Raw genomic sequence first — 53622 nt, forward strand, 5'->3', positions numbered from 1 at the left:
GCGCCGGGTGAGGGCCGGCTGGGGGTGATGCTGCCCTACACGCCGGTGCATCACCTGCTGGCCGCGGAGCTGGCCCGGCCGTACGTGCTGACCAGCGGGAACGTGTCGGACGAGCCGATCGTGCACCGGGACGGGGAGGCGGTGGAGCGGCTGGGCGCGCTGGTGGAGGCGTTCCTGGTCCATGATCGGGAGATCTACGCGCGGGCGGAGGATTCGGTGGTCGTCGTGGCGGGCGGGCGGGAGATCCCGGTGCGGCGGTCGCGGGGGTACGCGCCGCTGCCGGTGCGGCTGGCGCGGCCGGCGCGGCGGGCGGTGCTGGCCTGCGGGGCGGAGCTGAAGAGCACGTTCTGCCTGGTCCGGGGTGAGCGGGCGTTCCTGTCGCCGCATGTGGGCGATCTGGAGAGCTATGAGACATTGCTGTCGTTCGTGGAGGGGATCGCGCATTTCCGGCGGTTGTTCGGGGTGGATCCGCGGGTGGTGGCCCACGACCCGCATCCGGAGTACCTGTCGAGCAAGTACGCGCTGGAGCTGGAGGGGGTGGACCTGGTCGCGGTCCAGCACCATCACGCGCATGTCGCGTCCTGCCTGGCGGAGGCGGGCGAGGTGGGGCCGGTGATCGGGGTGGCGTTCGACGGGACCGGGTTCGGCGGGGACGGCACGCTGTGGGGCGGTGAGGTGCTGGTCGCCGATCTGGAGGGGTTCACCCGGGTGGCGCATCTGGGGGCGGTGCCGATGCCGGGCGGCGCGGCGGCGGTGCGCCAGCCGTGGCGGATGGCGGCGGCGTACCTGGACGCGGCGTTCGGGGGGACGCCGCCGCGGGGGCTGGCCGTGCGGGAGCGGAACGCCGGCCTGTGGGATCGGGTGGTGGCGGTGGCCCGGTCGGGGGTGGGGTCGCCGCTCACGTCGAGCGCGGGGCGGTTGTTCGACGCGGTGGCGGCGATCGTCGGGGTGCGGGACGGTGTGACGTTCGAGGGGCAGGCGGCGGCCGGGCTGGAGGGGTGGGCCGACCCGGCCGAGGGGGGCGCGTACGCGGCCCGGGTCGAGGCGGGGCCCGCGCTGGTGATCCGGGGGGACGACCTGGTGCGCGCGGTGGTGGCCGACGTCCTGGACGGCGTGGACGGGTCGGTGGTGGCCGCGCGCTTTCACAACGGGCTGGCCGCGGCGGCCGTGGCGGCGTGCGCGCTGGTGCGGGAGGGCGCCGCGCCGGGCGGGGCCGGGAGCGGGCTGGGGACGGTGGCGTTGTCGGGGGGCGTCTTCCAGAACGGGCTGCTGCTGTCGCGCGTGGTGAGCGGTCTGGAGGAGCGCGGGTTCCGGGTGCTGACCCATCGCCGGGTGCCGCCGAACGACGGCGGGATCAGCCTGGGCCAGGCTGCGGTGGCGGCGGCCAGGGACGCGGCGGGCCCGCCGTAGCGGGCCGGGTTCGCGGTGTTCAGGCCTTCTTGGGCCAGAGGGTGTAGCTGATCGGCCACAGCAGGGCGATCAGCGGCACCTTGGCCACGCCGAGCATGAACTGCGTCAGCGCCTCGGTGCGCGGCGGGTCGCCGACCAGCCAGATCATGGCGAACAGCAGGGCGCAGGTGATGGCGTAGGCGGCGAGGATGCGTAGCCAGACGATCCATTCGTAGCGGGCGCGGGCCATGCCGCCGGCCGGTGGTTTGGCCGGCGTGGGGCCGCCGGCGAAGCGGTGGGAGACCCAGGCGTCGGCCCATCGCATGGTGCGGTGGCCGAACATGATGGAGAACCCGAGGTAGGCGGCGGCCAGGCCGTGCTGCCAGGTGGCGACCGCTCCCCCGCGCACGTCGATGACCGTGGCGGCGAGCAGGACGAGGTCCAGCAGGGGGACGGCCAGCAGCAGCGCCGCGCCGGTGCGGCGCATGCGCAGCGCGTAGCGCGCCAGGAGTCCGAGGCCCAGGAACACCCAGAAGCCGACTTCACATCCGATGATCACCGCGATCACTCGCTCACCACCTCCGTCATCCAGCGTGGTGCGGCGGGGAGGCGGTGGGCGTCGTCGCCGATGATGAACGTCGCTACACCCTTCGATGTACGGCGGTGCCGTACCGGAGAGGGAAGGGGCCGGTGGCGGGTCGTGGTGGGATGGGGGGCGTGATGACTCCCACCAGGCAGGATGCGGCGATGGCGGTGGCCGCCTTCGCCACAGGCCTGGTCCTGGTCGCCGGCGGGGCCTTCGTGCACCGGGGGCTTTCCGCGTCGTTGCTGCTGATCCCGCTGGCCGTGACGTGCGCGGGGGTGGCGCTGCGGCGGCGGGCGCCGGTCGCGGCGCTGGCGCTGGGGGGTGTCGCGCTGGCCGGTGACGTGCTGCTGGGCCCGTCGCTGGCGACCGTGCTGATCGTGACGGACAACATCTACGCCGGTGTGCTGTACGGGCCGCGCCGGCTCGGGCGGATCATGTTGTGGGTCACGTCGGTCGGGGCCGTCGTGGTGGGGGCGTGGGCGTGGCTGGCGATCCAGGACTGGCGGCTGCTGGCCGTCACAGGGATCCAGGCGGCGCTGGTGGGGGTCGTCCCGGTGACGACGGCGATCATCGTGCGCCAGCATCGGGACCAGGCGGCGGCCGAGCGGGCGCGGGCGGAGCAGGTGGCGCGGCTGGCGGAGCTGGACCGGCGGGCGGCCGTGTCGGCGGAGCGCGCCCGGATGGCGCGCGAGCTGCACGATCTGGTCGCCAACCATTTCAGCGCGATCGCCATCCAGGCGAGCGCGATGCTCTCCCGCGCCGACCTGGACGCGGCGACGTCGCGGCGGATCGTGGAGTCGATCCGGGAGAACAGCGTCCAGGGGATGGCGGAGATGCGGACGATGATCGGTTTCCTGCGGGAGGAGGGCGAGGAGATCGAGGAGGCCCGGCGGCCGCGGCTGTCGGACGTCGAGGTGTTGATCGAGCGGGCCGGGTTCCCGGTGGAGCTGGCCGTGGCCGGGATGCCGCGCGAGCTGCCGGCCGCCGTGGATCTGGCGGGGTACCGCATCGTGCAGGAGTCGCTCACGAACGTGCTCAAGCACGGGACGGGCGCGGGCGTTCGGGTGCTCGTCGGGTACCGGCCGGATCTGGTGGAGCTGACGGTGGCGAACGAGGTCGGGGCGCGTCCCAGCGGGCTGCCGGGCGCGGGCGCGGGCCTGGCGGGGATGCGCGAGCGGGCGACGCTGCTCGGCGGGAGTTTCGAGGCCGGGCCGTACGGGCGGGGCTGGCGGGTACGGGTGGAGCTGCCGGCGGCTCCGGCCGGGGCGAACGGGAGCGTGTCGTGATCCGGGTGCTGGTGGCCGACGACCACGCGGCGGTGCGGGCGGGGCTCGTCCTCATCCTGGAGGGGGCGCCCGACATGGAGGTGGTGGGCGAGGCGGGCGACGGGCGCTCGGCGGTGGAGATGGCGGTGCGGCTGCGGCCCGACGTCGTGCTGATGGACGTGCGGATGCCGCTGCTGGACGGGATCTCGGCCACGCGGGAGCTGGCCGGGGTGGCGGACGTGCTCATCCTGACGACGTTCGACGTCGACGAGTACGTGTTCGGCGCGTTGCGGGCGGGGGCGGCGGGGTTCCTGCTGAAGAACACCGACGCGGAGTCGCTGGTGGCGGCGGTGCGGCTGGTGGCCCGGGGCGAGGGGTTGATCTCGCCGTCGGTGACGCGCAAGCTGATCGCGGCGTTCTCCGGGGCTCCCCCGGCCGATCCCGCGGCGCTGGAGTCGCTGACGCCGCGCGAGCGTGAGGTGCTCGCCGGTCTGGGCCGGGGGCTGTCCAACGCGGAGATCGCGCGGTCGCTGGGCATCGCGGAGGCGACCGCGAAGACGCATGTGAGCCGGGTGCTGGCGAAGCTCGGGCTGCGCAGCAGGGCGCAGGCGGCGGTCTACTGGTCGGGGCTGTGATCCCCCGCCCCTGAGGGGTGGCCGGTGAGGGCGGCGACGAGCGCGGCGGCGGCCGGGCCGGCGATCCGGCCGTGCAGGAGCTCGGTGCGGTGGACCAGGCGCGGGGAGGTGGCCGGCACCGCGCGCACCCCGGGCGTGGGGCCGGTGGCGGCGGGCAGGACGGCCAGCCCGTGCCCGGCGGCGACGAGCGCGATGAGGCCGAGGGAGCTGTCGCCGGTGGCGACGGCGGCGACGACCTCCTGGCGTCCGGTCACCCGTACGGTGACGTCCAGGCGGGGGGTGGCGCGGCGGATCCGGGCGAGCGCGCGGGCGACGCGGCCGGTCATGGCGACGAGGGTGATGTGCGGGTGGCCGAGTTGCCGGGCCATCCGTTCTTCCTGTGCACGCTGTTCCAGCCGGAGCTGGGCGGGGACGAGGTGCGTCCGCACGCGGTGGTGCGGGCCTTCGCCGCGGCGGCGGCCGCGCACGCGGCGTCCCGGGACGGCGCCTGATCACCGCTCCGCATGACCTCCCGTGATTACGGACAGTAATCACGAGGTGGGAGGGGGACCGTGGGACGGCGGGTCATGACGCGGGTGGTGACGGCCTCGCTGCTGGCGGGCGGCTGCCATGCCGTCGTGCCGTCGCCGGTCTCCCCCGTGTCCCCTGTCTCGCCCATGTCGCCGGTGTCGCCGGTGTCGCCGGGGGCCTCGGCGGCCCCGCAGTCGACGCCGCGCCAGTTCGAGGCCAGAGGCAGGTTCACGGTGAACCGGGGCACGGTGAGCCGGTCCAGGGGCGGCTACCAGGCCGGCGCGGTCAACGAGTCGGCGATCCTGGTGTCCGGCCCCGGGCGGCTGGCGCTCACCGACCCCCAGGTCGACAAGACCGGGAGCTCCGCGTCGAACAGCGAGAGCGGTTTCTTCGGGGTGAACGCGGCGGTGCTGGCCCAGTCGGGCGGATCCGTCGCGATCTCGGGCGGGTCCGTGACGACGGACGGTGCGGGCGCGAGCGGCCTGTTCGCCTACGGGCAGACCTCCACGGTGTCGATGACGGGCGGCACGATCGAGACCTCCGCCGACTACTCCCACGGCGCGTCGGCGGCGGACCAGGGCAGGACGACCCTGGCCAGGGTGAAGGTCACGACCTCGGGCGTCCACTCCGCGGCGGTGCTCGCCGCGCGGGGCGGCGGCGAGGTGACGATGATCGGCGGGGAGCTTTCCACGTCCGGGTGTCTGTCCGCCGGGGCGTACAGCATGGGCTCGGTGACGTGCGTCGGGGCGCGCGTGGAGTCGGAGCACGCCGAAGGGCTGGTGGTCGACGGCGCGAGCTCGTTGTCGGCCAAGGACTGCGTGGTGCGGGGGGCGTACGGGGCCCGGATCTTCCGGCTGGGCGGCCGGAGGCAGGGGCCCGGCGTGCTGACCCTGGAGGGCGGCCGGCTGGTGGCGGAGAAGGGCGACACGTTCCAGGTGCGGGCCACGACCGGGCTGATCACGGTGCGGAGGGGGGTGCGGGTGCGCAACCGCGGGCGGCTGCTTCACGTCACGCGGGGCGCGCGGGCGGCCCTGACGGTGGACGGCAGCGCCCTTGAAGGCGACGTCGTGACGGACGGCACCAGCTCGGCGACGGTGGAACTGCGCGGGGGCGCGCGGCTGACGGGGCGGATCTCCCGGGCGGCGCTGGCGCTCGACGCCTCCAGCCGGTGGTCGGTGACCGAGGACTCCGTGGTCGGCGCGCTCACCGGCGCGCGGATCAGGGGCGGAGGCGTGGAGAACGTCGCCGGGAACGGGCACGTCGTGCGCTACGACCCCCGCCTGCCGGAGAACCGCGGTCTGGGGGGCAGGTCCTACGCGCTGGCGAAGGGCGGACACCTGCTCCCCGGCCGCTGAGCGCCGCCCGCCGCGGTCGCGCGCCGGGTTCAGCCGATCTCGTAGTCCAGCACGAAGGAGTGCCCGCCGTCCTCGACGATGATCCTGCCCTCGCCGAGCAGGCCGGCGAGCTCGCCGGTGCCGGAGGTGGGGACGATCAGCCAGCGCAGCCACTGCTCGCCGTTCTCGACGCCGGCGCTGTGCTGCAGGACGAAGGTGCCGGTGCGGCCGCCGAGGCTGCCCTGGACATGCTCGATCCCGGTGTAGGCGGCGGGGCCCGCGTTGGTGGCGACGGTGAGGATCTCGGTGGTGCTGGTCGCCCGGAGGTCGCCCTGGAATTCCTTGGTGATGCGCACCCGGGTGATGGTCGCGCCCTCCCGCTGGTCGGTGGCCATCTCGGTCCAGTCGGTGATCTCGAACGTTCCGGTCGCGCGCATGGTCATCGTGGTCGTCTCGCTCATGTCGTGGGTTGGGTCGGGCCGGGCGCCGGAGGCGGCGCCGGCCTGGTGGCGAGTATTCACGCCGTACCTGTCAGCCCGCGTCAGGTACGCCCCCGGCGTTCGTACGCGGTGTTCGTGCACGGTGTTCGTGCACGGTGTTCGTGCACGGTGTTCGTACGCCGCTGGATCAGGCGGGCTTCTCCCAGACGGAGACGTGGCTGGTGCTGTCGGCGGTGAAGGGGGCGCGATCCCATCCGCCCCAGCGCTCGCGTAGCCGCATCCCGGCCAGCCGGGCCATGAGGTCGAGTTCCGCCGGCCAGACGTAGCGGAACGGGATCGACCGGTACTCGCCGCGGCCGTCGACGACCTCGACATAGTTGGAACTCATCGCCTGGGTGGCGACGTCGTACACGTCGATCGCCCACAGCTCCGGGCCGGTGCGCCAGGGCACGGCGTTCTGGCCGGGCGGGAGCCTGCGCAGGTCGGGAACCATGACCTCGATGACGAATCGGCCGCCGGGGGCGAGGTGGTCGGCGACATTGCGGAAACAGTCCACCTGCGCGTCCTGGGCGGTCAAATTCATGATCGTGTTGAAGGCCAGGTAGGCGAGCGAGAACGCGCCGTCCGCCTTCGCGGTCGCGAAGTCGCCGATCGTCACGCCGATCGCGTCGCCGCCCGGCTTGGCGCGGAGCCGGGACACCATCGCGCGTGACAGGTCGATGCCGTGGACGGGGACGCCGCGGCGCGACAGCGGCAGCGCGACGCGCCCGGTGCCGATGCCCAGTTCCAGTGCCCGGCCGTCGCCGGCGAGCTCGGCCAGAACCTCGACCGCCGGGTCCACGGCAGCGGGCTGGAACATGTCGGCCGACGCCTCGTCGTAGGTCGCCGCGACGCTCTCTCCGAAGTAGCCGTCAGGATCGTCCATGACGCAGACCGTAATCACGCGAGTCCTCGCGAAGCCATCCGTTTTCCGCCGGGCCGGTCGGCGGCCCCACGGTGATGTCCGGGGGCGTCGATGAGGGGCGTCGTCATCTCGGGAGTGAGGCTTTTCCTCCGATCTCGTCACCGTGGTACCGCAGGGGCGGGCGCGGCGACGCCTCTCCGGTTCCAGGTGCGGTCGAGGAAGCCGGCGATGAGCGGGGCGATCTGCGGCAGGTGGTCTTCGAGGGCGAAGTGGCCGGTGCCGAACAGGTGAGTTCGGCGTCGGGCAGGTCGCGGAGGTAGGCGTGCGCGCCGGCGGCGGGGAAGAACGGGTCGTTGGCGCCCCAGGTGATGAGAGTGGGCGGGGTGTGCTCGCGGAGCCAGGCCTGCCAGCGGTCGTAGCGCTCGAGGTTGGAGTGGTAGTCGAACGCGAGCGCGACCTGGGCCTCCTTGCGTCCGGGCAGGTCCAGGAAGTGCTGGTCGAGCGTCCAGCCTTCGGGGGCGATCCGCTCGGGGACGGCGCCGGTCTCGTACTGGCCTCGCGTGCCGGGCAGGGTCAGCAGGTCGCGGACGGTGTTCTCGGCGCCGGGGGTCTCGGGGCGCAGGGCGATGAAGTCGCGAGCGGAGTCCGACAGCCCCTCCTCGTAGGCGTTGCCGTTCTGGACGACCAGGCCGGCGATCCACTCGGGGTGGCGTTCGGCCAGCCGGAACCCGACCGGGGCGCCGAAGTCGAAGACGTACATCACGAAGCGGGTCAGGCCGAGGCGTCGGACGAAGCCCTCGGTGATGTCGGCGAGTCGGTCGAAGGAGTAGGTGAAGTCGGCCGGTGTCTCGGTGTGGCCGAAGCCGGGGTAGTCGGGGGCGACCAGCCGGTAGCGGGAGCCGAGCGCGTCGATGAGCCGGCGGAACTGGTGGGAGGCGGACGGGAAGCCGTGCAGCAGGAGCAGCACGGGCGCATGGTCGCGTTCGGGCAGCGACTCGCGGTAGAAGACGCGGACGCCGTCGACGTCCAGGTGGCGGTGGACGGTGCGGGCGACGAGGGGGAACGCCATGCCTAATGCCTTTCGAGTGCGAAGATGCGTTAGTTATAGCGATCTCTCTTCTAATGTGTCAACGTGCCGATGTAGCATTAGATCCGTGAGTGACGTCGTCCCCTTGACCGGCGAGCCCCTGGCGTTGGACCTGGTCAACACCCGCGCGGCCGCCGGCGATCTGATCGCCACCCCCGACGCGCTGCGCGTCTGGCTCGAACTGCAGGCCGGACGGCTGCCGGACGCCCGCGCCGCCGGGTTCACCGCCGCCGACCTGGCCGCCGTGCACGCGGTACGCGACCACACCGCCCGCGCGCTCGATCGCGTCCGGCACGGACGAGCGCCCTCCGCCGCCGACCTGGCGGCGCTCAACGACGCGCAGCGCGCGGCGCCCGCGATCAGCGAGCTGTCCTGGGAGGAGTCGGCGATCGTGACGCGCCGGCGCCGGTCGGGGCCGGTCGGGGCGCGGCTCGCGGCGGCGCTGGCCGAGGCCGCCGCCGACCTGCTGGCCGACCCCGGCGTCTCCAAGGTCCGCCAGTGCGAGGCCCACGACTGCGTGATGCTGTTCCTGCCCGCGCATCCCCGGCGGCGCTGGTGTTCGGCCTCCCGATGCGGCAACCGCGCCCGCGTCGCCCGCCACTATCACCGCGGCAAGACCCTCTGACAGCGCGCGCGGCGACATGGGCCGAGTGAGGTTTTTCCTCCGATCTTGTCAACGTGGTATCGCCGGGGCGGCCGCTGCCACATGATCGGTGTCATGCGTCTTGCGCGACTGCTCCCCCGGCCCGTCCCAGAGCCGATGCCGCCGGCCCCCGCCCGTCGGCCGGTCCGCGGAATGTCCCGCGCATGCTGACCTCTCCGTTCCCGGCGCGCGGTGACGCGCGGGCGGCCGACCGGGTGTTCGGGGCGACCGCCGCCACGCCCCGCCGGGCGCGGGCCTTCGTCCGCGCGCAGCTCGCCGGGTGGGGGCTGCCGGAGCTGACCGACACGGTCGAGCTGCTCACGTCCGAGCTGGTGACCAACGCCGTCCGGGCGACGGAGGCGGTGGTCGGCCTGCCGGTGGCCTCCTCGGTGTTCCCGGTGGCCCTGCGGATGGTCGCGCTGCGGCTGGCGCTGTCGGCCGACAGCCTCGTGATCGAGGTGTGGGACGTCAGCGCCCAGGCGACGGCCACGCAGCGGGCCGATCCCCCGGACGAGCTGCGGGAGGGCGGGCGCGGGCTGACGCTGGTCGGCGCGCTGTCAACGGCGTGGGGGCAGCGGACCGCGCGCGACCGCGGCAAGATCGTGTGGTGCGAGGTCGCCGTCCCCGCGAGCCCGGCCTCCTCCCCCGTTCCCGCCGCGCCGCTCGTACGGCGGCCGGGTGCGGCGCTCCCGCGGCGCCTGCGGCACGCGGGCGTGGCCGAGCGCGCCGACGGCCCGGACGCGCGAACGCTCCGGGGCGTTCTGGAGGGGCTGCGCCGGCTCGACTGATCGGACGCTCGCCGAAGCACTCGAAACCGAGGTCGGCGCCTACCTCGCCGCCCGCGACCTGTCCGGGGGGCTCACGGACAGGCTCGGGGTGGTCGCTGGCGGTGGCGAGCTCGGACATTCGTTGGATCCGCGGACACGGGATCAGCGCCGACGATGTTCTGGAACTCACGAACAAGCGGCCTGTCGTCGCCCACGCGGGTGGCGAGTTGGACGGTGCTGCGCGCGTTCGTGTCAGCGAGTTCAGCGGTCACAGTGCCTTCGGGCAACGGTCGCGTTGCGCCGCGTGGGGCCACGGTGACGCCGATCCCGGCGGCGACGAGGTGGAGGATGGTGTTCCATTCCGATCCCTCGAAGACGATCTGAGGGTCGAGGAACGCCTCGCGGAAGGGCTGGAGATTCCGTGCATGGGCGCGAGGTCCGGCGCTCGGAGGGAACAGCACGAGCGGCGATGAAACCAGTTGCGCGGCGGTGACCGTGCCGCTCGCCGCCAACGGATGGGTCGACGGCATCACGGCCAGGAACTCTTCATCCAAGAGCGGGGTCAGGGTGATGGCATCCCGTTCGTCGGCGTCTCGAACGATTCCGACGTCGGCGGTGCCACGCTCCAATCGGTCCAGTGTGGTGCTGGTGAACCCTTCATGGAGCCGCACCTGAACCTCCGGCCGATCCTGCGTGAAGGTGCGCAGCGCGGAGCTCAACGCGCCGGCGGCTGAGGAGATGAAGGCGACGTCGAGCCGCCCGGCCTCGCCTCGCGCGACGCGCGCGGCCTCGGTCACGTCGGCGGACAGCCGGTCAAGGAGGTCGCGGGCGCGCGGTAGGAACGTCTCGCCCGCGGCGGTGAGGCGCACGGATCGGGACGTGCGTTCGAAGAGCGTCGCGCCGATCAGTCTCTCAAGCTGGCGGATCTGCTGCGAGAGCGCCGGCTGAGCGATGCGCAGGCGCTGCGCGGCACGACCGAAGTGGAGCTCGCCGGCGACGGCGACGAAGTAGCGCAGATGCCGGAACTCGACCGGGCTATCCATAGCTTCAGCTTATCGATTTCCGCCATTACAGGTATTGGAGTTCTTGATGCGTGCGCTCCACACTTGAACCATGCCTCCCTTGATCAGCGCAGAACCCCGCATCGAGTCTCTGGCATCCGAAGCCGATGCCGAGGCGTTCCGGCGGATCAACGAGGAGTGGATCAGCCGGCTCTTCACTCTCACCGACGACGATCGCAAGGTGCTGAAGGATCCCTTCGGGCAGATCGTCGCCCCGGGCGGCGATGTCCTCGTGGCCCGCATCGGGGGCGGAGTGGTTGTGGGATGCGTCGCGCTCGTCCCCTACCCGAACGAGGTCGTCGAACTGGCCAAGATGGGTGTGACCCCGCAGGCACAAGGGCAGGGCGTCGGGCGGAAGCTCGTTGCGGCAGCGGTGGCCCGGGCAACTGAGCTGGGCGCCCGGCGCGTCTTCCTCGGCACCAACTCACGACTCGCTCCGGCGATCCACCTGTACGAGGGGGCCGGATTCACCCGCATCACCCGCGAGCAACTGCCCGTGGCGGATTACTACGCGCGTGCCGACATCCTGATGGAGCTGCCCCTCCGGTGACTCCGCCGACAACTCTCTCGGATGGATGCGATTCGCCGCCTCCGGCGGGCTATTGCGATGAGCAGATCGGTCATCTCCCGGACAGGGAAGCTCGCCCTGGCCTCGATTCGCGATTGGCGCCGTCAACGAGGTCTGTCGGGTGTAGCTCGCGGGTGCCCGCCACGACGAGGAGACGCGGGACGCGCATCATGGCGTTGCGACCGAGCCCGAAGAGGTCCTCGCCCGTGAACTCGGCCTCCAGCCTGGGCGTACGCCCCCAGCCGGACGTCGACTTCAGCCCGCTACGCGGCAACGCGTTGAGGGAGCGGCACCACAAGACGGCGGGGCGTCGGGAATAGGCAAGGCGCCGCCAAGGGCGTGCAGGGCCAGGCCACGATCAGCGGCCCGGACGTTAGTCGCGCGCCGGGTGGGCACGGTGGGCCTTCGGGAGCCGCTCCGAGGCCGGGCCGTCGTGGCCGCCGCCGGGAGCGGAGGTGAGGCCCGCCGGGAGGCGACCATGGACGCTCGGATCACATTGCGGGTGGACGGCCGGGTCAGGCCGGTCGCGCTCGACACCCGCACCACGCTGCTCGACGCGCTGCGCGACCACCTGTCGGTCACCTCGCCCAAGAAGGGCTGCGACCACGGCCAGTGCGGCGCGTGCACGGTGCTGCTGGACGGGCGGCGGGTGGTGAGCTGCCTCATCCTCGCGGTGGCCTGCGACGGGGCCGAGGTGACCACCGCGCAGGGGCTGGCGGAGGAGGGTGAGCCGCACCCGGTGCAGCGGGCCTTCCTGGAGGAGGACGCCTTCCAGTGCGGCTTCTGCACGCCCGGGCAGGTCTGCTCGGCGGTCGGCATGCTGGAGGAGGTCAAGGCCGGGCATCCGAGCGACGCCACCGACGACCTGACCGGTCCGGTCACGCTGGACGACGAGGAGATCCGGGAGCGGCTGAGCGGCAACCTGTGCCGGTGCGGCGCCTACGTCAACATCGTCGCGGCCCTGCGCGAGGAGGCCGAGTCGTGACCCCCTTCGAGTACCTGCGTGCCGAGGATCCGGCCGAGGCGGTGGCCGCCGTGGCGGGGCGGCCCGGCGCGGCCTTCCTGGGCGGCGGTACCAACCTGGTGGACCACATGAAGCTGGGCGTGGCCGGGCCCGACCTGCTGGTGGACGTGTCGCGGCTGCCGCTGGACCGGGTCGAGGAGACCGCGGACGGCCTGCGGATCGGCGCCGCCGTACGCAACAGCGACCTGGCCGCGCATCCGCTGGTCCGTGAGCGCTACCCGGTGCTGGCGCGGGCGCTGCTGTCGGGCGCCTCCGGGCAGTTGCGCAACGTGGCGACGACGGCGGGCAACCTGCTGCAGCGCACCCGCTGCCCCTATTTCCAGGACGTCACCACGCCGTGCAACAAGCGCGTGCCGGGGTCGGGATGCTCGGCGATCGGCGGGTACACGCGCTACCACGCGATCTTGGGGGCGTCGGAGCACTGCGTGGCGACGCACCCGTCGGACATGGCGGTGGCGATGGTGGCGCTGGACGCCGTCGTGGTCGTGCTCGGGCCGGGAGGCGCGCGCACGCTGCCGCTGGCCGAGCTGTATCGGCTGCCCGGGGACGCGCCGGAGCGGGACACGGTGCTGGAGCACGGCGATCTGATCACCGCCGTCGAGCTGCCGCATCTGCCGTTCGCGCGGCGCTCGGCGTACCGGAAGGTGCGCGACCGGGCGTCCTTCAGCTTCGCGCTGGTGTCGGTCGCGGCCGCGCTCGACCTGGACGGCGGCCGGGTGCGGGACGTACGGCTGGCGCTCGGCGGCGTGGCGCACAGGCCGTGGCGGGCGGCGCGGGCCGAGGAGGAGCTGCGCGGCGGCCCCGCCACGGAGGACGCCTTCCGCCGGGCGGCCGAGGCCGAGCTGATCGCGGCGCGGCCGCTGCCGGGCAACGCGTTCAAGGTGGCGATGACGCGCAACGCGGTCGTGGCGACGCTGCGGGCGCTGGCCGAGGAGGGGCGATGACGACCTGGCGAGGGGCCGTGGGCGTGCCCGCGGCCCGGGTGGAGGGGCCGGCCAAGGTGAGCGGCCGGGCCGGCTACGCCTACGACCGGCCGGTGGCCGACCCCGCGTACGCGTTCCCGGTGCAGGCGACGATCGCGCGCGGCCGGGTGGTGTCGATCGACTCGGCGGCGGCGGCCGCGGTGGAGGGCGTGCTGGCGGTGGTGACCCACCGCGACGCCGCGCGCCTGGCCGACACCGAGGACGCCGAGCTGGCGGTCCTGCAGTCGGACGCCGTCGGCTTCCGGGGGCAGTTCGTCGGAGTGGTGATCGCCGAGACGCCGCAGGCGGCGCGGCATGCGGCCGGTCTGGTGCGGGTGGAGTACGAACAGCGGCCGCACGACACCGAGCTGCGGGCCGACCGGCCCGGCCTGTACGCGCCGGAGCAGGTCAACGGGGGGTTCGTCACCGACACCGACGAGGGCGACGTCGATACGGCCCTGGAGGCGGCGGCGGTGAGCGTCGACCGGGTCTACACGACGCCGATGGAGTTCAACAACCCGATGGAGCCGCACTCGAGCGTGGCGGTGTGGGATCCGGGCGAGTGGGATGCGGGCGGCGGGTTCGCCGAGGACGCGCGGCTGACGCTGTTCGACTCGACGCAGGGGCCGCATGTGGTGCGCTCGACGCTGGCGCGGGTCTTCGGCCTGCCGCCGGAACGGGTGCGGGTGATCTCTCCGTACGTGGGCGGCGGGTTCGGGTCCAAGGGGATGCCGCACGCGCACAACGTGCTCGCGGTGGTGGCGGCGCGGGCGGTGCCGGGGCGGCCGGTCAAGCTGGCCCTGACCCGGCAGCAGATGTTCGCGCTGGCGGGCCATCGCACGCCGACGATCCAGCGGGTACGGCTGGGCGCCGGTGAGGACGGCCGGCTGACGGCGGTGGCGCACGAGGTGGTGGAGCACACCTCGGCGATCAAGGAGTTCGCGGAGCAGACGGCCGTCGGGGCGCGGATGATGTACGCGGCGCCGAACCGGCGGACCTCGCACCGGCTGGCCGTGCTGGACGTGCCGGTGCCGTCGTGGATGCGGGCACCGGGCGAGGCGCCGGGGTTCTTCGCCCTGGAGGTGGCGATGGACGAGCTCGCGCAGGCGTGCGGGCTGGATCCGATCGAGCTGCGGGCGCGCAACGATCCGGAGGTGGACCCGGAGTCCGGCCGGCCGTGGTCGGGGCGCCATCTGGTGCGGTGCCTGCGCGAGGGCGCGGTCCGTTTCGGGTGGGCGGAGCGCACGGCGCCCGGCACCCGCCTGGTCGGGCGCGAACTGGTGGGTCTGGGGGTGGCCGCCTCGACCTACCCGTACTACCGGTTCCCGGGGTCGCGGGCGGTGGTCGCGTACGAGGGGGGCGGGCGTTACACGGTGCGGATCGGCGCGGCCGACATCGGCACCGGCGCCTGGACTGCGCTGACGCAGATCGCGGCCGACGCGCTGGGCTGCCCCCTCCGCGCGGTGCGGGTGGAGATCGGGGACAGCGACCTTCCGGCGGCGACGGTGGCCGGCGGCTCGTCGGGGACGACGAGCTGGGGGTCGGCGGTCGTCGCGGCGTGCCGGGCGTTCCGCCACGTGTACGGGGAGCAGCCGCCGGCGGGCGCGGAGGCCGGCGCGGACATGCCGGACGATCCGGACGTCGAGCGCTTCGCGATGCACTCCTTCGGGGCGCAGTTCGCGGAGGTCCGGGTGGACGCGGACACGGGCGAGGTCCGGGTGTCGCGGATGCTGGGGGTGTTCTCGGTGGGCCGGGTGGTCAACCCGCGGACGGCGCGGTCGCAGTTCATCGGCGGTATGACGATGGGGTTGTCGATGGCGCTGCATGAGCGGGGCGTGCTCGACCACCGCACCGGCCATGTGATCAACCACGATTTCGCGGAGTATCACATCGCCACCCACGCCGACGTGGTGGACGTCGACGCCGTCTGGCTGGATGAGGAGGACGTCCACACCGGGCCGCTGGGGGCCAGGGGCATCGGCGAGATCGGCATCGTGGGCGCTCCGGCGGCGATCGCCAACGCGGTGCACAACGCGACCGGTGTGCGGGTGCGGGACCTGCCGATCACACCCGACGTGCTGCTGCGCTGAGGCCGCCGGGCCTGCGCGCCCAACGGGCCGCGCATCCGCCGGCGGGCAGCGGGCGACGTAGCCGCCATCGACGGGAAGGGCTACGCCGATGACGAAGCCGGCTCCGGAGCTGCACAGCCACAGGACGGCTTGGGCGATCTCGTCGGCGGTCCCGAGCCGGTTGATGGGCTGGTTGGCTTCGGCCTCGGCGCGGTCGAGCTCCCCCTTGGAGATCATGTCGCTGACCATGCACGGGCGGACATGGTCCGCTTCGCGCCGGGTGCCCGTACGGCGTGGCACTCGCATGGGCTCGGCCAGACTCTCTACATCGTGGAGGGCGTCGCGCTGATCCAGGCACGCGGCGGGCAGCTGATCGAGGCCCACCCGGGCGACATCGTGCACACCCCGCCGGGCGAGGAGCACTGGCACGGCGCTGCCCCCGACCGTTTCATGGTCCACCTGGCTATGTGGGAGAGCGACGAAACCACCTGGCTGGAGCACGTCAGCGATGCCGAGTACGGCGCCGCGCGCCGTCAGGCGCCGGGCGTTCCGTCCTGTTCCGGTACTCCTTCCTGCCGGTGGACGGCGGCGAGGTAGGCGTGGATGGCGTCGCGGTTGCGGGCGAGGCAGTCGATGCGCTGCTGGATCCGCTCCGCCTCGCCCCGCAGCAGACCGACCACGTCGGGGGTCACGCACTCGGGGTGCAGCCGGATGTCGTCCGGCGCGTTGAGGAACGGGAGGATCCTGCGGATGATCTCGGTGGTCAGGCCGGAGTCGAGGAGCCCGCGGATCTGCTGCACCCGCTGGACCGCCGAGGGGCCGTAGCGGCGGTAGCCGTTCTCGGCCCGCTCGGGATGCAGGAGGTCCTGCTCCTCGTAGTAGCGCAGCATCCTCGCCGGGACGCCGGTGCGCCGGGACAACTCTCCGATCTTCACGGCAGCGCTCCATGGTGTGACGGGGATCGCATTTGCCTTCACATTGATGTGATGGATTCACCATGGTCGCATGTCCGCACCCGCTGATATGACCGCCGGAGCGACCGGCGGCCCGACGCACCTCACCCCCCGCACCCGCAATGACGCGGCGGACCGCTCCTGGGCCACGCCCGCGACCGCGACCGCCGGGGAGTCCGCGCCGCGCGAGGAGGCGGGACACCCGGGAGCACCGGAGGCGCCGTTCCCCGTGTGGGGGCTGCTCGCCCTGTTCACGGCGGCGTTCTCCGCCGTCATGACCGAGCTGCTGCCCGCCGGGCTGCTGCCGCGGATGAGCGCCGACCTCGGCGTGCCGCAGTCGCGTGTCGGGTACCTGGTGACGGGGTACGCGCTCGCCTCGTTCCTCACCGCCGTCCCGGTCACCGCGGCGCTGCGCGGCCTGCGCCGCCGTCCGGTGCTCGTCGGCGCGCTCGCCGGGTTCGCGGTCTGCAACGCGGTGACCGCGCTCTCCTCCGCGTACGCGCTGACCTTCGCCGCGCGGATGCTCGCGGGTGTCATGGGCGGCACGATGTGGGCGATGCTCGCGGGCTACGCCGCCCGCATGGTCCCGGCCCGGCGCCGGGGCAGGGCCATCGCCGTCGTCCTCGCCGGGATCACCGTCGCGCTCTCGCTGGGGGTTCCGGCGGGTACGGCCGCGGCCGCCGCGTTCGGCTGGCGGGCGGGTTTCGCCGGGCTGGCCGCCCTGCCGATGCTCCTGATCGCCTGGGTCGCGGCGAAGGTGCCGGACTTCCCCGGCGAGAGGGCCACGGGCGCCGCGCCGCACCGGGTCGCGGCCGTACCGGGCGTCCGCGCCGTCCTGGCCGTCACCCTGGTCCTGCTGCCGGCCCATCAGGCGATGTACACGTACGTGGCGCCGTTCGCCGCGCGGGCCGGGGTCGGTGACGCCGGCCTGGTCCTGCTGGTCTTCGGCGTCGCCACGGTGGCGGGGATCTGGGTCGTCGGGGCCCTCGTGGACCGGTTTCTCCGCCCGGCCCTCCTCGCCTCCCTGGCCCTGGTCGCGGCGGCGATGCTCGTCCTCGGACTGGCGGGCCGTACGCCCCTGGTCGTTCTGGTCGCGGTCGCGGTGTGGGGAGCGGCGTTCGGCGGCGCGCCGACGCTGCTGCAGACGGCCCTGGTCGACGCGTCCGGACCGGCGAACGCCGACGTCGCGACGTCGCTGCAGACCACCGTCTACAACGCCGGGATCGCCGCCGGCTCCCTGGCGGGCGGGGTCGTGCTGGAGGGGGCGGGGGCGGGCGCGCTGCCGTGGACCGCTCTTCCCCTGCTCCTCGCCGCCCTCGTCATCGTGGCGGCGGGTCGCCGGCACGCCTTCCCCGCGCGCCGTCCCGCCCACTGGCCCTGACCCACGGCCCGGGCACGAGCGTCCTGGTCGGCCGGCGCACCGCCGAGGAGGCCATGCGGGTGCTTCGCTTGCATCTGGAGGAGTGTTTCGACCGCTGAAGCATGTAAAGGCGATCCGATCGGCGGCAGGATGTCCGGAACGGGCGGCCGGCTTCGACGTCCCGGGTGAGAGGCGCCGCGCGGGCGCCGGCCGAGAGGGAGAGACCGTGAAATACATGATCATGCTGTACGGCTCGCAGCGGGACTACGACGCCCTGTCCGGGAGGCCGGGTGAGCGGCCCGCCTGGACGGCCGAGGACGTCGCGGCGATGCATGCCTTCATGGAGGCGTGGAACAACGAGCTGGTCGAGTCCGGGGAGTTCGTGGACGCCCGGGGCCTGGCCGCGCCCGTGCACACCAGGCGTGTCGGGCTGCGCGAGGGCGTCCTCGTGGTGACCGACGGTCCGTACGCCGAGACCGAGGAGGTGCTCGCCGGGTACACGATCGTCGAGTGCGAGAGCTTCGACCGGGCGACCGAGATCGCCGCCCGCCTGGCGAAGACCCCGCATCCGGAGAACGCCGTCCTCGACCACGAGTGGTACGTGGACGTCCGGCCGCTCGACGGCCGCGAGGAGCCGCAGGAGTGACCTCCGCCCCGCAGGGCGGCGACGTCGAGGATCTGCTGCGCGAGCTGGCGCCGCGGGTCCTCGGCGCGCTGGTGCGGCGTTATGGGCATTTCGACACGGCCGAGGACGCGGCGCAGGAGGCGCTGCTCGCCGCCGCGCTGCGCTGGCCGCAGGACGGCGTCCCCGACCATCCGCTCGGCTGGCTGGTCGCGGTGGCCGCGCGCCGCCTGACCGACCTGCTGCGCGCCGAGCAGGCCCGGCGACGCCGCGAGGACACGGTCGCCGCGTGGGCGCTGGCGGATCGGTGGCCGGCGGACGCCGCCGATCGGCCGGCCGCGGACTCCGACGACTCGCTGATCGTGCTGTTCATGTGCTGCCACCCGTCGCTGTCGCCAGCGTCGCAGATCGCGCTGACCCTGCGCGCGGTCGGCGGCCTGACCACAGCGGAGATCGCCCGGGCGTTCCTCGTGCCGGAGGCGACCATGACCCGGCGCATCACCCGGGCCAAGCAGCGGATCAAGGAGAGCGGCGTCCCCTTCCGGCTGCCCTCGGGGCCCGAGCGCGCCGAACGACTCGGTGCGGTGCTGCACGTGCTGTATCTGATCTTCAACGAGGGGTACGCGGCCACGTCGGGGCCGAGCCTGCAGCGGGTCGAGCTGGCGGAGGAGGCGATCCGGCTGGCCCGCATGGTCCACCGGCTGCTGCCGGAGGACGGCGAGGTGACGGGATTGCTGGCGCTCATGCTGCTCACCCACGCCCGGCGGGCGGCGCGTACCGGCCTGGACGGCGCCCTGATCCCGATGGCGGAGCAGGACCGCGGCCGGTGGGACGCCGACTGCGTCGCCGAGGGCGTGGCGCTCATCAGCGAGGCGCTGCCGCGCGGGGACGCCGGGCCGTACCAGGTGCAGGCGGCGATCGCCGCGCTGCACGACGAGGCGCCGAGCGCGGAGGAGACCGACTGGCCGCAGATCGCGGCGCTGTACGAGGTGTTGCTGCGGATCTCCGACAACCCTGTGGTGGCGCTGAACCACGCGGTCGCGGTGGCGATGGCCCGCGGCGCGCGGGCGGGGCTCGACCTGCTCGACGCGCTGGCGGCGGACGAGCGGATCGCCGGAAACCACCGGCTGTACGCGGTGCGGGGCCACCTGCTGGAGAGCGCCGGTGAGAAGGCGGCGGCGCGTGCGGCCTATCTGGAGGCCGCGCGGCGGACCACGAGCTTCCCCCGGCAGCGGTATCTGCACGGCAGGGCGGCCCGCCTGGCGGACGAGGACTGAGCGCCGCCCGTCAGGCGTGGGCGGTGAGGTGCTCGGCGAGAAAGGTGCCGTCATCGGTGACGGCACCAGGACATCCTTCGGACTACCCGCCTTGCCGGTCTGACGCCCAACGGCGCAGGCCGTAGGCGGCGGCTCCGACGGCCAGGACGACCGCTCCGGCGACCACCGACGAGAGCGGCAGGGCGAAGGCCAGGATCAGGCAGCCGGCCAGGCCGAGTACGGGCACGGCCCGCCGGTGAGGGCCTCCGGCCGGGGTGAGCGTCGCCGCGCTGGCGTTGGCGATGGCGTAGTAGACGAGCACGCCGAAGGAGGAGAAGCCGATCGCGCCGCGCAGGTCCGCCGTGGCCGCCACCACGGCCACGACCGCGCCCACCGCCAGCTCTGCGTGGTGTGGCACGCCGAACCGCGGGTGGACGGCGGCGAGGGCGCGGGGCAGGTGGCGGTCGCGGGCCATGGCCAGCGTCGTACGGGAGACCCCCAGGATCAGCGCGAGCAACGAGCCGGTCGCGGCGACCGCCGCGCCGACGCGTACCAGGGGCGCCAGGCCGGGCAGCCCGGCGGCGCGGGCGACCTCGGTCAGCGGGGCGGCCGCCTGGCCGACTCCGTCGGCGCCCAGCACGCTCAGCGCCGCCACCGCGACGGCCGCGTAGACCACCAGGGTGATGCCCAGCGCCAGCGGGACGGCGCGGGGGATCGTGCGCGCGGGGTCGCGGACCTCCTCCCCGAGCGTGGCGATGCGCGCGTACCCGGCGAACGCGAAGAACAGCAGGCCCGCCGCCTGCAGCACCCCGCCGGCAGAGGCGCCCGGGCCGATGCCGAGCCGGGACGCGTCCGACGCGCCGGAGGTCAGGGCGGCGACCACCACGGCGGTCAGCACCGTGAGGACGACGGCGACGATGACGCGGGTGAGCCAGGCGGACCTGTGCACCCCGACGTAGTTCACGGCGGTCAACGCGACCACGGCGGCCACGGCCACCGCGTGCGCCTGCTCGGGCCAGACGTAGTAGCCGACGGTCAGGGCCATCGCCGCGCACGAGGCGGTCTTGCCGACCACGAACCCCCAGCCCGCCAGGTATCCCCAGAACTCCCCCAGGCGTTCGCGGCCGTAGACGTAGGTGCCGCCGGAGGCCGGGTAGCGGGCCGCGAGCCGGGCCGAGGACGTGGCGTTGCAGTAGGCGACCACCGCGGCCAGGGCCAGCCCGAGCAGCAGCGCGGATCCGGCCGCGCGCGCGGCCGGGGAGAGGGCGGCGAAGATCCCCGCGCCGATCATGGAGCCGAGGCCGATCACCACGGCGTCGAAGAGCCCGAGGCGGCGTCGCAGCTCGTCCGGGACCGCGGTGGTGGTCGTCGCCTTGCCCAATCGGCTCACCCTTCTGCGCGGCGCGGCCCTTACCCCGTCACCGTACGCGAAACGGTCAGACCCTCACGCCCCAGGTCGAGGTCGCCGAAGGCGGTCTCAAGAGAATTACCTGGGGCATGTCCATCTGGCGGTGTCCCGTTCGTAGTGATGGCATGCGGCGATCCCGCCGCGCGACGAGACAGACGAGACAGACGGAACACCGAGGGAGCCGATCATGAAATACATGCTGCTGATCTACGCGGGCGCGGCCGACGAGAACGGCGGGGCCGACGAGGGCCTCTTCGAGGACTGGATGGCCTACGACAAGGAGGTGAAGGACGCGGGGATCTTCGTTTCCGGGGAGTCCCTGGCGGACCTGGTCACCGCCACGACGGTGCGCGTCGACCCGGACGGCGAGCGGACCGTGACGGACGGGCCGTTCGCCGAGACGCGCGAGCTGCTCGGCGGGTTCTACGTCATCGACGTGCCGGACCTCGACGCCGCGCTCGACTGGGCGGCCCGCTGCCCCGGCGCTCGCGGTAGCGGCGCGATGGTGGTGCGGCCGGTCGCCGACTTCGGGGTCTGACGGGGTCTGATGGGGTCTGATTGTGAGTGACGAGCGGGCGGGCGGCGTGGCGTCGGTGGAGGCGGTGTTCCGCGAGGAGCACGGCCGGCTGCTGGCCGCGCTCGTCCGCCGCTTCGGTGACCTGGACCTGGCCGAAGAGGTCGCGTCGGAGGCGATCGAGGCGGCGTTGGCGCGCTGGCCGGTGGACGGCGTTCCGCCGAAGCCCGGAGCCTGGTTGATGACCACGGCGCGGCGCAGGGCGGTCGATCGGCTGCGGCGCGACCAGGCTTTCGCCGCGCGGCTGGCGGTGCTGCGGGTGGAGGCGGAGCGGGCGGAGCCCGCGCCGGCCGCGGACGTGGACGGCGGTCTGCCGGACGAGCGGCTGCAGTTGTTCTTCACCTGCGCCCACCCCGCGCTCGCCGCCGAGGACCGGGGGGCGCTGATGCTGCGCTGCCTGGCCGGGCTGTCCACGCCGGAGGTCGCGCGGGCCTTCCTGGTGCCCGCCGAGACGATGGCCAAGCGGATCACCCGCGCGAAGAAGAAGATCCGCGCTGCCCGGATCCCGTTCCGGGCGCCCGGCGCGGACGAGTTGCCGGGGCGGCTGCCGGGCGTGCTGCAAGTGGTGTATTCGATCTTCACGGAGGGGTACGCGGCCAGCTCGGGCCCGCGTCTGCAGCGGCTCGACCTCGCCGAGGAAGCGATCCGCCTCGGGCGCATCCTGCGCCGTCTGCTGCCCGCCGAGCGGGAGGTCGCCGGGCTGCTCGCGCTGATGTTGCTGGTCCACGCCCGGCGGGACGCGCGCAGCGGCCCGGACGGCGAGATGGTCCTGCTGGCCGATCAGGACCGTGGCCGGTGGGACCGCGCGATGATCGAGGAAGGCCGTGACCTGGTGACCGTCGCGTTGACCGGCGCGCCGCCGGGCCCCTACGGGGTGCAGGCCGCGATCGCCGCCCTGCATGACGAGGCCGCCGGCCTCGACACGACCGACTGGCCGCAGATCGTGGCACTCTACGACGTGCTGCTCGCCCTCGCCCCCTCTCCGATCGTCACGCTGAACCGGGCCGTGGCGGTGGCGATGCGCGACGGCCCGGAGGCCGGCCTGGCGCTGCTGGACGAGCTGGCCGACGAGCCGCGGCTGCGCGGCTACCACCCCTACCCCGCGGCGCGGGCGGACCTGCTGAGCCGGCTCGGCCGATTCTCCGAGGCCGCGGTGGCCTACCGTGAGGCCCTCGAACTGGCGGGCACCGAACCCGAACGCGCGTACCTCCGGCGGAGGCTGGACGCGATCGAGGAGTAGCCGGCCCCGCGGACCCGGGACAACGGCGAGGGGAACGCGAGATGAACGTTAGGAACCTTTCCTAACCTTCTTGACACGTGCTCGCGGCGCTTGCCACCATGCCGGAGTAAGCGGCTTGGCGCGGCGTTCCCGGCGGTCCTAGGCATTCCGGCGGACGTGACGCGCTCAGAAAGATCTGCCCCGGCCGTTCCGGGACGGTCCCGCCCCGGGGTCGCCAGGCCCAGGAGCCCGTCCCATGGTCCGTCCACGTGGTCCGTCATGGTCGCTCACCCCCCAGGAGACAGCCGTGTCCCTGCCTCTTCCCGACCCTCTCCCCCTCTCCCCGCCGCGTTCCCGGGCCGGACGGCGCGCCCGCCTCGGCGTGATCGCCGCCGTCCTGGCCCTGCTCGCCGGACTGTTCACGGCCGCCGACCGCGCCGACGCCGCCGAGACCCTGCTGTCGCAGGGCAAGCCGGCCACCGCGTCGTCGGTCGAGTCCTCCTCCTACGCCGCGTCGTACGCCGTGGACGGCGACACCACCTCCACCCGGTGGGCCTCGGCCGAGGGCCACGACCCGGAGTGGATCGCCGTCGACCTTGGCCGTACGTACTCGATCTCCCGGGTCAAGCTGTCCTGGGAGGCCGCCTACGCCGCCGCGTACCAGGTGCAGACGTCCGCGGACGGCGCGAACTGGACCACCATCCACACGACCACGCAGGGCGACGGCGGCGTCGACGACCGGACCGGACTGTCGGGGAGCGGCCGCTACGTCCGGGTGCTGGGCACCGCGCGCGGCACCTCCTACGGCTACTCGCTGTACGAGGTCCAGGTGTACGGCGACGCGGGGGCGTCGCCGAGTCCGTCGCCGAGCGTGACCCCGACCGGCGGGGCGGTCGACTACCAGGCCGAGGACGCCACCCTCTCCCAGGCCTCGACGGCGACCAACCACACCGGATACACCGGGACCGGCTTCGTCGACTACGCGGCCGTCACCGGCGGGTACGTCGAGTGGACGGTCGCCGCCGGCGCGGGCGGCACCGCGACCCTGTCCTTCCGGTACGCCAACGGCACGACCGCCGACCGGCCCCTGGACATCGCGGTCAACGGCGCGGTCGTCGCCCGCCCGGCCTTCCCGTCGACCGGGAGCTGGAACACCTGGGCGACGGTGAACGTCGTCGCGGCGCTGCCCGCGGGATCGGTCAAGGTCAGGGCCACCGCGGCGAACACGGTCGACGGCCCGAACCTGGACAAGCTGACCGTGACGCCGGGCGGGACCGCTTCTCCCTCCCCTTCGCCGTCGGCGTCGCCGTCCCCCGGCGCGGGTGCGTTCACGGTGGTGGCGGCGGGCGACATCGCGGCGCAGTGCACGGCGAGCTCCGGTTCCTGCGCCCACCCCAAGACGGCCGCCCAGGTCCAGGCGATCAACCCGGAGTTCGTCGTCACGATGGGTGACAACCAGTACGACGACGGCACGATCAACGACTACCGGAAGTACTACGACACCACCTGGGGCAAGTTCAAGGACAGGACCCGTCCCACGGCGGGCAACCACGAGAGCTACGACCCGGCCGGGTTCGAGGCCGGCTACAAGTCCTACTTCGGGGCGATCGCGTTCCCGAACGGCAGGAGCTGGTACAGCTTCGACCGGGGCAACTGGCACTTCATCGCCCTGGACTCCAACATCTTCGACCAGACCGCGCAGATCAATTGGCTCAAGGCCGACCTCGCCGCCACCACCAAGGGCTGCGTCGCCGCGTACTGGCACCACCCGCTGTTCAGCTCGGGCGAGCACGGCAACGACCCGGTGAGCCGGCCTGTCTGGCAGATCCTCTACGACGCCGGGGCCGACCTGGTGCTCAACGGCCACGACCACCACTACGAGCGGTTCGGCCCGCAGAACCCCGCGGGCAAGGCCGACCCGAACGGCCTGGTCGAGCTGCTCGGCGGCATGGGCGGCGCCGACCCGTACAAGATCGAGAACGTCCAGCCCAACAGCCAGTTCCGGCTCAGCGGCACGTACGGCGTGGTGAAGCTGACGTTCACCGACAGCACCTTCTCCTGGCAGCTCGTCGGCACCGACGGGAAGGTGAAGGACACCAGCCCGACCTACGCCTGCCACTGATGTACGTCTCGGCGACCCGGTGGCCCCGGCTGACGGCCGTGCCGGGCAACGTGCTGGCGCTCGGCGCGGTCAGCCTGGTGACCGACGTCTCCTCGGAGATGGTCACCGCCGTGCTGCCGATGTACCTGGTGCTGTCGCTGGGGCTCAGCCCGCTCGCGTTCGGCCTGATCGACGGGCTGTACTTCGGGGTGACGGCCCTGGTCCGGTTGGCCGGCGCGCACGCGGCCGACCGGTGGCAGCGGCGCAAGCTGGTCGCGGTCGCGGGGTACGCGATCTCGGCGGCGTGCCGGATCGGACTGCTGGCCGCCGGAGGGTCGGTCGCCACACTGGGGGCGGTGGTGGCGGCCGACCGCGCCGGCAAGGGGCTGCGCACCGGTCCGCGTGACGCGCTCATCTCCCTGAGCGCGTCGCCCGGGGGGCTCGGCCAGGCGTTCGGAGTCCACCGGGCGATGGACACGGCAGGCGCCTTCCTCGGGCCGCTGGTCGCGTTCGGGCTGCTGGCCGCCACCGGGGCCGCCTACGACGCGGTGTTCGTGACGAGCTTCTGCGTGGCGGTGGCCGGGGTCCTGCTGATGATCCTCTACGTGCGGGACCGTCGCGAGCCGCTCGCGGGCGAGCGCGTCTCGGTGCTGCGGGTGGCGCGCCAGGCGCCGCTGTCGCGGCTGTGCGCCGTCGCCTCGGTGCTCGGGCTGGTGACGGCCAGCGACGCCTTCGTCTACCTGCTGCTGCAGAAGCGGCTGTCCCTCGCGCCGGAGCTGTTCCCGCTGCTCCCGCTCGGTACGGCCGGGGCCTACCTGCTGCTGGCCGTGCCGCTCGGGCGGCTGGCCGACCGGGTGGGGCGGTTCGCGGTGTTCCTGGGCGGCCACGCCGCGCTGCTCGTGCTGTACGGGCTGCTGGCGCTCCCGGCGGCAGGGGGCTGGCTGCTCGGGGCGGCGCTCGCGGCGCACGGCGTGTTCTACGCGGCGACCGACGGGGTCCTGATGGCGGCGGCGGGGCCGCTGGTGCCCGCGCGTCTGCGTACGAGTGGCCTGGCCGTGGTGCAGACCGGGCAGGCGGTCGGGCGGCTGCTGTCGTCGGTCGTGTTCGGGGCCCTGTGGACCGGAGTCGGCGCCGAGCCGGGCCTGGCCGTGATGGGCGGCGGGGTGGCGGTCTGCGCCGTCGCCGCCTGGTTCGTCCTGCCGAGAGGAGAGCGCGGTGTCGGGTAGGGCGCGGGCGCTGGTGCTGGCCGTGGCGGTCGTCGTGCTGGCCGGGTTCGCGGTCGCGTACGCGGCGGCGGCCGGGCGGCGCGACGACGGGCCGGGCGGGGCCGTGGACCTGGCCCTGGGCGGGCGGCTGCTGTTCGTCCGCGACGGCCGGGTGGCCTCGGCCCCGCCCGGCGCCCCGGCCGGGCCGGTGACGGTGAGCGGCCTGACCTGCCAGCGGTTCTACGCGGCGGCCGGCACGGGCGTCTGCGTGGTCGTCCGGCCCGGCCCGGTGCCCAGCACGTACGCGGTCGTGGTGGACCGGTGGGGCCAGGAGGTGCGGCGGGTGCAGAGCGCCGGCATCCCGAACCGGGCCAGGGTGTCGGCCAGCGGCCGGATGGTCTCCTGGACGGTCTTCGTCACCGGGGACTCCTACAACACGGGCGGGTTCTCCACCTGGACCGGCATCCTGGACACCCGGACCGGCTACGCGGTGCCGAACATGGAGAACATCCAGCTCTACATCGACGGAAAGCGCTACCGGTCGGCGGACGTGAACTACTGGGGCGTCACCTTCGCCGCCGACGACAACCGCTTCTACGCGACCGTCTCGACCATGGGCAGGACGTACCTGGTCGAGGGCGACTACGGCCGCTGGGAGGCGCGGGCGCTGCGGGAGAACGCCGAGTGCCCGTCGCTGTCTCCGGACGGCACCCGCCTGGTGTTCAAGAAGCGGGTCGCGCCGGAGAACTCCCCGCGGCCGTGGCGGCTGCACGCGCTCGACCTGGCCACGATGCGGGAGACACCGCTCGCGGAGCCCGACAGCGTCGACGACCAGGCCGCCTGGCTGGACGACCGCACCGTCATGTACGGCAAGGGCGGCGACGTGTGGGCCGTGCCCGCCGACGGCGGCGGCGCCCCGCGGCTGCTGCTGCGCGACGCCGCCTCCCCCGCCCTGGCGACGGCGCCGGCGGGGGCGGGTCACACGGGCGCGGCGGCCTCCATGAGCGCGAGGTAGCCGTCTTCCAAGGTCGGCTCGGCGGGCCGCGCCGACGGGTCGGGCGGCACGGGCGCGACGACCCGGTAACGCATCCCCGAACCGTGCGGGAGCGCGGCCACGATCCGGCCGGTGGACGGCGCCGCGCCGGAGGTCGTCACCGTCCATACCTGCCGGTGCGCCGCCGCCACCAGCGCGCCGACGTCGCCCTGGAAGACCAGGCGACCCTTGGCCAGCACGGCGAGGTACCGGCAGGTCTGCGCCACGTCCTCCACGATGTGGGTGCTGAGCAGGACGGTGCGCTCCCCGGCGAGACGGGAGAGCAACGTGCGGAAGCGGATCCGCTCCTCGGGGTCCAGGCCGGTGGTCGGCTCGTCCACGATGAGGAGGCGAGGGTCGTTGAGCAGCGCCTGGGCGATGCCGACGCGGCGCAGCATGCCGCCGGAGTAGCCCTTGAGCTTGCGGTCGGCGTGTTCGGTGAGGGCGACGACCTCGAGCAGTTCGCCGATCCGGCGGCGCCGGGCGGAGCGCTCGTCGATGCCCTTGAGCAGGGCGATGTAGTCGAGGAACTGCCGCGCGGTCAGGTCGGGGTAGACGCCGAGGTCCTGAGGCAGGTAGCCGAGCGTGCGCTGGACGGCGAGCCTGCCCTCCTTGGTGGTGACGTCATGGCCGCCGAGGAGGACGGTTCCGGAGGTGGGCCGCAGCAGCCCGGCGAGGATCCTCATGAGCGTGGTCTTGCCCGCCCCGTTGGAGCCGAGCAGGCCGTACATGCCGGTGGGCACGTCGAGGTCGATCCCTTTGAGGGCATGCACGCCGCCCTTGTACGTCTTGGTCAGCTGGGAGAGCCGGATCCGCATGTCAGGACTCCGATCGGGCGGCGTGGAGGCGGGTGAGCAGAAGGATTGCCGCGGCGAGCGCGACCATGACGCCCATCCAGAGGACGGCGACGGCGGGGGTGGCCGCGGGCCGCAGGAAGTTCAGCGCCGCATCAGGCCACCCGTAGACGACGGCATCCGGTCTCGCCCGGTCGAAGAGGCCGTATGCCGCGTAGTCACCGGTCGCTGCGAAGATCGTGTGGGACAGGGTGGGCATCATGTCGGCCGGGATGAGGTTGCCCCAGAACCAGTAGGCGACGAACAGCACCCGGAACGGCAGCGGCGGCATCAGGAGAGGTCCTGCGAGGGCGAGCGCGCCCAGAAAGATGAGTCCCGGGAGGATGACCGTCGCGAAGACGGCCAATGACCAGGCCAGCGTCTCGACCTTGCCCTCGGTGAACGTGTAGACCACGGCCCGCCCGAAGAAGACCAGCGCGATCGGCACGGCCGTCGCCGCGCACACGCCGAGATACTTGCCGACCAGTCGCCCGGCGGCGCTGCAAGGGGCGGCCTCCAGGATCGTCGCGATGCCGAGCCTGCGGTCCCGGATGAGCCGGTCGGCGAGCAGGCATCCGTAGACGATCGCCAGCAGCGACATGGTCAGCCTGGCCGACGCGAGCATGGCCGCCTTCGGATCGTGCCCGTCTCCGAGCCCGAGATCCAACGTCCGGTAGCCGGGCCACATTGTCGCCACGAGCACGACGAAGGTGAGCCCGTACACGATCCACATGACGGGCCTGCGGATCTGCATGAGGAACTCGTAGCGCAGGGTGGCGATCATTCCTTTTCACCTCCGAGGACGCGCTCGGCACGGCCGAGCAGGGGCCAGGCGGCCGCGACGAGCAGGACCGCTGTGGTCAACAGGACGACCCGGTTGGCCGTCCAGTCACCCGGAACCGTGCCGCGCGTGGTGGCGAACAGGTAGAGCAACCGGGACGGGAGGCTCGCCTGCAGGGGGCCGGCGACCACCTGCTCGGCGACCCAGACGAGCGCCACCGTGGTGGTGGCCGCGACGGCGCTGCCGAACGCGGCCGAGGCGAGCAGGCCCAGCGCGGCCAGCCACAGCGCGGGCGCGAGCCAGGTGAGCTGGACCGCCAGGCCGCGCGGCGCGCCCGGGACGAGCGCCCACCAGCCGCCCAGAGCCAGTACGGCCGAGCCCGCGGCGGCGCACAGGCCGGTCCAGCCCGCCGTGACGGCCAGCCGGCGCAGCACGGTCGAGCGGTACCCCACCGGCAGGGTGAGCTGGAGCTCCACGGCCTGGTCCCGGCCGAGCGACGAGGCGGCGGCCATCCCGGTGATGAGCGGGATCAGCATCTCCAGGCTGCCGGCCAGCATGAACGCGGTGGTCGGCTCGCGGGAGCCGAGCCGCGCGCCGAGTATGGCGAGGAGCGTCATGAGCAGCACCAGGGCCGGGGGGCCCGCCAGCGCGGCGGGCCCGGCCCTGCGCACCTCATGCGCCCAGAGAACGAAGGGTTTCACGATCGATGAGTAGCGCCGCCGAAGCGGATCGGTTCACCCCTGCCCACCGCGATCACGGCGGCGGTGGCCAGGACGAGCGCCAGAGCGAGCGTCACCGGACCGTTCGCCCAGAAAGCCCGCACCCCGTCCAGAGGAGGCAGGTCGATGAACGACAGCGCGTAGGCCGTCCAGACCGCGACCACGACGCCGATCGCGCCCTCGGCGTGCCAGAACACCGCGAGCAGCAGGCTCAGCGCCGCCAGCAGCGCCATCGGTCCCAGCCACGCCGTCACGAGCGCGGTCATCCCCTCCGGGATCGAGCCGTAGGAGAGCGTCACGGACGTGCCGAGCAGCGCCAGCCCCAGGTCGTAGCCGAACGCCAGCGTCACCCGTGCCAGCATGATGACGCGGGGCGACGTCGGGCTGGTGAGCACCAGCTCGGTGGCGGTGTCGCCGCCGTCCCGTCCCAGGTCGTACGAACCGGCGACGCCGACACCCGCGATCAGCGGGGCCGCGAGGGACAGCACGAGCCGGGCGCTGTGGCCTTCGGCCAGCGCGAAGACCACGCTGACCGCCATGACGAGCGCCGACACCACCCAGATCGACCGGCGCATGATGCGCGACTCCATCGCCAGCAGGGTCCAGGCGCGCACGATCGGCCGCAGCGCGGACCGCACCCGCGGCCGGAGGCGGTCCTGGGTGGGGACGCGATCCTCCTTCAGCGCGGCGCCCCGGGGTGAGGCGGGTGTCCCGCCGATCGCGGATGCCAGCAGGACGTTCCGTACGATCTGCGGTCCGGGAGGATCCGGAATGCCGTGCCGGATTCCGCGCAGTTCGGGAGGCAGCACCGCAAACGGGTCGGAATCCATCGCCGCGTGCGGCACCGCGCCCACGGCCACGACCGGTTCGGCGGGCAGACCACGAGACGATGCGGAGGGCGGTGGTTGCGGGGTCAGGTCGTCGGGCGAGCCGGGAGATTCAGTCCACTCGTGCATCGATGCACCCCCTCAGGGTCGCGCGGGCGTGGTGCAGGCGGCTCTTCACCGTGCCCACGGGGATTCCCAGGATCTCGGCGATCTCCGGATGGCCGAGATCGCTGAGGTAGGCGAGGACGACCACCTCGCGCTGGGCCAGCGGCAGGCGCGCCAGGGCCTGCTGCACCCGGTCGCCGCTCACCGCCAGCTCCTCGGGACCCGGCTCCGGGGCGGCGCCGTCGGGCGGCTCGGCGGGCAGCGGCGGCGGGAGGCCGCGCAGCCGGTTGTGCGCCTGCCTGCGGGCCACCCCGAACAGCCAGGTGCTCACACTTGACCGGCTCCGGTAGGTGCCCGCCGATCGCCAGACCGCGAGCAGGGTGTCCTGGAGGATCTCCTCCGCCGTGCCCCGATCTCCGGCCAGGCGGAAGAGAAAGGCGAACAGGGGCCGGGAGTAGCGCTCGTACAGCTCGCCGAGCGCGGCCGCGTCGCCGTCGGCCACCCGGGCCAGGACGTCGGCGTCCTCGGCCGGGGCGCGCGACCTGCGTTCCATCGCCGGGAACCACCGCAGCGCCATGCTCTCCGCTCCTTCGCTCACGACGCGTACGTAGCGTCGCGTACGCCACGCGGTTCACCCATCGTCTCGCCTCGCCTGGTTGACGCGTCCCGCGCGAAGGACTCCGTGGAGTCGCTGCACTTCAGGGCAGTGGTACCGACGGCCGCGCACGGGACGGGGAAAACATGTTGCGGAAATGTCGGTGCGCTTCACTAGGGTCTTGCCACGTGGCAGAGCAACCAATGATCTTCGCCCGTGACTTGGTCAAACGCTTCGGCGACTTCACCGCGGTCAACGGCATCGACGTCGAGGTCGCGCCGGGCGAGGCGTTCGGCTTCCTCGGGCCCAACGGGGCGGGCAAGTCCTCGACGATGCGGATGATCAGCTGCGTCTCCGCGCCCACCTCCGGCGAGCTGCGCATCCTGGGGATGGACCCGGTGCGCGACGGCACCAGGATCCGCGCCCGGCTGGGCGTCTGCCCGCAGTTGGACCACCTCGACCCCGACCTGACGGTCCGGGAGAACCTCACCACCTATGCCCGCTACTTCGGGCTCTCCCGGGCGGAGGGGCGGCGGCGGGCCGACGAGCTGCTGGACTTCGTCCAGCTCCGCGACCGGGCGGGCAGCATGGTCGAGCCGCTGTCGGGCGGCATGAAACGCCGCCTGACGATCGCCCGAGCCATGATCAACGAGCCGGACATCGTGCTGCTCGACGAGCCGACCACCGGTCTCGACCCGCAGGCCAGGCACCTGCTGTGGGAGCGGTTGTTCCGGCTCAAGCAGCGCGGCACCACGCTCGTGCTCACCACGCACTACATGGACGAGGCCGAGCAGCTGTGCGACCGGCTCGTGGTCATGGACGGCGGAAAGATCGTCGCCGAGGGGTCGCCCCGCTCGCTGATCGAGACGTACTCCACGGCCGAGGTCGTCGAGCTGCGCTTCCCCGACGGCCTCGACCTGAACGCCGACTACGCGGCGAAGATGAGCGGGATCGGCGAGCGGGTGGACCCGCTGCCCGACCGGGTGCTGCTGTACGCCGACGACGGCGACGCGGCGCTGACCGAGGTGCACCGGCGCGGCCTGACGCCCTCCAGTGTGCTGGTCCGCCGCTCCACCCTGGAGGACGTGTTCCTCCACCTCACCGGCCGGACGTTGGTGGACTGACATGGCCGCGGGCACCGTCCATCCCAGCATCGCCGTCCTGGAACGGAACCTGACGCTCTACCGCCGGCTGTGGCGGGCGTCGGTGTTCTCCTCGTTCGTCCTGCCGGTGCTCTTCGTGATCAGCATCGGCATCGGGGTCGGCGGCTACGTCGGCTCCGTCAAGGGCGTCGACTACCTGTCGTGGATCGTCCCCGGCGTGGTCGCCTCGACCGCGTTCCAGATGGCGCTCGGCGAGTCGACCTACGCCGTGCTCGGCGACTTCAAGTGGTCGCGCGCGTTCCACGCCATGCGGGCCACCCCGGTCCAGCCGAGGGACATCCTGGCCGGTCACCTGCTCTACCTGCTGTTCCGGGTGACGATCGCCGTCCTGACGTTCCTGCTGGTGGTGCTGTTCTTCGGCGCGCTTCGCTCGCCGTGGGCGGTGACGGTCCCGCTCGCCTGCGCGCTGCTGACGGTGGCCACCGCCGCGCCGGTCTGCGCGTTCGCGGCCAGCATCGACAGCGACAGCCACTTCGCGCTGCTGTTCCGCTTCGTGATGATCCCCGCGTCGCTGTTCTCGGGCGTCTTCTTCCCCATCGAGCAGCTCCCCGTCCTGATCCGGCCGGTGGCGTACGTCTCGCCGCTGTGGCACGCCGTGGAGCTGTGCCGCTCGGCCACGCTCGGCACCGCGCCGCCGTGGCCGGTCGCCGCGCACGTCGGCTGCCTGCTGCTGTGGGCCGTCGCGGGCACGCTGCTCGCCGTGCGCCGGTTCCGTCGGAGGCTGGAGGACTGATGTTGACCACTCTGGCGGCCGCGAGGTCGACGCGCGCCACCCGTCCGGGGCTCTCCACCACACGGGTCGGCGCGGTGATCGGCCGCAACGTCGGCGCGCTGCGCTCGGGCCCGTCCTACTGGATCGTGCTCGTCTCCGGCTTCTTCGAGCCGCTGCTGTACCTGCTGTCCATCGGCGTCGGCGTGGGCGCGCTGGTCGGGGACCTGACCGCCTACGGCCGCACCATGCCGTACGCCGCCTTCGTCGCCCCGGCCATGCTCGCGGTGTCGGCCATGACCGGGGCGCTGGCAGAGACCACGTTCAACGTCTTTTTCAAACTCAAGTACGCGAAGACGTACGAGGCGATGCTCACCACGCCGGTGCGGCCGGTGGAGATCGCCTTCGGTGAGCTGACGTGGGCGACCGTCCGGGGCTCCCTCTACACCGCCATCTTCCTCGGCGTGATGGTCGCGCTCGGCCTGGCGCCGGTGGGCGGCGCGCTGGCGGCCTTCCCCGCGACGATCCTGGTGAGCCTGGCGTTCGGCGCGGTCGGCCTCACGATCAGCACGCTGATGCGCGGCTGGCAGGACTTCGACCTGCTGAACACCGGCCAGTTCGCGATGTTCCTGTTCTCCGGGACGTTCTCCCCGGTGCAGAACTACCCGGCGTGGATGGAGGTCCTGATCCAGGTCACCCCGCTCTACCACGCGGTCGAGCTGGTGCGCGGGCTGTCCCTGGGCGTGTACGGCCTCGGCCTGCTGGGGCACGCCGCCTACCTCCTGGTCATGCTCGCGGCCGGGTTGTGGTTCGCCGCCCGCCGCATGGAGCGGCTGCTCTGCCCCTGACCCGTCCTGCCCGCTCCGACCATCGTCGACCGGGCGGAGCGGGCGATGAGGGAAATGACCGGCGTGAGGAGCCGGACCGGCGGTCCGGCCGGGCGTCTACGGCGCGGGTCGGGAGCGGGAGACGGCTCGGGTGAGGGCGTGACGTGCTCGGCGAGCGCCGTGACCAGGGTGGGCGGGTTCCTGACGGTGAAAGGCCACGGTAGGCCGGTGAGGATGCGCGCCATGGCCGGGCAGGTCCTCTGCTCCACTGACCAGGAGGAGGAGGCCGCCGTCGGCGCAGGGGTGTAGGTCGCCGAAGCTCGGCGGCCCGTACGGTTCGGGCAGGAACCGTAACTGTCGGTAGCGTCCCGTAACGTGGCGCCCGTTGTCGTCGGCATCGGAGGGGTGGCCACCGTGAACGAGATTCCCGAGCGCAAGCTGGAGCTGATCCGAAAGCTCCTGGCGGTGGCCGAGCATCCCAACACCGGCGCCGCCGAGGCCGCCGTCTATCTGGAGAAGGCGTGCGCCCTCATGTCGGCGTACGGGGTCGAGCAGGCCGTGCTGGCCGACTCCGGGCAGGTGTGCGACGAGGTTGATCAGTTGACCATCGAGGTCGGCAATCCGTACCAGCCGGACCGGCGCTCTCTGCTGGCGGGCGTGGCCTCCGCACTGCGCTGCCGCACGATCTACCGCAAGGTCGGGGCGGTGTCGCGAGTTCAGATCGTCGGCTACCGGTCCGACCTCGATCTGGTCGAGATGCTCTTCACCTCCCTCTGCCTCCAGATGGCCTCCGCCGTCGTGCGGGAGCCGGTGCCGTCCGGGCACACCACGATCAGCTTCCGTAAGAGCTGGATGGCCGGATACGCCAACCGGGTCTGTGAGCGGCTGAGGGCGGCCGGGAGCGCGGCCGCCAGGGAGGCAGACCGGGCGGGAGCACCGGGCGGCGGGCGCTCCACCGACCTGGTGCTACGTGACCGGGTCGCCGAGGTGGGCCGGGTGTACGAGCGGATGTTCCCCCACGTGCGCCGCGCCGGGCGGCGCACGATGAGCGACTGGTCGGGCTGGGCCGGAGGCCGGGCCGCCGGGGATCGCGCCGATCTGGGCGGCTCCCGCCTCGGTGCCCCGAGCCGGGCCGCGATCAGCCGGTGAGGTTCACCCGCGACGGGCGCCGATGACGGCGGTCGCGTCCAGATCCTCGCAGGCGGCCACGCGCGGGGCCAGCCCGGCGCGGGCGACGGCCGCGGCGGTCCGCGCGGCCTGGCGCTCGCTCGTCTCGACCAGCAGGTGACCGTCCGGCGCGAGCCACCGCGGCGCGTCGGCGATCACCCGCCGAACGACGTCGAGGCCGTCCGTGCCGCCGTCGAGCGCCACCCTCGGTTCGTGGACGCGGGCCTCCGGCGGTAGCAGCCCGATCGCTTCGGTCGGCACGTACGGGGCGCTGGCGATCAGGAGGTCGACCCGTCCGCGCAGGGTGGCGGGCAGCGGCGCGTACAGGTCGCCTTCGTGGACGTGGCCGCCGGCGGTGGCGAGGTTGCGCCGGGCGCAGCGCACGGCGACCGGGTCGATGTCGACGGCGTGGAGTTCGACGCCGTCCACGGCGGCGGCCAGGGCGACGCCCATCGCGCCGGTGCCGCAGCACAGGTCGACGACGACCGCGCCCGGCCGGGCGAGGGCGATCGCCTGGCCGACGAGGAACTGGGTGCGGGGGCGGGGGACGAAGACGCCCGGGTCCACCGCGATGCGCAGGCCGCAGAAGTCGGCCCAGCCGAGGACGTGTTCGAGGGGCAGGCCGTGGACCCGCCGATCGACCATGGCGGCGAGATCAGCCGGGGTGCGTGCCGCCGAGAGGAGGAGCCGCGCCTCGTCCTCGGCGAAGACGCATCCGGCGGAGCGGAGGGTGGTGACGATGTGTGACAGGGAGGAAAGCGACGGCGAAGCCGACATGGGAGCCTTTCGGAAGCCGAGGGGCGCTCCCGCGTCGCGGTCAGCGGGACCGGACGGCGGTGAGGAGGGAGCGCCCTGCCTGGTACAGCGGAATGGGGCTCACCTCCTCGCGTTGGGGATCGTCGCTGGGGACGGCAACACTACCAGAGCGGGCGGGCCCTCCCCCGCCTCACCGGCCCCCGGCCCTCGCACGGGGGAGCGACGGCCTGTGACGATGGGCCGGGCTCGGGGTGCTCTCCCCCGGGTCCTCGCGCGGTGAGCAGCGGCCGTGCCGCCGGCTGCCCGCCGTACGTGTGTCCGGACCGTCGACGATCAGGGGCTGCGTGGGCCGGGCCGGTGGTGGCCGGCGTGTCAGGACAGGATCTCCTGGAGCCAGGCACGCTCGGCGCGGCTGGTGGCGCGCGCGACGACGAGCATGCCGCGGCGGTACGGGTCGGTCACGTCCTGCGCGCGCAGGGGCCGGTCGCCGTCGGCGAAGAAGCTCGCGGGCCGCTCCAGGAACTCCAGCCGCCGGCGCAGCACGGCGTGCTGGTCGGCGACATCCGGGAGCAGGGACAGGAACGCCAAGATGGTGAAGAACCGGGTGCTGTCGGTGATGTCGTGGTCGGCCGGTTCCCGCAGGCGGCGCAGCAACTCGGTGCGGCCGTCGTCGGTGAGGTCGAGCACCTGGCGCTGGGCGGCCGAGGCACCCGGCTCGGCGCGCCGATCCAGAAGCCCCGCCTTGACCAGGCGGTTGATCGCCGGATAGAGGCTGCCGTCGCTGACCGGGCGGGTGTGGCCGGACAGCCGTGCGACGCGCCGCCGCAGCTCGTATCCGTGCAGCGGCCCTTCGGCCAGGAAACCCATGATCGCCAGCTCGAGCACGCTGCTATCCTGCCACATCGAATCGATATACCTCGAATCGAGATAGGAGAAACGGTATGACCTACACCGAAGAGTGGGTGACGGCACGCGCACGGGCCGCCTACGAACAGGGGCAGGCGTCGTTCACGATCCGGCCGGAACGCTCGGCGCTGCTCGTCATCGACATGCAGGACGAGTTCGTCCGGCCCGGCTGGAGCCCGTACTGGGTGCCGGCGGCCACCCGGATGGCCCCCCGGCTGCGCCGCCTCATCGAGTGCTGCCGGGACGCCGACATCCCGGTGATCTGGACCATCTTCGACGACACCCACCTCGGCCTGGACCGTCCCCACGCCCTGCGCTACCTGCCGCACGGTGACACCGGCTGGCGCAGGCCGGCCCCGGCGGCGGTCTGGGATGAGATGGGCTACCACGAGGACGAGGTCCTGATCCGCAAACCCTCCTACGGCGCGTTCTACGACACTCCGCTCGACACGATCCTGCGCAACCTCGGCCGGGACACGGTCATCGTCACCGGAACGCTGACCAACTACTGCTGCGGCACCACCGCCCGGCAGGCGTACGAGCGGGGGTACCGGGTCGTGTTCGGCGCCGATGTCACGGCCACCGACGACGAGTCCCGTCAGGAACCCGAGCTCGCGGTCCTGCGCAAGGGGTTCGCGCTGGTGCTGTCGGCCGAGGAGACCGCCGACCGGCTGTCCGCCGCCGATCCGGCCTCGGCCGCCGCCGGCCCCAAGGCGACGGCCGCATCCGGCCCGGCATAGGGGCGCCCACCAAGGGCGCAGGCCGTGTCGAGCCGTCGGTTCGGCGGTACCGATCCTGGCGCATCCATGAAGACCCGAGGGTATAGTCGGTTCCTGATAACAGGAGGCGACTATGGCACGCAGTGTGGACAATCCCCTGGCGCTGGCCCTGCTGGGCCTGCTCATGGAGCGGCCCATGCACCCGTACGAGATGGCCGCCGTGCTGCGGGAGCGCGGGAAGGACGCCAGCGTCCGGATCAACCGGGGCTCCTTGTACGACGTGGTGGCCGCGCTGGAGGGACAGGGGTGGATCACGCCGACCGCCCGCGTCCGGGAGGGGAACCGGCCGGCCCGGACGGTGTACGAGCTGACCGGCGAGGGGCGGGCGGCGTTCGCCGTGCGGGTCGAGGAGCAGGTCCGCACCCCACGGCGGGAGTTCCCGCTCTTCCTCACCGCCGTCGCCTATCTCGGCGCGCTGGGTCCGGCCGGGGCCGCGGCGGCGCTGCGTGAGCGGGCCGACCGGCTCCGCGCCGCCATCGCCGACGACGAGCGCGCGCTCCGGGAGGCGCTGGCGTCCGACGGAGTGCCCCGCCTGTACGTCATCGAGGCCGAGTACGCCGCGCACATGACGCGCGCCGAGCTGGACTGGGTGACCGCCGTCGCCGAGGAGATCGACGCCGGAACCCTGGCCTGGCCCGGCGAGCCGGCCGCCTCCGCCCCCGAGAAGACGAAGGGAACCGACCATGACCTCAGCGGTTGACGTGTCCGACAACCTGCTTTTCGGCGTCTATCCCGGCGGCATCACCGGCGACGACGCGGGTGGGCTCGCGCTGGGCCTGCCGGACGACCCGGAGCGCGTCGTCGAGGCGCTGCGGTCGCTCCAGTGCGGCGAGCGGCCCTTCCTGGTGCGCGGCTACGTCGGGTTCACCGACTCCGACGACCCCCGTGTCCATGTCCAGGCGCCCGAGCAGGTTGAGCAGTACGCGGGTGAGGGGCGCGCCCTGGACCTGGTCGTCCAGTACCAGTCGCGAGGCGGCGACGTCGCCGGATATGTCGCCTTCGTCCGGGACGTCGTGCGCCGCCACGGGCGCAGCGCCGCGACCGTGCAGGTGGCCGAGGAGCCCAACGTCGCGGGCAATGCGACGCTGGACGGCTATTACCCGGATGTCCGGCAGGCGGTGGTCGAGGGCGTGGTCGCGGCCAAGGACGAGGCGCGGCGGCAGGGCTTCGACCACCTGCGGATCGGATTCAACACGACCCCGCTGTTCGGCCCGGCCGAGGGCTTCGTCGCCGCGCTCGTCGAGGCGGGCGGGCGGCCGTTCCTGGACGCCCTCGACTACGTGGGCCTGGACTTCTTCCCGGACGTCTTCATGCCGGTCCCCGCCGACCGGCTGCACGACGCCGTCACCGGCCTGCTCCGCCTGCACCGGGCCGAGCGCCTCACCCCGGCGGGCATCGACCCCGCCGTTCCGCTGCACGTCACCGAGAACGGCTGGCCCACCGGCCCGGGGCGTACGCCGGAACGGCAGGCGCAGGTGGTGGAGACCGTCGTCCGGGCGATCGACGGCTGCCGCGCCGAGGTCAACGTCGGCGGCTACACCCACTTCGCGTTGCGCGACGCCGACAGCTCCCAGCCGGGCCTGTTCCACCGGTTCGGCCTCCTGAACGACGACTACACGCCCAAGCCGGCCTTCGCCGTGTACCGGAAGCTGATCGCCGAGCTGGGGCGCTGACCCTAGGGTTCAGGCGCCGGCCTCGCGTCGCGGGCGCGCGTGTACGGCGTCGAGGACGAACGCGAGGAGGCGGTCGGCCCGGCCGGGGTCGTCGTCGCTCCTGGCCGTGGACAGGGCGATGCCGACGACGAGCTGGATGAGGTCGCCGGGCGTCAGGTCGGGGCGGGCGGTGCCGTCCCGCTGGGCCCGGGAGAGCAAGGCCGCCGCGGCCTCCTCGATCACGCGCTGGCAGTCCAGGCCCGGCGTGTCCCGCTCCTCGAGCATGAGAGTGCAGGCGAGTCCCTGGTTGACCCGGGCGTGGTCGAGGAACGCGCGGAGCCATTCGGCCAGCGCCCCGTCGGCGGATTCCGTGGACAGCAGCCGTCGCGCGTGCCCGCACAGGGTGTCGATGCGGTCCTTGAGCACCGCCGTCAGCAGGGCGGAGCGGTTGGGGAAGTGGCGGTAGAGGGTCCCCGGCCCGACGCCGGCCCGGCGGGCGATCTCGTTGAGTGAGGCGTCGGGCCCCGACTCGGCGAACGTCTCCCGCGCCGCGGTGACGATGAGGTCGTGGTTTCTCCGCGCGTCCGAGCGCCGCCGCACGCTGATCAGGCCGTCCGCTGTCATCGTCCCATTCTCGGTCATCTCGGGTGGAGCGTCGCCTCATCGCGGCAGCGAAGCGGAGAAGCTCTCCGAAATCGGGACGACGGCTAGGGCGGCCCGAGTCCGGATGGCACCGAGGGCGGCACGGGCCCGAAGGCCGACGCGCGCTCCCCCGCCGCGCGCCCGGCCTCGGGGCCGTGCCGTGCGCCCACTTGTCAGGCGGCTGATCGGGCGGCGCCCATGACGGCCCGGGTCGCGCCCGCGGCCGCGCGGATCGCGCTGTTGATGGCGATCTCGCCACGCATGCCCGGGGCCGCGACCATGTCACCGGCGAGGAAGACTCCGTCACCGCGCTCGATCGCGGGACGGTCGCGCCAGGTCTGGCCGGGCAGGTCCAGGGCTCCCGCACGGCCACGGGCCGTGCCGTATCGACGCCAGGTCACCCGCTCGCGCCAGCCGGGCACCGCGAGGTCGGCGAACGACTCCAGACGCTGCCGGGCATCCGCGTCACTTTCCACGGTGGACACCGGCATGTCGATCTGGAACAGGGACTCACCGTGAGGCGCCACCGTCGGGTCCTGCATCGAGTAGCTCTCATGGAAGCCGCCCGCGTCCAGGTCCCAGCAGATGAAGAGATCGTGGGGGCCCTTGCGCACCGCGAGGTCGAGCATCACGCAGTGCCCGCTCTGCCAGCGCAATGAGTCGTCACCGAGCAGCGCGCGAGCCGAGGACAGCTCAGTCGCCACGATCGTGGGATGGCCGGGCAGTTCGGTGACCCTGGACTTCAACTCGATGCGCACGCCGAGCTCACGCGCCCGGGTCGCGAGCCGCTCGATGACCGCCTGCCAGCCGCCGATCACCCATCGGACGGCCGGGATTTTGGGCGCGAAGACCCGCCGCAGCAGTTCCCACACGAACGCCGCCGAGAGCCGCCCGGTGTCGGCGTCATAGGTGACCACGGCGATGGCGTTGGCGGCCCACCGTGCCGTCTCCTCCCCGTAGCGCCCGGCCGCCCAACTGAAGAAGTCCTGATCGACCGGGGCCGTCCGGTGCCGGCCCAGCAGCATCATGCGGAGGAACCCGGCCGGTGGCCGGCGCCGCAGCCGCCCATTCCACACGAAGCCCGCTCGCATCTCCCGTGGCGACGGCCTGCCAAGCCGCCCGATCAACTCCCGCTCGGCCAGCCAGTCCCAGTGCGGCCCATCGGCGTAGAAGACATGTGCCCCCTCGTGGGCGATGTACGGAGCGGGCGTCGCGCGGCCACGGCCACCGAGAGTGGCGTGTGCCTCGTGCAGGGTCACCGACGCCCCCGCCTCCGCGCTCGCGATGGCCGCGACCAGGCCCGCCAGCCCCCCACCGACGACTGTGATCTCCTTCGACATCCTCGGCTCCTCCGTTCATACGAGATGTGATCCCGAGAGTCACCCTCGGGCTCATCCCATAAGGACGGATGCCGTCACCGGATGTGTGACATGTCGCCGTTCATCCGCAGTGACCAGGCTGCTTTCCGGTGGCGGGGAGGTACGGGTACGCGCCGCTCGTGCCGGTGAAAGTCTGCTGCGTGGCGATATCGGCCAGGCCGGCGACCACCGCGTCCGCGAGCTCGACGTCGTCGAAGCCGACGCCGTCGGGCGGGCGCCCAGCGCGTCGAGGGCGCAAGGCGCGCGGGCGGTGGTCAGGCGGAGATCGCGCGCAGGGCGCGGGCGACCATCTCGCCGGCCCGGTCGAGGGATCCGGGCCGGTCCTCGACCAGGAGCTCGAGCCACAGCCCGGACACCAGCGTCGCGAGAAAGCGGACCTCGGAGGCGCCGCAGGCGTACCCGGCCCGCTCCAGCAGCGTCCGCACGATGTCGTGCCAGCCGTCCGTCCAGCTCCGGGCGATGTCCTGGAGCTCGGGTTCCCGGCCCGCCTGCAGGTACAGCTCCCAGAGCCCGAGCTGGCGGCCCCGGTCCGACGCGTACGCGTGCAGGAGTGTCTGCGCCAGCTCGACCAGGGAGCCGATGCCCGCCTCCTCGGTGAGCGAGGCCCGCATCAGCCGCAGGTCGCGTTCGACGAGCACGGCGAACGCCCGCGCCACCAGTTCGTCGCGGGACGTGAAGTAGTAGCTGGTCGCCGCGAGCGGGATGCCCGCGCGCTCGGCGACCGCCCGGTGGGTCACCGCGGTGAAGCCGCCCTCGCCGAGGAGCGTGACGGCCGCCTCGACCAGCGCTTCCTTGCGGCGCAGCGCCCTCTCCTGGGGCTTGCGCCGCGACCCGCTCTGGGCCGGGCCGGTCAATGGGCACCCGCCAGGTTCAGCAGCACGACGCCGCCGATGATCAGCAGGATGCCTCCGATCTTGGCGAGGTTCATGTTCTCGCCCAGGAACAGCATGCCGATCACGGCGATCACCGCCGTGCCGACTCCGGACCACACCGCGTACGCCACGCCGAGCGGCATCTGCAGCTTGAGGGCCCTGGCCAGCAGCACGAACGAGGCGATGTAGCCCACCATCATCACGACGCTCCACCCCTTGTGACTCAGCCCGTCGCTGAATTTGAGCGCGGTGGTCGCGACGACCTCCGAGGCGATCGCGGCGGCGAGCAGGAGCCAGGCCATTGGGGAACCTCCACAAAAACGGTACGCTCGTCCCACTTTAGTGGAAATATCGTGATTAACTACGGCAGCCTGGTGGGCCCGCGCCGGGTCGGCCAGGGGCGGAATGGCCGCCTGAGCACGGGCCGGGGCCGCCCCCCCGTTGACGCGTGATGTCGAGCCGAGCGTTCAGGCGGGCCGCATGTCCGCGTCGCGCCCGGCGGACGGCTCCGGGCGGGTCCGCCGGGGCGGGAAGCAGGCCGCGAGCCGGCGCAGGCCCTCCTCGACGCGCTCGGCCGGGATGCCGCCGTAGCCGAGGACGAGCCCGTGGCGCGCCGGACGCTCCCCGCAGTAGGCGGCGAGGTTCTCCACGGCGACGCCCGCCTCCCGTGCCCGGGCGATCACCGCGCCGAGGTCCACGTCCTCGTCGGCGTACGGGACGAGCCGGGCGCACAGGTGCAGGCCGGCCGCGGCCGGCACCACCTGGAGCAGGTCGGCGAAGTCACGCCGGAGCGTCGTGAGGATCAGGTCGCGGCGGACGGCGTACTCGCGGGTGGCCTTGCGGATCTGCCGTCCGAGCAGCCCCTCGTCGATGAACCGGGCCAGCGCCGCCTGGGTGACGACGTCGCCGTGCCAGTCGGCGAGCTGCCGGGCACGGCGCAGCGCGGGCAGCAGCGACGCGGGCGCGACCAGGAAGCCGACGCGCAGCGTCGGCAGCAGGGTCTTGGAGAACGATCCGACGTAGACGACGCGGCCCGCGCGGTCAAGGCTGTGCAGCGGTTCGAGCGGCCGTCCCCCGAACCGGAACTCGCTGTCGTAGTCGTCCTCGATCACGGTGGCGCCGCGCCGTTCCGCCCAGTCGAGCAGCGCGGCGCGGCGTTCGAGCGACATCGGCGTTCCCAGCGGGAACTGATGGGATGGCGTCACGTAGACGAGGCGGGCGGTGGCCGGGATGGCGGCGACGTCCAACCCCTCCGCGTCCACCGGGACCCCGGTCACGCGCGCGCCGAGGGAGCGGAACAGCAGGCGGGCGGGTGGATAGCCGGGTTCCTCGACGGCCACGTGGTCTCCCGGCTCGATCAGCACCCGGCCGACGAGGTCGAGCGCCTGCTGGGCACCCTGGGTGACCAGCACGTCGTCGGGCTCGACCCGCACGGAACGCGATATCCCGATATAGCGGGATATAGCCGCGCGCAGTCCCGGGTGCCCGGACGGGTCGCCGTAGACGCCGGCCTGGACGACGGAGGGGCGCAGCTCGCCGGCCACCAGCCGCCGCCAGGTCGCGAGCGGGAACAGCCGCGGGTCGGGCGTGCCCACCCGGAAGTCGTAGCCGGGCGGGGTGTCGCCGTCCCCGCCGGTCGTGCTCGTGAGCTCCTGCCACAGCCGGCGAGGCGTCACCGCGCCCGCCTTCCGCCGTCGCGGTGACGCCCCGCCGTACGCGGCCGGGCGGCCGGGCAGCGCCTTTCCGGTGACGAAGGTCCCCGCCCCGGCTCGACCTTCGAGGAAGCCCTCGGCGACCATCCGCTCGTACGCCAGGGCCACCGTGTTGCGCGACACCTCCAGCCGCCTGGCCAGCTCCCGGGACGGCGGCAGGCGCTCACCCGGCCGGAGGCGCCCGTCGAGGATGGCGTCCACGATCTGCCGGTAGATCCGGGCGGCGAGATCGCCCCGGCCCGCGAGGCTCACATGGAAGTCCATGGTCCACAGCGTATTTGGCCCAGCCAGGTCGCCGGGAATTGGCTATTGCGCCGGGCCAAACCGCGCCCCTGCCGTAGTCGGGGGCCGGTCGGGGCGACGCATCGGGAACACCGGGTCCGGCTCCGCGTCATGAGCCTCGCGCCGCTGAACGAGGGCCCGGCGATCCGGTGGGCGCGGCGGCCCCTGCGACCGGGACGGCAGCCGGGCCTGACGGCGTTCCGGCGGCGACGGGGGACCTTTTGATGAGCAGATCTCCCGATATGGCCGCTTTCCTGAGAAACCGTCAGCGGTGGAGCTGGAGTAGTCCTGCCGGCTCGGTCATGCCGGGCCGGACGCCGTGGCCGCGGGTGGGCCATGCGATGTCGTCGATCGCCAGAAACGGCTCGTTGGCCACGGTTGCGGGGGTCACTCCGGTGAACGCCATGACGTCGCGATGCAGGTGGGACTGGTCGGTGTAGCCGCAGTCGGCCGCGACTCGGGCCGCGTCCTGCCCCGCGACCAGGTGATGGGCGGCACCGTCGAAGCGGACCAGCTTCGCGGCGCGCTTGGGCGGCAGGCCGATCTGCGAGTGGAACCGGGACCACAGGCGCTTACGGCTCCAACCGAGTTCGGCCGCCAGCCGGTCGACTCGGATCAGGCCGCGGCTGACGACGATCCGGCGCCAGGCCCAGGCCACCTCCGGGTCCACCGGCGCCCCCGCCTCACGTCGGCGGGTGAGCAACGCGTCGGTCAACGCGAGGCGCTCCTCCCAGGAGGAGACATCGGCCAGTCGCTCACGGATCCGTGCCGCCTCCCGGCCCCACAGGTCGTCCAGGGCCACCACGGCGCCGTCCAGATCGGCCGGGGAGACGCCCAGAATCGCGCGTGCGACCACCGGGGACAGGCGCACCTGCACGCACTCGAAGTTCTCCGGGCGCCGCACCCGGACCGGTCCGAATCCGAGCCCGGCGACGAGACTCCCCGGCTGCCGCCGTCCGTTGGCCTCGTCCACGGTGACCGAGCCGGCACCGAACACCAGAGCCAGCGTCACGGCCGGGTGCGGGATCAGCCGGAGGGCGACAGGGGTCGTCTCATGGGCACGAAACCCGGCCATGGTGACACCGGCCACCCGGCTGGGCCGCGATAGGCGTACGACGTCCCAAAGAGCCGCATCGGCACGTTCGTGCACGGTTCCCATGCTAGATCGTGTCCGACAAAACATGCCCTGCTGCGCGCGGCCCAGACGGCGCCCCGCAATGGGCGGTGCTACAGCTCCCGAGGTGAGCAGGGCGGGGGAACATTCGTCCAATCCACCGGCGTGTACCGGCAGTGACAGTGGGCTCATGACTATTCCCGACGGCGTGAAAGCCGACGCCGAGGCCACCGAGGTTTCGACCCTGCCCCTGGACGACGGCGACATCCACGTGTGCCAGGACGGCCCCCGCGAGGTCATCCGGATCGACCTGCTCGGGCACGGCCGGTCGGCCAAACCGGCCGGCCGCGGCTACGCAATCCCGGACCAGGGACGCCGGGTCGGCGAGGCACTGGACCGGCTCGGCGTCGAGCGCGCCATCGTGATCGGCCACTCCAGCGGCGGTTCGGTCGCCACCGCCCTCGCCGAGCGACGACCCGACCTGGTGACCGCGCTCGCGCTCATCAACACCGGACCCCGCATGGACGCCTTCATCGCGCGGGAGTTCGCCATCGGTCCCACGCAGTGGCCGTACGTGACCGACGAGCAGATCCGCCGGGCCATGAGTTCCGCATTCAGTCGAGCGGGCTATCAGATCCCGCAACAGCTCGTGAACGACGTGCGCGGCATGACCTACCACACCCTCACCACGACGATGCGGGCGTCCCGTGACTACCTGGAGCAGCGGGCGCTCCCGGACCGGCTGACGCCCCTCGGCAAGCCGCTGCTGGTGATCTTCGGTGAGGAGGACCGGAGGTGGCGGTCCTCATCCGCCGCCGAATACCGTGCCGTTCCGGGCGCGAGAGTCGAGTTGCTGCCGGGTGTCGGACACTCGCCCATGGCGGAGGATCCGCCGCGGACCGCCACCCTCCTTCTGTCCTTCGCAGCGACCCACGCCACCGTTTCAACGGAACAGTCGGCGGTCGGCGGATGATGACCACTGACCTCGCCCGGGCGAGGGAGCGGTCCACACCGCCACCGGATGCCGATTCCGGGGGGGTTCGGGAAAGAGCACCTTGCTGCAGTTGCTCGCGCGGTTCTACGACGTGGACGCGGGCGCGGTGCGCGTCGGTGGCCTGGACGTACGCGCCGTCGACACCCAGGTGTTGATGGCGCGGATCGCCATCGTCTTCCAGGACGTCTATCTGTTCGACGGCACGATCGAGGAGAACGTGCGTCTCGGCCGTCCCGACGCCGACCAGGCCGAAGTGCGGGCGGCGGCGACCGCGGCCCAGTTGGGCGAGGTGATCGAGCGGCTGCCTGGCGGATGGGCGGCGAACGTCGGCGAGGGCGGCGCGCTGTTGTCGGGTGGCGAACTCCAGCGTGTCTCGATCGCGCGAGCGCTGCTGAAGAACGCGCCGATCGTGCTGCTGGACGAGGTGACCTCCGCACTCGACCCGGTGAACGAGGCGGCCGTCCACGAGGGCATCGAGCGCCTGATGGCGGGGCGGACGGTGGTGATGGTGGCGCATCGCATGCGGACCGTCCGGCGCGCCGATCGCGTCGTCTTCCTGGACGGCGGCCGGATCGTGGAGGAGGGCGGCCACGACGAGCTGCTGCGCCGCGGTGGCCGCTACGCCGATTTCTGGAACATCTCCATGGCCTCATAAGGGCCGGGGCCGCCGATTCGCTTGGCGTACCCGTCGAATGCGTGTTCTACTGAACCTCATGCGAGCGGTGCAGGAGTCGCTCCTCGACGCCGGGAGCGCGCCCCCGCCGGTCGAACGCCCCCGGATCGAGCGGCAGGCGGTCACCCGGACCTTCGACGGCGTCACCTGTCATGAGGTGGCGGCGCGGACCGCCGTCGAGCGGGTCCCGGAGGCGGCGGAGCTGCCGTATCGGTGGAGCGTGAGCCCTTACCGGGGGTGCGAGGGCGCCTGCGCGTACTGCGCGGCCCGCCGCGACCACCGCAGGATCGGCCTGGACGCGGGCGCCGGGTTCGCCTCCACGATCGTGGTGAAGACCGGCCTGGCCGACCGGCTCCGCCGCGAGCTGGCGTCACCGCGGTGGGAGGCCGAGCCCGTCGTGCTCGGCGCGGCCGGCGACTGCTATCAGCCGGTGGAAGAGGTTTACCGGCTGATGCCGCCGATCTTGCGCGCGCTCGCCGACGCGGGGAACCCGTTCACCGTGATGACCAAGAGCCCGCTCGTGCTGCGCGACCTCGACCTGCTGCGGGAGGCGGCCAAGGTCGCGCCGGTGCGCGCGGCGGTCTCCGTCGGTTTCGTGGACGACCGGGTGCGCCGTTCGGTCGAGCCGGGCGCCGCGACCCCGCAGCGTCGCCTCGAGGTGTGCGCCGCGCTCAACGAGGCGGGCATCCCGTGCGGGGTGCTGATGGCGCCGATCCTTCCCCTGATCACCGACTCCCTCGACCACCTGCGCTCCACGGTGCGCCGGGCGGCGGAGGCCGGGGCGGTGAGCGTGACGCCGATCGTGCTGCGGCTGCCCTCGGGCACCCGCGAGTGGTACCTGTCCTGGCTGGAGCGCGAGCACCCGGGCCTCCTGCCGCGCTACCAGGCCCTGTACGGCCGGGGCTCCACCGTGGAGGCCGACTACTGGGAGAGGATCGCCGCCCAGGTGCGCGGTCTCGCCGAGGCGTACGGCATCGGCCGGGGCGACCGCCGCTGGCGGAGGCGCCGCTCCCCCGCCCGCCAGCTCACGCTCGCCTGATCGCTCCGGAGCACAGGCCCGAAGGGGCGTTCTCCGTCAAGAGGGAGCGACGGTTCTCCGGCTCCGGGGCAACCACTCTCGACGGGGGCTTTGCCTTCTTTCGATGCGCCAGGCCGTTGGGCGTGCCTAGCGTGAAATTGATGAGCACGCCGTTTCGGCGACTTCCACGACCGAATCGACGCTCCGTCGGCAGGCCGGATCCGGCAGCCGAAACCATCACGACACGGAGTGATCGCTCATGATGAAGCACGCTTTGGCCGCGGGGGCGGTGGCGGCTTCCGCTCTCATCGTCCCCGTGACGCTGCCCGCGCAACCGGCGAGCGCGGCGCCCGCGGCGACGGTCGCCACCACGTCGGCGGTGCCCGGGTCCACGACGTCGGCCACGAACTGGGGGCCGTGCTGGCACAGCCGGTGTCATGGGTTCCGGCACTGGCGCTGGCACCGTCACTGGGACGGCGGCTGGCACCACTTCCGCCACTGGGGCGGGGGTTGGCACCACTGGGGCTGGCACCGTCACTGGGACGGCGGCTGGCACCACTTCCGCCACTGGCGGTGGTAGCCGCGCATGACCGCGGACCGTGACGCGCCGATCCGGGGTGCGCGGTCCGCAACCCGAGACCGGGGTCGTCGTCCTGCGGGTACTCCGCGGGGCGGCGGCCTCTCCATGCCCGCCGCTACCTGGGCGATCAGGACCGGGTCAGGCCGGGTAGGCGTGGGTCTCGGTGGCCTTGACGGAGGCCCAGACACGCCGGCCGGGGGCCAGTTCCAGGTCGGCGACGGCGGCGGGGGTGACGTCGGCGAAGGCGCTGATCGGTCCCTCAAGGTGGATGCGGATGTTGTCGCCGTGGCGTTCGACGCCGTCGATCACGGCTTCCCAGAGGTTGCGCGGGCTGCCGTCCGGCCGGGAGCGGTAAAGCGCGACGGCGGAGGGCGCGAAGGCCACGAACGCGGGGCCGTCGAGGCGTTCGGCGACGCTGAACCGGACGTCCTCGACCGTGACCTGCGGGCCGTCGGCGTGGCCTCGGTAAAGGTTGAGCCCGACCAGGCGGGCGACGTAGTCGGTGCGCGGGCGGCGGCCCACCTCGCCCGGCGTCCCCTGCTGGACGACGGCGCCGTTCTCGATGACGACCAGCCGGTCGGCCAGGACCATGGCGTCCAGCGGATCGTGGGTGACCAGGACGGTCGCCCCGTCGAAGTCGGCCAGGTGGCGGCGGAGCTGGGAGCGGATCTCCAGCCGGGTGTGCGCGTCCAGCGCGGCCAGCGGCTCGTCCAGCAGCAGCAGGCGGGGCCGTACGGCGAGCGCCCTGGCCAGGGCGACCCGCTGCGCCTGGCCGCCGGACAGGTGCCGGGGCCTGGCGGAGGCGTGCTCGACCAGGCCGACGCGCTCCAGCCACGCGGCGGCGGCGCGGCGGGCGTCGGCGCGTCCCGCGCCCTGGCAGCGCGGCCCGAAGGCGACGTTGTCCAGCGCGGACAGGTGCGGGAAGAGCAGGTAGTCCTGGAAGACCATGCCGACGGGCCGTCGCTCGGCCGGCAGGATGTGCGTCGGGCGGCCGTCGAGGCTGATGTGGCCTCCCTCGGCCAGCGGCGTGAGACCGGCGAGGGCGCGCAGCGCGGTGGTCTTGCCCGCGCCGTTCGGGCCGAGCAGGGCGACGACCTCGCCGGCGGCGACCTGGAGGTCGAGGTCGAGGGTGAAGCCGGGCCGGGCGACGACCAGGCGCGCGTCGAGTGCGGTGGGCCGGGTCACGGGCTGTTCACCCACTTGTCGCGCAGGCAGGCCAGGATGATCACGGAGACGGCGAGCAGCACGAGGCTGAGGACGATGGCGGCCTCCGGCTCGGTCTCCAGGGCGAGATAGACGGCGAGCGGCATGGTCTGGGTCCGGCCGGGGAAGTTGCCGGCGAAGGTGATGGTGGCCCCGAACTCGCCCAGCGCGCGGGCCCAGCACAGGACGCCTCCGGCCACCACACCGGGGGCGATGAGGGGCAGGGTGACCCGGCGGAACGCGGTCCAACGCGAGGCGCCGAGGGTGGCGGCCGCCTCCTCGAACCGCCGGTCGGCCGCGCGCAGCGCGCCCTCGACGCTGATGACGAGGAACGGCATCGCGACGAACGCCTCGGCGACGACGACCCCCGCGGTGGTGAAGGGCAGCGTGATGCCGAAGGCATGGTCGAGCCACTGGCCGACCAGGCCGCGCCGTCCGAGCACCAGCAGCAGCGCGACGCCACCCACCACCGGCGGAAGCACGAGAGGGACGGTGACCAGCGCGCGGACCAGGCGGCGGCCGGGGAAGTCGACGCGGGCGAGCAGCCAGGCCAGCGGCACGCCGAAGATCAGGCACACGGCCGTCGCGGCGGTGGCGGTGAGCAGCGACAGCCGGAGGGCTTCGAGCACCTGCGGCTCGGCCAGCCGCCGGGCCAGCGTGGACCAGGGGGCGCGTACCAGCAGTCCGGCGAGCGGCAGCACCAGGAAGGCCATGCCGGCGAGGGCGGGCACCATCAGCGCCCACGGCACACGCCCGGACATGCCGGACCGCTCGGGACGGTGGCGGGCGTCGCTCCGAGCGGTCGGCGGGGTGGACGGTGTCACGGCGTCTCTCAGGGGGCGTCGAACCCGGCCTTGGTCAGCACGTCCCGGCCCTGCGGCGACAGCACCAGGTCGACGAATTCCTTGGCCAGGCCGCCGGCGGGCGCCTTGGTGAGCACCGCGATCGGGTAGTCGTTGATCGCCTTCTCGGCCTCGGGGAAGGGGATGCCCTGGACCTTGTCCCCGGCCGCGATCACGTCGGTCTTGTAGACGAGGGCGGCGTCGACCTCGCCCAGCTCGACCTTGGTCAGCGTGGCCTTGACGTCCTGCTCCAGCGTGACGGGGGTGACCGTGAGCCCGGCCGCGTCCAGCGCCTTGACGGCGGCCGCTCCGCACGGCACCTGCTCCGCGCAGAGTGCGACCTTGGTCTTCGGGTCGGCCAGGTCCTTCAGCCCCTTCACCTTGGCCGGGTTGCCGGCCGGTACGGCGATCTCCAGCCTGTTGCGTACGAACGTGGTCGGCTGGCCGGCCAGGGAGGCGTCGGTGACGGTCTTCATCGTCGCCGGGCTGGCGGCGGCGAACACGTCGGCGGGAGCGTCCTGGGTGATCTGCTGGGCCAGCGTGGCGCTGGAGCCGAAGTTGAACTTCACCGTCGTGCCGGGGTGGGCCGTCTCGAAGGTCTTGCCCAGCTCGGTGAACGTGCCGGTGAGTGAGGCGGCGGCGAATACAGTCAGCGTCTTGGCCGTGCCGCCGGAGGAGGCGGGGGCGGAGGTGTCCGCGGTGCCGGAGCCGCAGCCGGTCAGGCCGGCGGCGAGGACGAGGGCGAGGGGGGCCGCGACGGCCCATCGGAAGAGACGCCTTGACAAGGGGGGCTCCTTACTGGCTCACGGCGCGTGTGTTGTCCGGGATCTCCACGACGACGTTGGTGGACTTGATCACGGCGACCGCGACCACGCCCGGTTCGAGGCCCAGCTCGTCGGCGGCCTGGCGGCTCATCAGCGACACGACCCGGTACGGTCCTGCCGCGATCTCCACCTGGGCCATCACCGCGTCCTTGATCACGTCGGTCACGATCCCGCGGAAGCGGTTGCGGGCCGAGGACTGGCCCGAGCCGTTCTCGGCCTCGATCTGGTCGCGCGCGAAGGCGGCCAGATCCCGACCGTCCACCTGGCGGTGGCCGTGCTCGTCCCGCTGAGCGGTAAGCCGGCCGGTGTCCACCCAGCGGCGGACGGTGTCAGCGCTGACACCGAGCAGAGCTGCGGCCTCGCTGATCCTGAACGTCGTCACGAACAATCACCATATCCTTCGCACATTCCAGCATAAACACCGTATTCCCATCGCAATGGCGAGCCCTGGGCGGGGGCCGCCATCGCATTCACCAGACGCCGCGGGGTCGTACGACCGCCCCTCCACAAGTCGGGCCCGAGGACACCGCTCACCGGGCGAGTTGTTGGAGGAGGGTGCGGGCGAAGGACGCTGCGGTCTCGTCGTCGTCACGGCCGTCGGGCGGCGCCATGTGGCTCAGGAACGCGTACTGGAAGCAGGCGCCGAGCAGCAGCCCGGCGGCGGCGGTGACGTCGGCTTCCGGCCGCAGCCGTCCGAGGTGCCGCGCCCGGCGGACAGCCCGCCGGCCGACTGGGGAACCGTGAGAACAACGGCTCTGTCGCAGGTTCTGATCGGACGTCGACCGTCGCTCCCCCGGCCGTGTGGGGCTCGCAGGTGAAAACCGCTGGCTGGGAGGGGCGCGAGGACACAGGATGACCCCTATGTCATTGCGCTTCCATGAGATCGCCGAGGCTCGGAACCGGATCCTCAACCCCCTCACCCACGACAAGATGGCCCTGCTCGCCGAGATCTGCGATGTCTCACCGGGCGTACGGCAGCTCGATCTGGCCTGCGGAAAGGGCGAGATGCTGTGCCGGTGGGCCGCCGACCACGGAGCAGAGGGCGTCGGCGTCGACATCAGCGACGTCTTCCTCGCCGCCGCCCACGAACGCGCCGAGGAGCTGGGCGTGGCCGACCGGGTCCGGTTCGAGCGGGGCGACGCCGGGGCCTACGCCGTCGAGTCGCAGGCGTACGACATCGTCTCCTGCATCGGCGCCACCTGGATCGGCGGCGGCCTCGCGGGCACGCTCGACCTGATGCGTCCCGGGCTGCGCGACGGCGGGCTGCTGCTGGTCGGCGAGCCGTACTGGATCTCGCCGCCCCCGGCGGAGGCGTGTGAGGCGCTCCAGATCGAGGCGGCGTTGTTCGGGACGCTGTCCGAGACGCTGGACCGGTTCGAGGCCGCCGGGGTCGAGCTGATCGAGATGGTGCTGGCCGACCTGGACAGCTGGGACCGCTACATGGCCCCCCAGTGGTGGGCGCTCAGTGACTGGCTGCGCGCGAATCCCGGCGACCCGGAGGTGGCGGAGCTGCGCGCCTTCCTGGAGCGCTCCCGCCGTTCCCACCTCGCGTACGGCCGGCGGTACCTGGGATGGGGCGTGTTCGTCGTCCGCCCGTGCTGAGCGAGTACGGCGGAAAACCGGTCGCCTCTGGCGCGCGGCGGGCTCTAGGGTCCGACCGTGTCTCATTTCGACGACTCCGCCATCGAGCGGTTCGCGACCGACGGATTCCTCAAGGTCGAGGAGGCGTTCCCGCGCGAGACGGGCGAGCGCGCCCTGGCCCTGCTCTGGGAGCGCCTCGGCCTGTCGCCGGAGCGCCCGCAGGAGTGGACCCGCCCGGTGGTGTGGCTGGAGCCGAGCGGGGAGGGGGCGCTGCGCGAGGTGATGCACTCCGCCCGCCTCACCGCCGCGCTCGATCTGGTCGTGGGTGCGGGCGGCTGGGTGCCGCGCCCGGTGATAGGGATGACCCCGGTGCGCTTCCCCCATCCGGAGGACTCCGGCGACACCGGGTGGCACATCGACCAGAACGTCCCGGGCCCGGACAACGCCTGGGGCGTGGTGACCGACCGGTCGCACACCTTCCTTCTCCTGCTCCTGTTCTCCGAGGTGGGCCGGGACGACGCGCCCACCCGCCTGCGCGTGGGCTCCCACCGGGACGTGGCGCGCGTGCTGGAGCCGTACGGCGAGGGCGGCCTGCCGTTCTTCGAGTCGGGGCCGATCCTGGACGAGGCGACCGCGCACCGGCCGGAGGCCCTCGCCACGGGGCTGCCGGGCGACGCCTACATCTGCCACCCGTTCCTGGCCCACGCGGCTCAGCGGCATCGCGGGAGCCGGCCCCGGTTCATGTCGCAGGTCCCGATGTTTCTGCGGACGCCGCTCAGCCCGGGCGGTTCGACGCCGCTCGACCAGGTGACGCTGGGCGGCCGATCGTGACCGTTTCGTCCGGCTTCGGGGATATTGCGGGGGTTCGCCGGGCCGCTGTTAGGATCGCCCGGTGAAGATCAGAAAGGGCGGCCCGGCCGACGTTCCGGCCGTGCTCGGCATGTTCGACAGCGCGGTGGCCTGGCTGACCGAGCAGGGGCGCACCGGCCAGTGGGGCAGCACGCCGTTCTCCACCGACGCGGCCAGGATCGAGAGCGTCACCCGTCGGGCGTCAGAGGGCGACATGCGCATCGCCGAGATCGACGGTGAGCCGGCCGGCAGCATCGTGGTGG

60 protein-coding genes and 2 pseudogenes (1 of these 62 only partly in view) are annotated in these 53622 nt (G+C 73.1%); 35 read left to right on the plus strand and 27 right to left on the minus strand.

The window, feature by feature from the left end; genetic code table 11:
• On the plus strand, positions 1-1410 hold a 1410-nt coding region (locus AWQ68_RS26450; protein WP_169808995.1), incomplete at its 5' end, for a Kae1-like domain-containing protein.
• A gap of 19 nt (positions 1411-1429) precedes the next feature.
• Here the strand turns inward: AWQ68_RS26450 and AWQ68_RS26455 are convergent.
• Positions 1430-1957 (minus strand): hypothetical protein, encoded by a 528-nt coding sequence (locus tag AWQ68_RS26455; RefSeq protein WP_066944813.1) that lies wholly within the window; start codon positions 1955-1957, stop codon positions 1430-1432.
• Between the two features lie 152 nt (positions 1958-2109).
• Here AWQ68_RS26455 and AWQ68_RS26460 point away from each other — a divergent pair, with 152 nt between their 5' ends.
• Both AWQ68_RS26460 and AWQ68_RS26465 read left to right on the plus strand, forming a co-directional pair.
• Positions 2110-3261, plus strand: coding sequence for a sensor histidine kinase (locus AWQ68_RS26460; protein WP_245656101.1), 1152 nt, complete (start codon positions 2110-2112; stop codon positions 3259-3261).
• Complete coding sequence (locus AWQ68_RS26465) at positions 3258-3875, plus strand: response regulator (RefSeq protein ID WP_066944818.1); 618 nt, start codon at positions 3258-3260, stop codon at positions 3873-3875. Before AWQ68_RS26460 ends, AWQ68_RS26465 begins: the two co-directional genes overlap by 4 nt.
• Here AWQ68_RS26465 and AWQ68_RS43710 read toward each other — a convergent pair.
• Positions 3857-4243 carry a hypothetical protein gene (locus AWQ68_RS43710; protein ID WP_066944821.1) on the minus strand — a complete coding sequence of 129 codons (387 nt, stop codon included), beginning with the start codon at positions 4241-4243 and terminating at the stop codon, positions 3857-3859. The genes AWQ68_RS26465 and AWQ68_RS43710 overlap by 19 nt on opposite strands.
• On the opposite strand from AWQ68_RS43710, the gene AWQ68_RS43715 reads away from it, so the two are divergent.
• A complete protein-coding gene (locus tag AWQ68_RS43715) occupies positions 4223-4366 on the plus strand; it encodes a hypothetical protein (protein WP_169808993.1) in 144 nt (47 codons plus the stop codon). The two genes, AWQ68_RS43710 and AWQ68_RS43715, sit on opposite strands and share 21 nt — an antisense overlap.
• Before the next feature lie 60 nt (positions 4367-4426).
• The gene (locus AWQ68_RS26480) at positions 4427-5740 is read left to right on the plus strand and encodes a hypothetical protein (protein ID WP_157545741.1); all 1314 of its coding nucleotides are present in this window, start codon (positions 4427-4429) and stop codon (positions 5738-5740) included.
• A 29-nt stretch (positions 5741-5769) separates the two neighbouring features.
• Here AWQ68_RS26480 and AWQ68_RS26485 read toward each other — a convergent pair whose 3' ends face one another.
• The 3 genes from AWQ68_RS26485 to AWQ68_RS26495 form a co-directional block, all read right to left on the minus strand.
• The gene (locus AWQ68_RS26485; RefSeq protein ID WP_157545743.1) at positions 5770-6240 is read right to left on the minus strand and encodes a DUF3224 domain-containing protein; all 471 of its coding nucleotides are present in this window, start codon (positions 6238-6240) and stop codon (positions 5770-5772) included.
• A gap of 106 nt (positions 6241-6346) precedes the next feature.
• The gene (locus AWQ68_RS26490) at positions 6347-7084 is read right to left on the minus strand and encodes a class I SAM-dependent DNA methyltransferase (RefSeq protein ID WP_066944827.1); all 738 of its coding nucleotides are present in this window, start codon (positions 7082-7084) and stop codon (positions 6347-6349) included.
• Positions 7085-7187: 103 nt separating this feature from the next.
• Entirely contained in the window at positions 7188-8132 is a 945-nt protein-coding gene (locus AWQ68_RS26495) for an alpha/beta fold hydrolase (protein ID WP_245656102.1), read from the minus strand.
• Between the two features lie 85 nt (positions 8133-8217).
• Between AWQ68_RS26495 and AWQ68_RS26500 the strand changes: the two genes are divergently transcribed.
• Both AWQ68_RS26500 and AWQ68_RS26505 read left to right on the plus strand, forming a co-directional pair.
• On the plus strand, positions 8218-8775 hold the full coding sequence (locus AWQ68_RS26500) for a CGNR zinc finger domain-containing protein (RefSeq protein ID WP_066944830.1): 558 nt from the start codon (positions 8218-8220) through the stop codon (positions 8773-8775).
• A 182-nt stretch (positions 8776-8957) separates the two neighbouring features.
• On the plus strand, positions 8958-9581 hold the full coding sequence (locus AWQ68_RS26505) for an ATP-binding protein (protein WP_066944833.1): 624 nt from the start codon (positions 8958-8960) through the stop codon (positions 9579-9581).
• Positions 9582-9652: 71 nt separating this feature from the next.
• Here the strand turns inward: AWQ68_RS26505 and AWQ68_RS26510 are convergent, their stop codons facing one another.
• Positions 9653-10603: a LysR family transcriptional regulator gene (locus AWQ68_RS26510; RefSeq protein ID WP_066944836.1), complete on the minus strand. Its 951-nt coding sequence runs from the start codon at positions 10601-10603 to the stop codon at positions 9653-9655.
• 70 nt (positions 10604-10673) lie between these two features.
• Between AWQ68_RS26510 and AWQ68_RS26515 the strand changes: the two genes are divergently transcribed.
• The 4 genes from AWQ68_RS26515 to AWQ68_RS26530 all read left to right on the plus strand — a co-directional run bounded on the left by AWQ68_RS26515 (position 10674) and on the right by AWQ68_RS26530 (position 15265).
• Positions 10674-11171: a GNAT family N-acetyltransferase gene (locus AWQ68_RS26515; RefSeq protein WP_066944839.1), complete on the plus strand. Its 498-nt coding sequence runs from the start codon at positions 10674-10676 to the stop codon at positions 11169-11171.
• Positions 11172-11667: 496 nt separating this feature from the next.
• On the plus strand, positions 11668-12174 hold the full coding sequence (locus AWQ68_RS26520) for a (2Fe-2S)-binding protein (protein ID WP_066945123.1): 507 nt from the start codon (positions 11668-11670) through the stop codon (positions 12172-12174).
• Complete coding sequence (locus tag AWQ68_RS26525) at positions 12171-13157, plus strand: FAD binding domain-containing protein (RefSeq protein WP_066944842.1); 987 nt, start codon at positions 12171-12173, stop codon at positions 13155-13157. The genes AWQ68_RS26520 and AWQ68_RS26525 overlap by 4 nt, the downstream gene beginning before the upstream one ends.
• A complete protein-coding gene (locus AWQ68_RS26530) occupies positions 13154-15265 on the plus strand; it encodes a xanthine dehydrogenase family protein molybdopterin-binding subunit (RefSeq protein WP_066944845.1) in 2112 nt (703 codons plus the stop codon). The genes AWQ68_RS26525 and AWQ68_RS26530 overlap by 4 nt, the downstream gene beginning before the upstream one ends.
• Positions 15266-15382: 117 nt before the next feature.
• On the opposite strand, the pseudogene AWQ68_RS46240 reads toward AWQ68_RS26530, so the two are convergent.
• Positions 15383-15481: pseudogene (locus tag AWQ68_RS46240) on the minus strand (hypothetical protein); the annotation flags it as partial.
• Between AWQ68_RS46240 and AWQ68_RS45245 the strand changes: the two are divergent.
• Positions 15434-15841 carry a cupin domain-containing protein gene (locus AWQ68_RS45245; protein WP_373281547.1) on the plus strand — a complete coding sequence of 136 codons (408 nt, stop codon included), beginning with the start codon at positions 15434-15436 and terminating at the stop codon, positions 15839-15841. The pseudogene AWQ68_RS46240 and the gene AWQ68_RS45245 sit on opposite strands and share 48 nt — an antisense overlap.
• Here the strand turns inward: AWQ68_RS45245 and AWQ68_RS26540 are convergent.
• Entirely contained in the window at positions 15778-16179 is a 402-nt protein-coding gene (locus AWQ68_RS26540; protein WP_066944848.1) for a MerR family transcriptional regulator, read from the minus strand. The two genes, AWQ68_RS45245 and AWQ68_RS26540, sit on opposite strands and share 64 nt — an antisense overlap.
• A 70-nt stretch (positions 16180-16249) precedes the next feature.
• Here AWQ68_RS26540 and AWQ68_RS26545 point away from each other — a divergent pair, with 70 nt between their 5' ends.
• The 3 genes from AWQ68_RS26545 (at position 16250) to AWQ68_RS26555 (ending at position 19456) form a co-directional block, all read left to right on the plus strand.
• Positions 16250-17578 carry an MFS transporter gene (locus tag AWQ68_RS26545; RefSeq protein ID WP_245656103.1) on the plus strand — a complete coding sequence of 443 codons (1329 nt, stop codon included), beginning with the start codon at positions 16250-16252 and terminating at the stop codon, positions 17576-17578.
• A gap of 214 nt (positions 17579-17792) precedes the next feature.
• Positions 17793-18203, plus strand: coding sequence for a YciI family protein (locus AWQ68_RS26550; RefSeq protein WP_245656121.1), 411 nt, complete (start codon positions 17793-17795; stop codon positions 18201-18203).
• A complete protein-coding gene (locus AWQ68_RS26555; protein ID WP_066944853.1) occupies positions 18200-19456 on the plus strand; it encodes an RNA polymerase sigma factor in 1257 nt (418 codons plus the stop codon). Before AWQ68_RS26550 ends, AWQ68_RS26555 begins: the two co-directional genes overlap by 4 nt.
• An 82-nt stretch (positions 19457-19538) precedes the next feature.
• On the opposite strand, the gene AWQ68_RS26560 is transcribed toward AWQ68_RS26555, so the two are convergent.
• Positions 19539-20816 carry an APC family permease gene (locus AWQ68_RS26560; RefSeq protein WP_066944856.1) on the minus strand — a complete coding sequence of 426 codons (1278 nt, stop codon included), beginning with the start codon at positions 20814-20816 and terminating at the stop codon, positions 19539-19541.
• A gap of 214 nt (positions 20817-21030) precedes the next feature.
• On the opposite strand from AWQ68_RS26560, the gene AWQ68_RS26565 reads away from it, so the two are divergent.
• From AWQ68_RS26565 to AWQ68_RS26585, 5 genes are all read left to right on the plus strand, one after another.
• The gene (locus AWQ68_RS26565) at positions 21031-21381 is read left to right on the plus strand and encodes a YciI family protein (RefSeq protein ID WP_066944859.1); all 351 of its coding nucleotides are present in this window, start codon (positions 21031-21033) and stop codon (positions 21379-21381) included.
• Between the two features lie 19 nt (positions 21382-21400).
• Positions 21401-22657: an RNA polymerase sigma factor gene (locus tag AWQ68_RS26570; RefSeq protein ID WP_373281548.1), complete on the plus strand. Its 1257-nt coding sequence runs from the start codon at positions 21401-21403 to the stop codon at positions 22655-22657.
• A 286-nt stretch (positions 22658-22943) separates the two neighbouring features.
• Entirely contained in the window at positions 22944-24758 is a 1815-nt protein-coding gene (locus tag AWQ68_RS43720; protein WP_245656104.1) for a discoidin domain-containing protein, read from the plus strand.
• Positions 24758-25963, plus strand: a complete 1206-nt coding sequence (locus AWQ68_RS26580; RefSeq protein WP_066944866.1) for an MFS transporter — start codon at positions 24758-24760, stop codon at positions 25961-25963. The genes AWQ68_RS43720 and AWQ68_RS26580 overlap by 1 nt, the downstream gene beginning before the upstream one ends.
• The gene (locus AWQ68_RS26585; protein WP_066944869.1) at positions 25953-26957 is read left to right on the plus strand and encodes a TolB-like translocation protein; all 1005 of its coding nucleotides are present in this window, start codon (positions 25953-25955) and stop codon (positions 26955-26957) included. Before AWQ68_RS26580 ends, AWQ68_RS26585 begins: the two co-directional genes overlap by 11 nt.
• Here the strand turns inward: AWQ68_RS26585 and AWQ68_RS26590 are convergent.
• The 5 genes from AWQ68_RS26590 to AWQ68_RS26610 are packed head-to-tail and all read right to left on the minus strand — an operon-like array spanning position 26921 to position 30838.
• Positions 26921-27793, minus strand: coding sequence for an ABC transporter ATP-binding protein (locus AWQ68_RS26590; protein WP_066944872.1), 873 nt, complete (start codon positions 27791-27793; stop codon positions 26921-26923). The genes AWQ68_RS26585 and AWQ68_RS26590 overlap by 37 nt on opposite strands.
• A 1-nt stretch (position 27794) precedes the next feature.
• Positions 27795-28592 (minus strand): ABC transporter permease, encoded by a 798-nt coding sequence (locus AWQ68_RS26595; RefSeq protein ID WP_066944874.1) that lies wholly within the window; start codon positions 28590-28592, stop codon positions 27795-27797.
• Entirely contained in the window at positions 28589-29290 is a 702-nt protein-coding gene (locus AWQ68_RS26600; RefSeq protein WP_066944877.1) for a hypothetical protein, read from the minus strand. The genes AWQ68_RS26595 and AWQ68_RS26600 overlap by 4 nt, the downstream gene beginning before the upstream one ends.
• A complete protein-coding gene (locus tag AWQ68_RS26605) occupies positions 29287-30264 on the minus strand; it encodes a hypothetical protein (RefSeq protein WP_157545746.1) in 978 nt (325 codons plus the stop codon). Before AWQ68_RS26605 ends, AWQ68_RS26600 begins: the two co-directional genes overlap by 4 nt.
• Entirely contained in the window at positions 30248-30838 is a 591-nt protein-coding gene (locus AWQ68_RS26610; protein WP_245656105.1) for an RNA polymerase sigma factor, read from the minus strand. The genes AWQ68_RS26605 and AWQ68_RS26610 overlap by 17 nt, the downstream gene beginning before the upstream one ends.
• A 185-nt stretch (positions 30839-31023) precedes the next feature.
• Between AWQ68_RS26610 and AWQ68_RS26615 the strand changes: the two genes are divergently transcribed.
• The 5 genes from AWQ68_RS26615 (at position 31024) to AWQ68_RS26635 (ending at position 34683) form a co-directional block, all read left to right on the plus strand.
• Positions 31024-31959: an ABC transporter ATP-binding protein gene (locus tag AWQ68_RS26615; protein ID WP_218007044.1), complete on the plus strand. Its 936-nt coding sequence runs from the start codon at positions 31024-31026 to the stop codon at positions 31957-31959.
• Between the two features lies 1 nt (position 31960).
• Complete coding sequence (locus AWQ68_RS26620; RefSeq protein WP_066944885.1) at positions 31961-32731, plus strand: ABC transporter permease; 771 nt, start codon at positions 31961-31963, stop codon at positions 32729-32731.
• Complete coding sequence (locus AWQ68_RS26625) at positions 32731-33555, plus strand: ABC transporter permease (protein WP_066944888.1); 825 nt, start codon at positions 32731-32733, stop codon at positions 33553-33555. The genes AWQ68_RS26620 and AWQ68_RS26625 overlap by 1 nt, the downstream gene beginning before the upstream one ends.
• Positions 33556-33600: 45 nt before the next feature.
• Entirely contained in the window at positions 33601-33843 is a 243-nt protein-coding gene (locus tag AWQ68_RS26630; RefSeq protein WP_066944890.1) for a hypothetical protein, read from the plus strand.
• 66 nt (positions 33844-33909) lie between these two features.
• The gene (locus AWQ68_RS26635; RefSeq protein WP_084464434.1) at positions 33910-34683 is read left to right on the plus strand and encodes a DUF2786 domain-containing protein; all 774 of its coding nucleotides are present in this window, start codon (positions 33910-33912) and stop codon (positions 34681-34683) included.
• A gap of 3 nt (positions 34684-34686) precedes the next feature.
• On the opposite strand, the gene AWQ68_RS26640 is transcribed toward AWQ68_RS26635, so the two are convergent.
• On the minus strand, positions 34687-35478 hold the full coding sequence (locus AWQ68_RS26640; protein ID WP_066944892.1) for a putative protein N(5)-glutamine methyltransferase: 792 nt from the start codon (positions 35476-35478) through the stop codon (positions 34687-34689).
• Positions 35479-35829: 351 nt separating this feature from the next.
• The gene (locus tag AWQ68_RS26645; protein ID WP_066944895.1) at positions 35830-36342 is read right to left on the minus strand and encodes a PadR family transcriptional regulator; all 513 of its coding nucleotides are present in this window, start codon (positions 36340-36342) and stop codon (positions 35830-35832) included.
• 56 nt (positions 36343-36398) lie between these two features.
• Between AWQ68_RS26645 and AWQ68_RS26650 the strand changes: the two genes are divergently transcribed.
• From AWQ68_RS26650 to AWQ68_RS26660, 3 genes are all read left to right on the plus strand, one after another.
• Positions 36399-37103 (plus strand): cysteine hydrolase family protein, encoded by a 705-nt coding sequence (locus AWQ68_RS26650; RefSeq protein WP_066944896.1) that lies wholly within the window; start codon positions 36399-36401, stop codon positions 37101-37103.
• Between the two features lie 112 nt (positions 37104-37215).
• Positions 37216-37842, plus strand: coding sequence for a PadR family transcriptional regulator (locus AWQ68_RS26655; RefSeq protein ID WP_066944899.1), 627 nt, complete (start codon positions 37216-37218; stop codon positions 37840-37842).
• Complete coding sequence (locus AWQ68_RS26660; protein ID WP_066944902.1) at positions 37826-38815, plus strand: glycoside hydrolase family protein; 990 nt, start codon at positions 37826-37828, stop codon at positions 38813-38815. The genes AWQ68_RS26655 and AWQ68_RS26660 overlap by 17 nt, the downstream gene beginning before the upstream one ends.
• A gap of 9 nt (positions 38816-38824) precedes the next feature.
• Here AWQ68_RS26660 and AWQ68_RS26665 read toward each other — a convergent pair whose 3' ends face one another.
• The 7 genes from AWQ68_RS26665 to AWQ68_RS26690 form a co-directional block, all read right to left on the minus strand.
• A complete protein-coding gene (locus tag AWQ68_RS26665) occupies positions 38825-39418 on the minus strand; it encodes a TetR/AcrR family transcriptional regulator (protein WP_066945135.1) in 594 nt (197 codons plus the stop codon).
• Positions 39419-39609: 191 nt separating this feature from the next.
• Positions 39610-40776 carry an NAD(P)-binding protein gene (locus AWQ68_RS26670; RefSeq protein WP_066944904.1) on the minus strand — a complete coding sequence of 389 codons (1167 nt, stop codon included), beginning with the start codon at positions 40774-40776 and terminating at the stop codon, positions 39610-39612.
• 100 nt (positions 40777-40876) lie between these two features.
• Positions 40877-41053, minus strand: coding sequence for a hypothetical protein (locus AWQ68_RS42760; RefSeq protein WP_157545752.1), 177 nt, complete (start codon positions 41051-41053; stop codon positions 40877-40879).
• 16 nt (positions 41054-41069) lie between these two features.
• The gene (locus AWQ68_RS26675) at positions 41070-41669 is read right to left on the minus strand and encodes a TetR/AcrR family transcriptional regulator (protein WP_066944907.1); all 600 of its coding nucleotides are present in this window, start codon (positions 41667-41669) and stop codon (positions 41070-41072) included.
• Positions 41666-41989 carry a DMT family transporter gene (locus AWQ68_RS26680; protein ID WP_066944911.1) on the minus strand — a complete coding sequence of 108 codons (324 nt, stop codon included), beginning with the start codon at positions 41987-41989 and terminating at the stop codon, positions 41666-41668. The genes AWQ68_RS26675 and AWQ68_RS26680 overlap by 4 nt, the downstream gene beginning before the upstream one ends.
• A gap of 165 nt (positions 41990-42154) precedes the next feature.
• A complete protein-coding gene (gene pdxR, locus AWQ68_RS26685) occupies positions 42155-43663 on the minus strand; it encodes a MocR-like pyridoxine biosynthesis transcription factor PdxR (RefSeq protein ID WP_066944912.1) in 1509 nt (502 codons plus the stop codon).
• Positions 43664-43946: 283 nt separating this feature from the next.
• Entirely contained in the window at positions 43947-44840 is an 894-nt protein-coding gene (locus AWQ68_RS26690) for a helix-turn-helix domain-containing protein (protein ID WP_066944914.1), read from the minus strand.
• Between the two features lie 145 nt (positions 44841-44985).
• On the opposite strand from AWQ68_RS26690, the gene AWQ68_RS26695 reads away from it, so the two are divergent.
• The 4 genes and pseudogenes from AWQ68_RS26695 (at position 44986) to AWQ68_RS42765 (ending at position 48060) form a co-directional block, all read left to right on the plus strand.
• A complete protein-coding gene (locus tag AWQ68_RS26695; protein WP_066944915.1) occupies positions 44986-45768 on the plus strand; it encodes an alpha/beta fold hydrolase in 783 nt (260 codons plus the stop codon).
• Between the two features lie 76 nt (positions 45769-45844).
• A pseudogene (locus AWQ68_RS26700) lies at positions 45845-46444 on the plus strand (ABC transporter ATP-binding protein); the annotation flags it as partial.
• 58 nt (positions 46445-46502) lie between these two features.
• Entirely contained in the window at positions 46503-47501 is a 999-nt protein-coding gene (locus AWQ68_RS26705) for a radical SAM protein (protein ID WP_084464435.1), read from the plus strand.
• A 238-nt stretch (positions 47502-47739) separates the two neighbouring features.
• Positions 47740-48060, plus strand: coding sequence for a hypothetical protein (locus tag AWQ68_RS42765; RefSeq protein WP_157545754.1), 321 nt, complete (start codon positions 47740-47742; stop codon positions 48058-48060).
• Positions 48061-48198: 138 nt separating this feature from the next.
• On the opposite strand, the gene AWQ68_RS26710 is transcribed toward AWQ68_RS42765, so the two are convergent.
• The 4 genes from AWQ68_RS26710 to AWQ68_RS26725 form a co-directional block, all read right to left on the minus strand.
• The gene (locus AWQ68_RS26710) at positions 48199-49245 is read right to left on the minus strand and encodes an ABC transporter ATP-binding protein (RefSeq protein WP_066944918.1); all 1047 of its coding nucleotides are present in this window, start codon (positions 49243-49245) and stop codon (positions 48199-48201) included.
• A complete protein-coding gene (gene modB, locus AWQ68_RS26715) occupies positions 49242-50024 on the minus strand; it encodes a molybdate ABC transporter permease subunit (RefSeq protein ID WP_157545784.1) in 783 nt (260 codons plus the stop codon). Before modB ends, AWQ68_RS26710 begins: the two co-directional genes overlap by 4 nt.
• Before the next feature lie 71 nt (positions 50025-50095).
• Positions 50096-50890, minus strand: coding sequence for a molybdate ABC transporter substrate-binding protein (modA, locus tag AWQ68_RS26720; RefSeq protein WP_066944924.1), 795 nt, complete (start codon positions 50888-50890; stop codon positions 50096-50098).
• A 10-nt stretch (positions 50891-50900) separates the two neighbouring features.
• Positions 50901-51311: a TOBE domain-containing protein gene (locus AWQ68_RS26725; RefSeq protein ID WP_066945138.1), complete on the minus strand. Its 411-nt coding sequence runs from the start codon at positions 51309-51311 to the stop codon at positions 50901-50903.
• 479 nt (positions 51312-51790) lie between these two features.
• Here AWQ68_RS26725 and AWQ68_RS26730 point away from each other — a divergent pair, with 479 nt between their 5' ends.
• From AWQ68_RS26730 to AWQ68_RS26740, 3 genes are all read left to right on the plus strand, one after another.
• Entirely contained in the window at positions 51791-52531 is a 741-nt protein-coding gene (locus AWQ68_RS26730) for an SAM-dependent methyltransferase (protein ID WP_066944925.1), read from the plus strand.
• Between the two features lie 57 nt (positions 52532-52588).
• Positions 52589-53341, plus strand: a complete 753-nt coding sequence (locus tag AWQ68_RS26735; RefSeq protein WP_169808997.1) for a phytanoyl-CoA dioxygenase family protein — start codon at positions 52589-52591, stop codon at positions 53339-53341.
• 61 nt (positions 53342-53402) lie between these two features.
• Positions 53403-53622, plus strand: partial view of a GNAT family N-acetyltransferase gene (locus AWQ68_RS26740; protein WP_218007046.1) — the 5' portion only. 293 nt of this gene lie beyond the right edge of the window; the window shows 220 of its 513 coding nt (coding positions 1-220); it begins with the start codon at positions 53403-53405; its stop codon lies off the right edge, out of view.

It is taken from the genome of Microtetraspora fusca (assembly GCF_001570365.1).
GTDB classification, from domain to species: Bacteria; Actinomycetota; Actinomycetes; order Streptosporangiales; family Streptosporangiaceae; genus Microtetraspora; species Microtetraspora fusca.

Bases quoted from the DNA above. Each gene is read 5' to 3' on its own strand.
- AWQ68_RS26515 (WP_066944839.1), top strand. From the start codon at position 10,674: ATGCCTCCCTTGATCAGCGCAGAACCCCGCATCGAGTCTCTGGCATCC.
- AWQ68_RS26590 (WP_066944872.1), bottom strand. From the start codon at position 27,793: ATGCGGATCCGGCTCTCCCAGCTGACCAAGACGTACAAGGGCGGCGTG.
- AWQ68_RS26665 (WP_066945135.1), bottom strand. From the start codon at position 39,418: ATGACAGCGGACGGCCTGATCAGCGTGCGGCGGCGCTCGGACGCGCGG.
- AWQ68_RS26550 (WP_245656121.1), top strand. From the start codon at position 17,793: ATGATCATGCTGTACGGCTCGCAGCGGGACTACGACGCCCTGTCCGGG.
- AWQ68_RS26625 (WP_066944888.1), top strand. From the start codon at position 32,731: ATGTTGACCACTCTGGCGGCCGCGAGGTCGACGCGCGCCACCCGTCCG.
- AWQ68_RS26630 (WP_066944890.1), top strand. From the start codon at position 33,601: ATGAGGGAAATGACCGGCGTGAGGAGCCGGACCGGCGGTCCGGCCGGG.
- AWQ68_RS26495 (WP_245656102.1), bottom strand. From the start codon at position 8,132: ATGGCGTTCCCCCTCGTCGCCCGCACCGTCCACCGCCACCTGGACGTC.
- AWQ68_RS26640 (WP_066944892.1), bottom strand. From the start codon at position 35,478: ATGTCGGCTTCGCCGTCGCTTTCCTCCCTGTCACACATCGTCACCACC.
- AWQ68_RS26595 (WP_066944874.1), bottom strand. From the start codon at position 28,592: ATGATCGCCACCCTGCGCTACGAGTTCCTCATGCAGATCCGCAGGCCC.
- AWQ68_RS26660 (WP_066944902.1), top strand. From the start codon at position 37,826: ATGACCTCAGCGGTTGACGTGTCCGACAACCTGCTTTTCGGCGTCTAT.
- AWQ68_RS26690 (WP_066944914.1), bottom strand. From the start codon at position 44,840: ATGGGAACCGTGCACGAACGTGCCGATGCGGCTCTTTGGGACGTCGTA.
- AWQ68_RS26670 (WP_066944904.1), bottom strand. From the start codon at position 40,776: ATGTCGAAGGAGATCACAGTCGTCGGTGGGGGGCTGGCGGGCCTGGTC.
- AWQ68_RS26650 (WP_066944896.1), top strand. From the start codon at position 36,399: ATGACCTACACCGAAGAGTGGGTGACGGCACGCGCACGGGCCGCCTAC.
- AWQ68_RS26695 (WP_066944915.1), top strand. From the start codon at position 44,986: ATGACTATTCCCGACGGCGTGAAAGCCGACGCCGAGGCCACCGAGGTT.
- AWQ68_RS26580 (WP_066944866.1), top strand. From the start codon at position 24,758: ATGTACGTCTCGGCGACCCGGTGGCCCCGGCTGACGGCCGTGCCGGGC.
- AWQ68_RS26520 (WP_066945123.1), top strand. From the start codon at position 11,668: ATGGACGCTCGGATCACATTGCGGGTGGACGGCCGGGTCAGGCCGGTC.
- AWQ68_RS26530 (WP_066944845.1), top strand. From the start codon at position 13,154: ATGACGACCTGGCGAGGGGCCGTGGGCGTGCCCGCGGCCCGGGTGGAG.
- AWQ68_RS26565 (WP_066944859.1), top strand. From the start codon at position 21,031: ATGAAATACATGCTGCTGATCTACGCGGGCGCGGCCGACGAGAACGGC.
- AWQ68_RS26605 (WP_157545746.1), bottom strand. From the start codon at position 30,264: ATGCACGAGTGGACTGAATCTCCCGGCTCGCCCGACGACCTGACCCCG.
- AWQ68_RS26490 (WP_066944827.1), bottom strand. From the start codon at position 7,084: ATGGACGATCCTGACGGCTACTTCGGAGAGAGCGTCGCGGCGACCTAC.
- AWQ68_RS26655 (WP_066944899.1), top strand. From the start codon at position 37,216: ATGGCACGCAGTGTGGACAATCCCCTGGCGCTGGCCCTGCTGGGCCTG.
- AWQ68_RS26705 (WP_084464435.1), top strand. From the start codon at position 46,503: ATGCGAGCGGTGCAGGAGTCGCTCCTCGACGCCGGGAGCGCGCCCCCG.
- AWQ68_RS26505 (WP_066944833.1), top strand. From the start codon at position 8,958: ATGCTGACCTCTCCGTTCCCGGCGCGCGGTGACGCGCGGGCGGCCGAC.
- AWQ68_RS26680 (WP_066944911.1), bottom strand. From the start codon at position 41,989: ATGGCCTGGCTCCTGCTCGCCGCCGCGATCGCCTCGGAGGTCGTCGCG.
- modB (WP_157545784.1), bottom strand. From the start codon at position 50,024: ATGTCCGGGCGTGTGCCGTGGGCGCTGATGGTGCCCGCCCTCGCCGGC.
- AWQ68_RS26620 (WP_066944885.1), top strand. From the start codon at position 31,961: ATGGCCGCGGGCACCGTCCATCCCAGCATCGCCGTCCTGGAACGGAAC.
- AWQ68_RS26460 (WP_245656101.1), top strand. From the start codon at position 2,110: ATGACTCCCACCAGGCAGGATGCGGCGATGGCGGTGGCCGCCTTCGCC.
- AWQ68_RS26730 (WP_066944925.1), top strand. From the start codon at position 51,791: ATGTCATTGCGCTTCCATGAGATCGCCGAGGCTCGGAACCGGATCCTC.
- pdxR (WP_066944912.1), bottom strand. From the start codon at position 43,663: ATGGACTTCCATGTGAGCCTCGCGGGCCGGGGCGATCTCGCCGCCCGG.
- AWQ68_RS42765 (WP_157545754.1), top strand. From the start codon at position 47,740: ATGATGAAGCACGCTTTGGCCGCGGGGGCGGTGGCGGCTTCCGCTCTC.
- AWQ68_RS26510 (WP_066944836.1), bottom strand. From the start codon at position 10,603: ATGGATAGCCCGGTCGAGTTCCGGCATCTGCGCTACTTCGTCGCCGTC.
- AWQ68_RS43710 (WP_066944821.1), bottom strand. From the start codon at position 4,243: ATGGCCCGGCAACTCGGCCACCCGCACATCACCCTCGTCGCCATGACC.
- AWQ68_RS26545 (WP_245656103.1), top strand. From the start codon at position 16,250: ATGTCCGCACCCGCTGATATGACCGCCGGAGCGACCGGCGGCCCGACG.